Source organism: Nonomuraea sp. NPDC049625, from assembly GCF_040675285.1.
Classification (GTDB): Bacteria; Actinomycetota; Actinomycetes; order Streptosporangiales; family Streptosporangiaceae; genus Nonomuraea; species Nonomuraea angiospora_A.
Genome location: NZ_JBFAOQ010000004.1, coordinates 817923 through 872075 on the forward strand (window position 1 = coordinate 817923; position 54153 = coordinate 872075).

Here is a 54153-nt window from a genome sequence, read left to right on the forward strand (position 1 = left end):
CTGCCCGGGCTCGACGTGGTGACGCTGCCCATCGAGCGCGGCGGCCCCGTCCGGCTCGGGAGCCTGTGCAGGCGGGAGCCGCCACCGCCGCCGTTCCCGCCGGACCCCGCACGACCGGTCGTGATCACGTTCACCTCGGGCAGGACGGGACCACCCAAAGGGGTCGTGTTCGGCAACAAGCAGCTGGAGGCGATCAGAGCCCACGGGGCGGGGACGCGCTGGGGGACGGGCGACGCGCGGCTGGTGCCGCATCCGCTGGGCCGGCTCGGGTTCGCCACGCGGCTGCCGATGTTCCTGCAGACCGGGCGGACCTGTCACGTCCTGCCCGAATGGAGCCCGGACGCCGCGATCAAGGTGATCCGCGAGCACGGGATCGAGGTGCTCCACGGCACCCCGTACCAGCTCTCGCGCATCCTGGCCTGCGGCGGGGACCTGCCGGACCTGGCCCTCGTCCTGTCCGCCGGCGCGCCCGCCCCGCCCAAGCTGATCAGGGCGTTGCGGGACAGATACCGCGTGCCCGTGTGCAACCGGTACATCTGCCCCGAAGCCGGGCTGGGGCTCGGCACCCGGCCCGACGACCCGCCCGAGGACGCCGAGGTCTGTGTCGGCAGGCCACGAGGCGGTGTGGACGTGTCGATCAGGAGCGCCGACGGACGCGTACTGTCAGATGAGGACGAAGGCGAGGTACTCCTCCGCTCCGAGGCTGTGATGAGCGGCTACGTTGGCAAGAACACCGATCATGCGGTGTTCGCGAGGGACGGGTTCATCCGGACCGGCGATCGGGGATACCTGGATCACACCGGCCGGTTACATCTGGTGGGACGCGTGTAACCGAGTCTTAGGAGGCAGCGTGGCGTTGCACGTGGCGGTCATCGGGTCGGGCCCCGCCGGGATCTACACGGCCGAGGCTCTGGTGAAGCAGTCGGCCGAGCCCGTCGAGGTCGACGTCCTCGAACTCCTGCCGACCCCGTACGGGCTGGTCAGGTACGGCGTCGCGCCCGACCACACGTCGATCAAGTCGATCGCGAACTACCTGCGGAAAGTGCTCGAACTGCCCGAGGTCCGCTTCCTCGGCGGCGTCACGCTGGGCGAGCACGTCTCCGTCGAGGACCTGCTGGGCGCCTACGACGCGGTCGTCTACTGCACGGGCGCGATGGTCGACAGGAAGCTCGGCATCCCCGGTGAGGACCTGCCCGGCAGCGTGGCGGCGACCGACTTCGTCAACTGGTACTGCGGGCACCCCGACGTCGATCCGGGGCGGTTCACGCTCGACAGCTCCGAGGTCGCGGTGATCGGCGTCGGCAACGTGGCGGTCGACGTCGTACGCGTCCTGGCCAAGACCCACGAGGAGCTGCGCTCCACGGACGTGCCGCACGACGTGCTCGAACGCCTCGAGGCGAGCCAGGTCAAGGCCATCCACATGATCGGCCGCCGCGGCCCCGAGCACGCCAAGTTCACCCTGAAGGAGCTGCGCGAGCTGGGCGAGCTGGCCAACGCCGACGTCTGCGTCCGCCCCGACGAGGCCGTCGTCCTGGGCGTCGACTTCCCGCGCCAGGTCCAGGGCAACATCAAGGTCCTGCAGTCGTGGGCCGCCCGCAACCCGGTGGGCCGCCCGCGCCGCCTCGACGTGCGCTTCTGGCTGCGGCCCGTGGAGATCCTCGGCACCGAGCGGGTGGAGGGCCTCAAGCTCGAACGCACCCGCCTGTCGGAGGAGGGGCGCGTGGTCGGCACGGGCGAGTTCGAGACGCTGCCGGTCGGCATGGTGCTGCGTTCGGTGGGCTACCAGAGCGTGCCGCTGCCCGGGGTGCCGTTCTCGGAGAAGACCATGACCGTGCCGAACGAGGCCGGGCGGGTGCGCGACCGCGAATACGTGGCAGGCTGGCTCAAACGCGGTCCCACCGGGGTGATCGGCACCAACAAGTCCGACGCGGCGGAAACGGTCCGCACGCTCCTCGCCGACCTCTCGGATCGCCCGCGGGTGAGCGGCGGGGCCATCGACGCGCTGCTGGCCGCGCGCGGGGTGCGTCCCGTAACGTACGACGACTGGCTGGCGATCGAGGCGGCCGAGGCCGAGCTGGCCAGGTCGCTGGGCCGCGGCGAACGCGTCAAGCTGGTCGGCCTGGAGGCAATGCTCCGTGCGTTCCGTTCCTGAGGGGTTCGACGAGGCCTACCGGGTCCAGCAGGCCCGCTATCCCTCCGCCGGCGCGGACCGGCAGCCGGTCCACACCGTCTACGTCCCGGCCGACCGGTTCTCGATCCGCACACTCTCCGAGTGGCGCGATCAGGCGTTGTCCCTGGTCAAGGCGCATCTGCCCGATCCCGCCGCGCTGGCGGAGGTCTTCGGGGTGCCCGGCGGGCTGGCCGCCGCCGTGCACCCCAAGGTGATCCAGAAGCTCTCCTCGGAGCCGATCGAGGACCTGCGCATCGACTTCGAGGACGGGTACGGCGTACGTCCCGACCTGGTGGAGGACGATCACGTGGCGCAGGCCGTCGAGGCGGTGGCCACGATGCACGCGGCGGGCACGCTGCCGCGGCGGTGGGGGCCTCGGGTGAAGTCGTTCGCCGACGGGGATCCCGCCCGGTCGGTGCGCACGCTCGACCTGTTCCTCTCGGGGCTGATGGGGCGGGCCGGCGAGCTGCCGCCGGGTTTCACGGTGACCTTTCCCAAGATCCTCATGGAGGCCTACCTCGGTCAGTTCACGGAGGTGCTGGCCCGGCTGGAGGACGAGCTGGGGGTGCGGCTGCGGTTCGAGATGCAGGTGGAGGCGCCGCAGACGCTGCACTTCCTGCGCGGGGACCTGGCGGAGTCGCTGGGCGGGCGGCTCGCGGCGGCGCATTTCGGGGTCTTCGACTACACGGCCGCGATCGGGCTGCCGCCGCACGAGCAGCGGCTGGACCATCCGGCGTGCGACCATGCCCGGCACGTGATGCAGACGGCGTTCGCGGGCACGAGGGTGGAGCTGTCGGACGGGTCGCTCGCCGCCTCTCCGGCCTCCGGGCTCACCCGTGACGTGCACGCGCTGTGGCGGCGGCACGCCGAGCTGGTCAGGCATTCGCTGGGGCACGGCTTCTACCAGGGGTGGGACATGCATCCTTCCCATCTGGTGAGCCGCTTCGCCACCGTTTTCGCCTTCCATCTGGAGCGCTATGACGCGTACCAGGAGCGGGTGAGAGCGTGGGAGGAGCAGCGGGAGGCGGGGGGCGGCGTCATGGACGAGCCCGCCACGATCCGCACGCTGGTGGCCGCTCTCAGGCGCGCGGACGCGGCCCTGCCCTGACGTGAGGGGCGGGGTCAGTCGCGTTCGACCAGGGACCGCCACTGGCGTACCAGGCGCCACTCCACCGGGTCGGACCAGCTCGCCCGCACGGCGGAGCCCACGTGGAAGGCGCGGATGCCGTAGTCGAGCAGCGCCGGCACGTGCGCCGGCTTCAGCCCGCCCCCGGCCAGGATGATCGAGCCGTCACCGGCGTCGGCGCGCGCCCTCAGCACCGGCAGCCCCTCCCCCACCCCGTTGGGCGAGCCCGAGGTGAGCACGGTGGCCAGGTTGGGCAGCAGCCGCACGGCCCGCCAGGACGCCTGGACGTCGGCGGCGTGATCGACCGCCCGGTGGAACGTCCACGGGAGCGGCGAGACGGCGTGGATGAGCGCCTCGGTCGCCGTGAGGTCGACCTTCCCCGAGCCGTCGAGGAACCCGAACACGAACCCCGCCGCCCCCGCCTGCGCCAACGCCTTGGCGTCCCGCCTCAGGCGGTCGAGCACGTCGGGGTCGGCGATGAAGTTGGCGTCACAGCGGAGCATCACCATCTGAGGGAGGGGGCACTCCGCGGCGATCGCGGCAACCGTGTCCGGGGAAGGGGTCAGCCCGTCGGCCGCCATGTCGGCGACGACCTCCAGCCGGTCGGCTCCACCCTGTTCAGCTGCCACGGCGTCACGCACGTTGAGGGCGATCACCTCGAGCAGGGATCCGGTCATGGAGGAGAGGTTATATGGTGCTCTGCACCGTTCCGCCGCTGATCACACCAAAAAGTCCCCGCCAACGGCCTCCCCCGTCGCCGCAGGGCCCGTTTCAGGCCCTCAAACGCTCCCACAGCGCCCGCGCGACCGGAACCCCCTGCCGGGCCCCACCGGACAAGCCCGCAGCCCGCCACGTGCCCTGTGGGCCGCCCCCGGGCGCTTGGCCCCGATCCCGGTGGGACCGGGGCCATGAGTGCGGGGTGTCAGGCGGAGATGAGTTCGGCCATGGTCAGGTCACGGAAGGCCGATGTGGCCTGGTCCCGCGACGCGCGCTCGAAGAGGGCGCCGGACGCGCGGTGGGGAAGGTCCACCGTACGGACGTGGCGGAACCCGCGCCTGCGGTAGTACTCCTGCAGCCGCCAGTTCCCCTTGGCGCAGTCCAGGCGCAGCCACGGCAGCCCGGCCGCGTGGGCGTAGGTGCAGGCCCAGTCCAGGAGGGCGTCCCCGAGGCCGCTGCCGGACCAGGGACGGGCCACGGCGAGCTTGTGGACATAAAGGGCAGCCCCGGGGTCGTCGTCGAGTGTCCAGAACTCGGGGTCGGCGTTGTCGTCGACGGCTATCGTGGCCACCGGCGGGGCCGATTCGTCGGGGTCCAGGTATCTGAGCTCGTCTTCGAGCAGGAACAGCACCCGCTCCTCGATGAGCGGCACGATGCGCTCGGGGCCGAAGCCCCCGCGCGGCCACTGCCGCACTCCTTGCGAGTAGAGCCACTCGGAGGCGTCCGCGAGCAGCGTGAGTATGCCGGGAAGGTCCTCGGGCTCAGCTCTGCGGAGCGCGAGCGGGTGAAGAAGCGTGTTGGTGTGCATAATACAACTCCCGTTGCGTAGGGTTTACGCGCATACGCAAAGCGTGATGAAGCAATGGTGCGCGTAGCCGAAAATGGGGCCTCAACCCGATATATATGGATAAATGGCGATTTAGGGGAGTATGCACGACTCCCCTAGGCCAGCGAGGCGGCTAATTTCTCGCTGCGCCCGGCCCCAGCCGGCGGGATCACCCCTTCAACCGAGCTCGTTAGCGGCCATCGAGCTCGTATCTGATCAAATGTTTGTCGGCGGGCAGCACCGACACCGCGACACGCACTGGCATGTCGGCCCCGTCGTATCCAACTCGGACATACACCATGACTGGTGTGCCGAGCTCGAGCTGGAGGCGCTCGGCCTCCTCCTGGTTGGGCATACGGGCCCAGATGTCGTCGGTGACGCGCACCTGCGCATGCCCCAGCTCCTCCAGCACCCGGTTCGCCCCTCGCGCGATGTCTCCGGGTCTGGCGATTTCGGAGTCGGCAACCAGATCACGGGGGAAGTAGGAATCGTTGGTGTTGTACGGCTGGCCGTCCACGAAACGCAGACGGCGTCGCACCACCGCCAATTCCCCGTCCGCCAGCTCCAGTCTGCTGGCGATCTCCTCGACGGGAGAAACCGTCAGCACCTCGATGTACTGGCTTGGCTCGCGGCCTTCCTGCGCCACGGCATAGGCGAAGGCTTCCCGCAGTTCCCCAGAAGGTTGTGGCTCCAGCTCCCGCTGCGGATAGATCAGCAGCGGTCGGCGGTCTCTGACCACGGTTCCGCGCCGCGGCGTGCGCGTAACGAGCCCCTCATTGACGAGCTCTCCCAGGGCCAGCCTTACGGTGTTCCTGCTCACCCCATGGTCTTCCATGAGCTGCGCCTCGGTCGGCAGCTGTGATCCCGGGCCGAGGACGCCCGAGTAGATGGCCCGACGCAACTCCGCAGCCACCTGCTGATACAGCACCGACCTTGCCACTTTCACCCCTTTTGTTCCAACAATTTAGACGATCTGGTTCTAGCAGGCCACAACCCCTTGACCGAACCGCCTCCACCGGCCCATCATCCATTCGTTGGTACAAATCCATCTAAAGGCCGGTGAGGGGGTGAAGGCCAGTGTTGCCGGTCCGCACGGGTACGCCGTACCTGCCCTGGCATTCTCCTTGCGAAGCAACACGTTTACTGCGTTACGGGTTGCGTCGCCAGGGGTTCACCCACACCTACCAGAGCATGGGCATCGGTGTGCGCGAGCTATCGGTGTTGACTGAGCTGACCGTGTGGTGCAATGACGGATCCTTTGTCTGGAATGAGGAGGGTGGCGCCCCCGTCACGCACCCCATTGATGACCCGGTTGGTGCAGCTCAACGCATCGCCGCACGTTACCGGCAACGGGAGCTTTCACACTCCCCCATCGACTCCGTGCGCGAACCAACGGTCTAGGACTCCATCCCTCGCCGGAGTCCTGGCGCCGTCGCGCACGGGACAGGAAGCGCGTCCTGGCGGGTCCCCCACGCCCGCCAGGGCGCGTTTTCCTCCAAGGGACCAACGCAGGGCCTCGCGCCTTCCCGCCATGGGCGGGGGCCGCGCCCTTCCAGGCGGATCCCGCGCCCCAGGCGCGTGGGTGACCGCCGTCCGCGCCGATTCCCGGGCGCTCGCCGGCCTTCGGGTCCTCGCCGACCCCGAAGCACTCGCCGCCGCCCAGAACGGCACACCCCATCTTTTACGGTCGCCACGGGCGACCCCACCCGCCGACCACGGCCGGGCCCCGTCCAGGGAGACGCTTCTCCGGTGTGCGGGGCCGGGCGCCGTCACGGCACGGCACGACCGGCTGGGTGGTTCCGTCGAGGACCGGCGGGCAGGCGGGATCGCGACTCGTGACCCGCAGGTCACGCGTGTCACCGAGATCCCATCAGTCATCGTTCGCCGCCAGTCCGAGCCGTCCGCGTCGACGCCTTCTGACATCATCATCAACCCTCGGAGCCGAACCTGTGGGCCCCTTCGTGATGGTGGGACTGGTGGGATTTTCCGGTACCAATCCAATTTCCGGAACAAGGTCAACTAGCGGGAGGATTTGCGCTGGACCGGATGATCATCCAGATTCCCGTCATCCTCCACCGGCGCCCAGTCCACCAGGGTCAACCGCTCGTCGACCCGGCGGTAGGCGGCCCGCACCCGCCGGCCGCGCTCCGGAGAGCCGTCGCCGCACCAGTTCCCGTACACGAAGCACCCCGGCACCGCCGCCAGCCGGACCATCACCACTACGTACGGCACCCCGAACCCCGGCATGAACGGCTGATGGTTGACGATCCAGCTCTCGACCACCCCCTCGGGCTCCACGTCCCGCCAGTGCCACGCCTCCGTACGGCACTCGGGACAGAACGCCCGCGCCGGGAAACGCACCGCCCCGCACCCCTCGCACTCCTGCACGGCGAACTCCTGCCCGGCGACCCGCTCCCACCACTGCCTGGAGTCCCGGTCGGGTTCGGGCCGGTAGGCCGTCATCATGATCTCCTCAGGATCAGGGCGGAGGTGGCCGGCAGGATGTAGCCGGGCTGGGCCGTGGACAGCGCGACCTCGGCCCCGGGCACCTGGCGGTCGCCCGCGTCGCCTCTGAGCTGGGAGACCGCCTCGGCGATGTGGTTGATGCCGTGGACGTAGCCCTCGGACAGGAAGCCGCCGTGGGTGTTGACCGGGAGCGGACCGTCCGGCGCCGTCGCGCCCGAGGCCACGTACGGGCCGCCCTCGCCCTTCTCGCAGAAGCCGTAGTCCTCGAGCTGGACGATCACCGAGTACGTGAAGCAGTCGTACAGCTCGGCCACGTCGATGTCCGCCGGTCCCAGCCCGGCCTGCGCGTAGAGGCGCGGGGCCAGTGCGGCGGCCGCGGTCACCGTGGGGTCGGCGGACGGGCCCGAGAGGTGGGACGTGCCGCCGCCCCAGGCCGCGGCCGAGATCAGCACCGGGGGGCGGCGGAGAGCGCGGGCGCGTTCTGCCGTGGTGACGACCACGGCGCAGGCTCCGTCCGTCTCCAGGCAGCAGTCCAGCAGCCGGAACGGCTCCGCGATCCACCTGCTCGCCAGGTAGTCGTCCAGCGTGATGGGGGTGCGCATCAGGGCACGCGGGTTCTTGGCCGCGTTGGCGCGCTGGGTGACGGCTAGTTGCCCGAAATGCTCCGCTTTAGTGCCATATTTCAGCATGTGCGCTCGGGCGTACATGGCGTACTGCTGCGGCGGCGCCACATACCCGTACGGCGCTTGATACTGCACCTCCGGGCTCGCCGGCACGCCCCGGCCGGTGCCGCCCATGCGGAACTCGGAACGGGCGTTGATGGCCCGATAGCACACCACCGTCTCGGCCACCCCGGCCGCCACCGCCAGCACCGCCTGACCGACGACCGCGTGCGAGACACTGCCGCCGCCGAACTGGTCGAGATGCCAGGCGAGGTCGGTCAGTCCCAGCGCGGGGGCCACCAGCGTGGGGGCGGCGGAGTCACCGACGCGGTGCGTGGCCAGCCCGTCCACCTCGTCCACCGACAGCCCCGCGTCCTCCAGCGCGGCCAGCACGGCACGGCAGGCCAGCGTGAGGGTGCTGACGCCCGAGTCCTTCGTGAAGGGGGTGTAGCCGACCCCGGCTATCGCGGTGCGGTCTCGGATATCAAGCAAGCGCTTGGGCACAAACGTCACGTTAGGCCCGAAATTTCCCCCATGTCAACGCACCCACCCACCGGTCGCCCGGGTGGGCGGGGTGCGCGACCGGGTGCCAGCGGCTCGTTACGCGCCGTGGGGCATGCGAACTTGACATGGTTTCCCGGTTCGCCCTACCGTCCAAGCAAGCGCTTGGTATGATAGAGCGCAGACGGTGGACTAGGAGGCGGACCATGAGCACACACGCTGCCCGGCTCGTCGCGCCGGACGGCTGTCGCGGCCTTCCGACGCCCCCTCAGCGCAGGATTCGCAACGGAGCCGCCATGCCGACCGGCCCTTCACCCCACAGCGCGAACGGTCACCTCGACAGCCTCCGCTTCCGGCAGGTGCTCGGGAGGTTCGCGACCGGTGTGGTGGCGATCACGGCGGTCGATCCGATGAACGGCCTGCCGTCCGGCCTGGCGGCCAACTCCTTCACCTCGGTCTCGCTCGACCCGCCCCTGGTGGCGTTCTGCGTCGCCTACACCAGCACCAGCTGGCCCAAGGTGCGCGGCGCGAAGGTCATCACCGTGAACGTGCTGGCCGAGCACCAGCAGGCGGTGTGCGCCCAGATGGCGACCAAGGGCGGCGACAAGTTCGCGGGCCTGGAGTGGACCGGCTCCCCCGGTGGCAACCCGGTGCTCGAAGGCGCGCTGGCCTGGATCGACTGCGCGATCGAGGCCGAGCACCCGGCGGGTGACCACATGATCGTGGTGGCCCGGGTGCTCCAGCTCGACACGCACTCCGAAGGTGGCCCGCTGCTGTTCTTCCGCGGGGGCTACGGAGGCTTCGTTGAGCGTCTCTGACGGGCGCGCAGGATCGTCAGGACACAGCGAGCACGTTCCTCCAGGCATGACGGGCGTGACGGGCGCGATGAGCTCGACGGGCGCGATGAGCTCGACGGGCGCGATGGGGCCGGCGGGTGCGGTGCCGGGGCTGCGGGGAGAGGCGCGGGCCTGGTTGGAGGAGGCGCTGAGCGGCGAGTTCGCGCACGTCAGAGGGCTCGGCGGGCCCGGGCGCGAGCACGAGGGCCACGAACTGCGGCAGGCGTGGGAGCGCCACCTCGGCAAGGCCGGCTGGACCTGCCTGGGCTGGCCCGAGCGGTACGGCGGCCGCGCCGCGTCCCTGGAGGACCAGGTCGCCTTCTACGAGGAGTACGCCAGGGCCGACGCCCCCGCCAGGGTGGGCCACATCGGCGAAGGGCTGATCGGCCCGACCATTCTCGAATTCGGCACCGCCGAGCAGAAAGACCGCTTCCTGCCGCCGATCCAGCGCGGCGACGAGCTCTGGTGCCAGGGCTACTCCGAGCCCGAGGCGGGCTCCGACCTGGCCAACGTGCAGACGAAGGCGCACCTGGAAGGCGGCGAGTGGGTCGTCACCGGGCAGAAGGTGTGGACATCGCTGGCGCACGTGGCCGACTGGTGCTTCGTGCTGTGCCGTACCGAGCCCGGCTCGCAGCGGCACAAGGGGCTGTCGTACCTGCTCGTCCCCATGGACCGGGCGGGCGTGGACGTGCGGCCGATCGTGCAGCTCACCGGTACGTCGGAGTTCAACGAGGTGTTCTTCGACGGCGCGCGCACGGCGGCGGGGAACATCCTCGGAGCGCCGGGCGACGGGTGGCGGGTCGCGATGGCCACGCTCGGCTACGAGCGGGGGGCCTCGACGCTCGGGCAGCAGATCGGGTTCAGGCGGGAGCTGGCCAAGGTCGTCGAGACCGCCGGACGGACGGGCGCGATCGACGATCCGGTGCTGCGTGACAGGCTCGTCCAGTCGTGGCTGGAGCTGGAGATCATGCGGCTGAACGCGCTCCGGATGCTGCGGCGGCCGAACCCGGGGCCCGAGGTGTCGATCGCCAAGCTCTACTGGTCGGAGTGGCACCGGAGGCTGGGCGAATTGGCGCAGGCCGTGCAGGGGAAGGCAGGGCTGGTGACCGAGCCCACCCAAGACGCCCAGGACGGCCGGGCCGGTGAGGCCGGGCAGGGCGAGTTCAATGAGTTGCAGCGGCTCTACCTGTTCAGCCGCGCCGACACGATCTATGCCGGATCCAGCGAGATCCAGCGGAACATCATCGCCGAGCGCACCCTGGGACTCCCCCGCTGATTGGAGCACGGATGCCCCCGTACCCGAAGGCGCACGGACTGCTCGACGGCAAGGTGACGCTCGTGACGGCCGCCGCAGGAGCGGGCATCGGCTACGCGACCGCGAGGCGCTGTGCCGAGGAGGGCGCCACGATCGTCGTCTCGGACCGGCACGAGCGCCGCCTGGCCGCCGCCGCCGACGCGCTGACCGAGCTCACCGGCGTCAAGCCGCTGGCCGTGCCGTGCGACGTGACGTCAGAGGCGCAGGTGCTGGCGCTGTTCGACGCGGTGGTGGAGGCGCACGGCAGGCTCGACGTGGTGGTCAACAACGCGGGACTCGGCGGTACGGCGTCGCTGGCGGAAATGTCCGACGAGCAGTGGCACACGGTCATCGACGTCACCCTCAACGGCACCATGCGCTGCACCAGGGCCGCGCTCAGGCAGATGATCGCCCAGGGCTCCGGCGTCATCGTGAACAACGCCTCGGTGATCGGCTGGCGGGCCCAGCGCGGACAGTCGCACTACGCCGCCGCCAAGGCCGGGGTGATGGCGCTGACCAGGTGCGTCGCGCTGGAGGCCGCCGAGCACGGCGTGCGGGTGAACGCGGTGGCGCCCTCGCTGGCGGTGCACCCGTTCCTGGCGAAGGTGACCAGCGAGGAGCTGCTGGCGGAGCTGGCGGCCAAGGAGGCGTTCGGGCGGTCGGCGGAGCCGTGGGAGGTGGCGAACGTGATCGTCTTCCTGGCCAGCGACTACTCGTCGTACATGACGGGCGAGGTGGTCTCGGTCTCCTCGCAGCACCCCTGACGAGGGACGTCCGCGCCTACCCTGACGCGGGCCTGTCAGGGAAAGATCAGGGTGGTCGGCAGGGTCCCGGGGATCTAGTGTCCGAGGCATGGGCGCACGCTCCTCCTTCCTGCTCGATGTCCTCATGGCAGAGTTCGGCGAGTCGATCAAGCGAGACCCCGCCGCTTTTAGGCGGAAATTTCGGAAAATGGCGGCCTCTCCGTTCGCGTTCTACCGGGGCAGTGCCTGCCTGTTCTACGCGGACATGGCCGAGTCCTACGCGGACCGTTCCTACCTGGACGAACCCACCAGCCGGGTCTGGATCCACGGCGACCTGCACGCCGAGAACTTCGGCACGTACATGAACGCCTCCGGCGTCCTCGTCTTCAACGTCAACGACTTCGACGAGGCCTACGTGGGCCCGTACGTCTGGGACCTCAAGCGCTTCGCCGCCAGCGTGGCGCTCATCGGTTACGCCAAGGCGCTGTCCGACGACTCGATCAGCGTGCTCGTCACCGACTTCGCCGCCGCGTACCTGGTCGAGCTGGGGGCCCTCGCCGCGGGCGGGGACGACGCGATCGGCTCGCTCACCCTGGAGACCACCAGCGGCGTGCTGCACCGGGTGCTCCAGACGGCGCGGCTCAGCACGCGGGTGGCGCTGCTGGACGTGGAGACCGTGATCGACGACTACGACCGGCGGTTCGCGCTCATGGAGGGGCGGGAGCCGGTGGACGCGGCGACCAGGAAGGCGGTGCTGGCCGCGTTCGAGGAGTACCTGACCACGCTGCCCGTGCAGGGCAACCCGGTCGAGCACGTGATCAAGGACGTGGCGCTGCGCAAGGGCGTGGGCATCGGCTCCGCGGGGCTGCCCTCGTACAACCTGCTGCTCGAAGGGCGCTCGCAGGCGCTGGAGAACGACGTCATCCTCTACATGAAGCAGGCGGCCGTGCCCGCGGTGGCCCGTCACGTCACCGATGAGAAGGTGGCCTCGTACTTCCTGCACCAGGGGCATCGCACGGCGGAGTCGCAGCGGGCGCTGCAGGCGTACGCCGATCCCTGGCTGGGATACACGACGCTCAACGGAGTGGGGCAGCTCGTGGCCGAGGTGTCGCCGTACTCGGCGGACCTGGGCTGGGACGACGTGAACGAGCCGGCCGAGCTGCGCTCGATCGTGCAGGACCTGGGGCGGGCGGTGGCGCGCATGCACTCGGTGGCCGACGACGAGTCCAGTCACGACCTGGTCGACTTCTCGACGGAGGAGGCGATCGTGGCGGTCATCGGCAACGACAAACCCGGATTTATCGGGATGCTGGTGGATTTCGCCCACCGGTACGGGGCACAGGCCCGGGAAGACCATCAACGGTTCGTCGACCTGTTCCGCAACGGCCGGCTCCCTGGCGTCTGACCCCGGCCGCCGAGCGGGCGGTCAGGCAGGAGGGGCGTCGTGCGACATCTGATCGGGCTGCTGCTGGGGACCGAGGAGGACTGGCCGTCGGCGTTCGAGACGGTGCTGCGGCGGCTCGGGCCCATCAAGGGGGTGGGCGAGTTCGACGTGGAGCGTCTCACGATCGAGCCGTTCGACCTGCGCGCGAAGCCGCGTCACGAGCTGGTGATCGACCGGCTGGCGTACTGGTACTACCACCCGCGCGAGTGGCTCAAGAAGGTCGCCATGATGGACGACGTCTACCTCCTGAACAGCCCGTTCACGTTCCAGTCGATGGAGAAGCACACGGCGTACTGCGCGATGATGCGGCTCGGGCTCAAGGTGCCGGAGACGGTGCTGGTCCCGTTCAAGAACCCGGTCGACAACGCGCGGTACGCCTACACCGCGACCCGCTACAACGAGCCCTTCGACCTGGACGAGGTAGCGGAGCGGATCGGCTACCCGCTGTTCATGAAGCCCTACGACGGCGGGGCCTGGCGCGGCGTCTCACTCGTGCGCGACCGGGACGAGCTGCACCGGGCCTACGACCAGAGCGGCGAGATGCTCATGCATCTCCAGCAGGCCATCGACGGGTACGACGCGTTCGCCAGGTCGCTGTCGATCGGCGCGGAGACCATGGTCATGCGCTTCAGGCCCGAGGAGCCGATGCACGCCCGCTACGTCGTCGACCACGCGTTCCTGTCGCCGTCCGTGGGCGAGGAGGTGGTGACGATCGGGAAGCTGGTGAACGCGTTCTTCCGGTGGGAGTTCAACTCCTGCGAGACCCTGGTCAAGGGCTCTGACGTGCACCCGATCGACTACGCCAACGCCTGCCCCGACGTGGCGCTGACCAGCCTGCACTACTACTTCCCCTGGGCGATCAAGACGCTGGTGAAGTGGAGCGTGTTCTGCGTGGCCACCCGGCGCAGGCCGCGCATCGACCTGGAGACGCACGACTACTTCTCCGTGGCGGGGACGTACGAGGAGCGGCTGGCCGAATACCGCCGGCTGGCCGACGCGTACTTCGAGACCGAGCGCTACCACGACTTCTGCCAGGACCGCCTGCCGCACCTCGACGAGGTGGTGCTGGAGTGGGTGGCCGGGGCCGAGTTCGACCGGTTGCTGGTGGACACCGTGACCGCCACGTACCCGGCCCATGAGCGTGACCGCTTCGTCGAGCACTTCAGGGGGCTGCTGCGCCTGTGGGTGAAGGACTCGGCCGGGCTCGCCCCCGGATAGCCGGACCAGATCGACCCTGGCGTGGAGAAGGGGCTGAGGTACGGCGGCGAGCGCCTTCTCCACGAGATCGACCTGGTCCGGGGCTGGTGTGCGCCTCTCGGCTAGTCGATCTCGACCATGTCCTCGATGCCCACGATGCTGCGGTTGGCGGCGGTCGCGGCGTTGCCGTTGACGTTGTTGACGCTGGTCGCGCCGCGACCGCTCACATTGCTGCTGACGACGTTGCCGAAGTTGTTGCCCGACTGCGAGGAGCTGCGGTTGGAGCTGGAGTTACCCGCGTTGACGTCCGCGTACGCGGGGGCCGCCAGCAGGGTCACCCCGGCAGCGGCGGCGGCGACGAGACCGGTCACGCAGAGCTTCTTCACCATGGTCATGGTCCTTTCAGATCGTGTTGGCTTTGGACGTCAGCCGGTCAGTAGAAGATGTAGGTCACCGTGATGCCGCCGTTGGTGGCGGTCGGCGCGATGCCGTTGACGTTGTTGACGTTGGTCGAGAACTCTCTGCCGCGGTTGACGCCGGTGACGTTCCCGAAGTTGTTTCCGGACTGGGACGAGTCGCTGTTGCCGCTCCAGTTACCGGCGCGGGTGTCGCCGCTCAGCGGCCCCAACCAGTCGTCGTCGGCGTGAGCCGGGGCAGCCAGGAGTGCGCCGCCGACGGCCGCGGCCAGCACGGCTGCGGCGGCGCACACTCTTTTGATCAACTTCTGCTCCTTCGCCGGTAGGGTTCAGGGCCGGCGAGCACGGGCGCGCCGCCCCCTTGACCTTTCTTGACCGCAGGAGATCAAGGTCACAGCGAGCATATAACCGTGAGTTGTCGATCGGTAGCTATGAGTTACCAGAATATTATTCGCCCAATACGCTGACAGAAGACGTCAGTGACCCTGCCCTAACGTCCGCCGCATGATCTTCGAACTACGCCAATACACGCTGCTGCCCGGGCAGCGGGACACCTTGATCGAGCTGTTCGAGCGCGAATTCGTGGAGACCCAGGAGGCGACGGGCATGCGGGTCACCGGCACCTTCCGCGACGAGGGCGCGCCCGACCGGTTCGCCTGGCTCCGCGCGTTCCCGTCCATGGCGGCGCGCAAGGACGCGCTGGAGGCCTTCTACGGCGGTCCCGTGTGGCAGGCCCACCGGGACGCCGCCAACGCCACCATGATCGACAGCGACGACGTGCTCCTCCTGCACTCCGTGGGGGCCGAGCCGCCCGCCTGGGAGCGGCCGCCCGCGGGCGCGACCGAGCTGCCGAAGTCCCTGTACGCCGCCACGATCTACCACGTCGAGGACGGCTTCTCCGCCTTCTTCGCCCGTGAGGTCGCGCCCGTGCTGGCCGAGGCCGGGGTGCCCCCCGTCGCGTGCCTGGAGACGGAGCACTCGGAGAACAACTTCCCCCGCCTTCCGATCCGGACCGGGGAGAACGTGTTCGTGTGGCTCGCCCGCTTCGACCCGGCCGAGGACGAGCGGGAGGTGGACCTCCCGATGCTGAAGCCCCGCCTGACGGCCGCCCCCGAGCGCATCCTGCTCCGCCCGACCGCCCGCTCGGCCATGCGCTGACCCGTCCGGCTCACGTCCCGTACACGGGCTCCGGCGACGGGGCGGCGGCCAGGAGCCCGGCGACCGCGTCGCCGACGGCCGCGGGGTCCCAGCGGGCGCCGCGCTCGGCCCGCTCGCCGTGGCGCCAGCCCGTGGCCAGGGCGATCGAGCCGCCCTCCACCTCGAACACCCGCCCCGTCACATGACCCGACCCCTCGGAGCCGAGCCAGACGACGAGCGGGGCGATGTTGGCCGGGTCCATGGGGTCGAAGCCGGACTCCGGCCTGGCCATGGTCGCGGCGAACACCTCCTCGGTCATGCGGGTGCGGGCGGCGGGGGCGACGGCGTTCACCGTCACGCCGTACCTGCCCAGCTCGGCCGCGGCCACCTGGGTCAGCGCGGCGATGCCCGCCTTGGCGGCCGAGTAGTTGGCCTGGCCGACGCTGCCCAGCAGGCCCGCGCCGGACGAGGTGTTGATCACCCGGGCCGTGACGCGCTCGCCCGCCTTGGCGCTCTCCCGCCAGTACGTCGCCGCGTGGCGCAGCGGCAGGAAGTGACCCTTGAGATGGACGCGGACGACGTCGTCCCACTCCTGCTCGGTCATGGAGACGAGCATCCGGTCCCTGACGAAGCCCGCGTTGTTCACCAGGACGTCGAGGCGGCCGTACGCGCTGACGGCGGTCTTGACCAGCCGGGCCGCGCCGCCCCAGTCCGACACGTCGTCGCAGTTGGCCACCGCCTGGCCGCCGAGCGCCTCGATCTCCGCGACCACCTCCAGCGCGGGGCCTCCCGAGGCGCCCTCGCCGCCGGGGCCCGTGCCGAGGTCGTTCACCACGACGCGGGCGCCCTGCCGGGCGAACTCCAGCGCGTGCTCCCTCCCGATCCCCCGTCCGGCGCCCGTCACGATCACCACGCGGCCAGCACAGATTCCCACACAGACCTCCCAGAAGGATCATGCAGAGATATCAGGAAATGTCGCTGGAGGCCAGGTGCCGCCAGGCGGGGATCTCGCCGCCGCCGTCCACCCGTACCTCCGCGCCCGTGACGTAGCCGGGCGCGGCCAGCCACAGGCAGGCCGCGGCCACGTCGGCGGGCGTCGCCATCCGGCCCGACGGGATGGCCGCCCCCATCCCGCCCTCCTGCCCGCCGTAATGGGAGGCGGCGTTTTCGGTCGCGGCGAGGCCGACGACGACCGTGTTGACGCGCACCTCCGGGGCCCACTCTGCGGCCAGGCAACGGGCCAGGTGGTGCAGCCCGGCCTTGGCGGCGCCGTACGCGGAGGTGCCGGGCGAGGGGCGCGCGCCGCTGGCGCTGCCGATCATCACGATCGCCCCGCCGGCGGCGGCGAGCAGCGGGTACGCGAACTGCGACACCAGCAGCGGGGCCGTCAGGTTGAGCTCGACGACCCGGGCGTGCAGGCGCGGCGAGGTGCCGTCGAGCGGCGCGTACGGCGAGCCGCCGGCGTTGTTGACCACCACGTCCAGCCGGTCGAACCCGGACATCAGCCGCTCCACGTCCTCGGCCACCCGCACGTCGGCCCGCGCGAACCGGATCCCCGGCGCCGGGGCGGCCGGCTCGCGCCGGGCGCAGACCGTCACGTCGGCGCCCGCCTCCCGGAAGGCGCGGGCGATCCCCGCGCCGATGCCCTGGGTGCCGCCGGTCACCAGGACGGCCCTGCCCGCGTAGTCGTAAGTCACGGTCACGGGTGCTACCGTACCAAGCAAGCGTTAGGTGCAACCAGGGAGTCTCATGGGGATCACTCTGCGGGCCGGGCCGATCGCCGAGGTGGTCATGGACGTGCCACCGGTGAACGCGTTGACCGTGCGCGGCTGGGAGGAGCTGGCCTGGACCCTCCGGCGGGCCGGGGAGGACCCGGAGACCAGGGTGGTGGTGCTGCGGGCCGAGGGGCGCGGGTTCAACGCCGGGGTCGACATCAAGGAGCTGCGGGACGCCGAGGGGTACGAGGCGCTGGTCGGGGTCAACCGGGCGTGTTACGCGGCGTTCGCGGCGGTCTACGAGTGCGCGGTGCCGGTGATCGCGGCGGTGCACGGCCACTGCCTGGGCGGCGGCGTCGGCCTGGTGGGGAACGCCGACATCGTGGTGGCCGGCGAGGACGCGTACTTCGGGCTGCCCGAGGTGGACAGGGGCGCGCTGGGCGCGGCCACGCACCTGGCCAGGCTGGTGCCGCAGCACCTGATGCGGGCCATGGTCTACACGTGCAGGAACGTGACGGCGGCCGAGCTGCACGCGTTCGGGTCGGTGCTGGAGGTGGCGCCGCGCGACAAGCTGCGTGACGCGGCGCTGGAGGTGGCGGGGCAGATCGCCGCGAAGGACCCGTACGTGATCCGCCGCGCCAAGGAGTCCCTCAACGGCATCGACCCCGTGGACGTCAAGCGCAGCTACCGCTTCGAGCAGGGCTTCACCTTCGAGCTGAACCTGATGGGCGCCGGAGACCGGCACAGGGAGCGATTCACGTGACCAAGCTGATGTCGGCCGAGGAGGTCGCGGGCACGGTCGAGAGCGGGATGACGATCGGGATCGGCGGCTGGGGCTCGCGGCGCAAGCCGATGGCCCTCGTCCGCGCCCTCCTGCGCTCCCTCGCCACCGACCTCACGATCGTCTCGTACGGCGGCCCGGACGTGGGCATGCTGTGCGCGGCGAGGAAGGTGCGCAGGGTCGTGGCCCCGTTCGTGACGCTCGACTCCATCCCCCTGGAGCCCCATTTCCGGCGGGCCAGGCAGGCCGGGGAGATCGAGTTCGTGGAGTACGACGAGGGGATGTTCATGTTCGGGCTGCTCGCGGCGGCACACCGGCTGCCGTTCCTGCCGACGCGGGCGGGGCTGGGGTCGGACGTGCTGCGCGTCAACCCCGGGCTGCGGACGGTGCGGTCGCCGTACGCGGACGGGGAGGAGCTGGTCGCGGTGCCCGCCCTGACCATGGACGTGGCCCTCGTCCACCTGAACCGGGCCGACGCGCGGGGCAACGCCCAGTACCTGGGGACCGACCCGTACTTCGACGACCTCTACGCCAAGGCGGCGCGGCGGTGCTACGTCTCGTGCGAGCGGGTCGTGGAGAACCTGCTGAAGGAAGGGCCCGTGCAGTCGCTGCTGATCAGCCGGTCGATGGTGGCGGGGGTGGTGGAGGCGCCGGGCGGGGCGGGGTTCACCGCGTGCGAGCCCGACTACGGGCGCGACGAGGCGCTGCAGCGGCGCTACGTGGAGACGCCTTGGGAGGAGTTCGATGAGCAGCAGGGCTGACGTGTGCGTGGTGGCGTGCGCGGAGGCGTTCCGGGGTGACGGCGAGATCCTGGCGGCGGGCATCGGCGGGCCGGTCACGGTGCTGGCGGCGCGGCTGGCGCGGCTGACGTTCGAGCCGGAGCTGCTCACGCACGACGGAACCTGCCTGCTCACCGGCGACGTGCCCGCGCTGGGCGAGGCGCCCGGGGTGGTGGAGGGGTGGCTGCCGTTCCGCGAGCACCTGTGGCTGGTGCTGAACGGGCGCCGGCACGTCATGCTCGGGGCGAGCCAGATCGACCGGTACGGCAACACGAACATCTCCTGCATCGGCGACTGGGCCCGCCCCAAGGCCCAGTTGCTGGGCGTGCGGGGCGCCCCGGGGAACACCCGCTGCGACCCCACCAGCTACTGGATCCCCCGCCACTCCCCCCGGGTGTTCGTGCCCTCGGTGGACATGGTCAGCGGGGTCGGGACCGACAGGGGCGCCTTCGACCTGCGCCGCGTCGTGACGAACCTGGCCGTCCTGGACTTCCGCACCCCCGGCGGGACCATGCGCCTGGTGTCGGTGCACCCGGGGGTCGAGGTGGACGACGTCGTGGCGGCGACCGGCTTCGAGCTGGACATTCCCGACAACGTGCCCCGGACGCGCGGGCCGACCGTCGAGGAGCTGGAGGTCCTGGACCGGCTCGACCCCGAGCGCCTGCGGGACCGGGAGCCGGCGTGAGGACCGCGCTGACGTCCCTGGTCGGGTGCCGCCACCCGATCGTGCAGACCGGCATGGGGTACGTCGCGGGCGCCCGGCTGGCGGCGGCCACCTCGCAGGCCGGCGGGCTCGGCGTGATCGGCGCCGCGACGATGTCCGTGGCCGAGATGACCGCCGCGATCAGGCGGGTGAAGGAGCGCACGGACGCGCCGTTCGGGGTGAACCTCCGATCCGACGCCGACGACGCCGCCGAGCGGATCGGGGTGCTGATCGGGGAGGGCGTGCGCGTGGCGTCGTTCGCGATGGCGCCCAAACGGGACCTGATCGCCCGGCTCAAGGACGCGGGCGTGGTCACGATCCCGTCGGTCGGGGCGCGCCGGCACGCCGAGAAGGTGGCGGGCTGGGGCGTGGACGCGGTGATCGTCCAGGGCGGCGAGGGCGGCGGCCACACCGGCTCCGTCGCCACGACGTTGCTGCTGCCCCAGGTCGTGGACGCGGTGGACATCCCGGTGATCGCGGCCGGAGGCTTCTTCGACGGTCGGGGGCTGGTGGCGGCGCTGGCGTACGGGGCCTGCGGGATCGCCATGGGGACCAGGTTCCTGCTGACGAGCGACTCCCCCGTGCCCGACGAGGTGAAGAAGCTCTATCTGGCGACGCGGGACACGGTCGTCACGACCAGGGTGGACGGGGTGCCCCACCGGGTCCTGCTGACCCCGTTCGTGGCGTCGCTGGAGCGCTCGCGCCTGGTCAGGGCGGTGGTGAACGGGGCCAGGTTCAAGCGGCTGTCGGGGCTGTCGTGGGGCGAGATGCTGCGCGAGGGCCGCCGGATGAGGCAGGCGCGCGACCTGACCTGGGCCCAGGTCCTGCAGGCGGCGAACACGCCGGTGCTGCTGCGGGCCGCGATGGTGGAGGGCCGGGCGGACCTCGGTGTGATGGCGTCGGGCCAGGTGGTGGGCGTGATCGACGACCTGCCGTCCTGCCGCGAGCTGATCGAGCGCATCATGGCCGACGCCGAGACCGCCCTGACCCACCTGGGCCGCACGATGGAGGTGTCCTGACCGCACTCCGGAGAGCGGCGGGCGCGGCCGGGCTCAGACCGCGGTGACGCCGCCGTCGGCCAGACTGCTGCGGCGGCGGCTCAGGGTGGCGCCGGCGGCGAAGGCCAGGGCCGCGCAGCCGAGCTGGGCCAGGACCGTGGAGGTGGGTATCCACAGCAGGTCCCCGAGGTCGCCGAGGGCGGCCGCGGGCAGGAACAGCACCAGCGCCGCCCGTCGCCCCACGGCGGAGCGGCACGCGTACCCGGCGGCCAGTGAGACCACGACGAGCCAGGGCACCGGTTTCCAGACCACGACGTCCTGATGGGCGATCACATCCACCCAGCGCACGATGGCCTTGCCGGCGGTCAGCCCCGCCAGCGCGAGAGGCGCCCAGAGCAGCAAGGTGCGCCGGGGGATGGCCAGGAGGGCGCGGTGCGCCGCGGGCATGAAGGCGATGACGACCGCCGCCACGTGCGCCACGACGATCGGGCCGACGTTCGGCGTCGCCAGGTGCACCAGAAGGACCCGGCCGCTCGGCACCGACAGGACGTCGAGGCGCGGAAGCATCCCGCTCCAGGGGTCCGCGATACCCACCACGAGCATGACCGCGCCGAGCGCGGCGACCCACTTGCGGCCGGACAACACGGCCAGTGCGAGCACGGCCGCGATGGCGACCGGCTGGGCCAGGTGCCGGGTCGCGGCGGGTCCGGTCAGGACGGCGACACCGTAATTCCATGCGGTCTCCAGGGCTGGGAGGCCGTCCACCAGCGCCGTCGCCAGCGCCGCCGTCAGCATCAGCAACGGCCACAGCGCCGCGGCGAGCGCGACCCCGACCCGCCAGGAGGGAGCCGAGACCGCGCCGAACGCCCGCCGGACGTGCACGCGCAGCGCCCCCCACAGCAGGTCTGCCGCGTCGGCGGGATGCGGGCGGGTCTGGCCGGGCCGCGCTCCGGCCAGCAGCACACCGATCATCTCCTCCTCGTGCCGCTCCCGGTGATCGCGCGGGTAGCAGGCCAGGAGGCGGCGGTAGCGGGCTTCCAACGGGCTCATGCCACGCCTCCCGCCCCCGCGGCGCGCAGGCGCGCGGTGGCCGCCCGGGCGTGCCTGCGCAGCCTCTCGGCCTCGGCCGCCAGCCTGGCCGCGCCGTCGCCGGTGAGCCGGTAGTAGCGGCGTACCCGCCCGTCCACGATCTCCTCCCGGTCGGCCTCGATGAGGCCCTCCGCCTGGAGGCGGTCGAAGGCGGCGTACAGGGTGCCGGCGCGCAGGCGGACCTGGCCGTCGGAGATGCGCTCCACGTCGGTGATGACGCCGTACCCGTGCTGCGGCCCGGCCGCCAGCGCGGTCAGGATCAGGAACGTGGGCTCCTGCATGGATTTCATATGATCAATATATATCGATGATCTGACTATCGGCAGCCGAATGGGCGATGAGCGGGGCGCCCGAGGCTAGAGCACGGTGATGCCGCGGGCGGCCAGGATGGCGTTGGCCTGGGTCTGGTTGATGATCGCGCCCGCGAACGCCCGCAGCTTCGCGTCGTCCGGCTCGCCCAGGTCCGCGCCGCGCAGATCGGCCTTGTTGAACTTGGTCTGGAGCAGGCGCGACCCGATGAACCGGCAGTCGCTGAACGTGGCCTCCGTGAAGTCGCACCCCGACAGGTCGGCGTCGTCGAAGCGGACTCCCTCGATGGCCTCCGCGCGCAGGGAGCACCCGCCGAGGTTGGCCAGGGTCAGGTTGGAGCGGGCGATCTTGAAGCCGGTGCCGCGCGAGCCCGTCAGCGCGGCGCCGATCATGCGGCACCCCGTGAACGAGACGTCCGTGAGGAGCGCGCCGCCGAACTGCGCCGAGGACAGGTCCACGTCGGTGAACGTCACGTCGATGAGGTCGGCGTCGTTGAAGCGGGTCCGCATCCCGCCCCCGCCCGTGAACGAGGCCCCGTCGAGGTCGGCCTTGCGGAAGTCGGTCTGGTCCAGCACGCACGACTCGAACCTGGCCCCCGCCAGCGGTGCGCCCCACAGGTCGGTCTCCGTCAGATCGCACTCGCGGAAGACATGTGTCTCGTCCGCCGGAAGCCGATCGGCCAGCGCCTTGCGGGAAAGATCCTCGCCGTCGAAGTTCACGGGATCAGAGCCTACCGGTGAGCACCTCCGCCGCCGCCTGCCCGCAGACCCGGGCGGAGCCGTACGTGGCGATGTGCACGGCGCCCAGGTCCGAGCGCTCGGGCAGCCCCATCTCCACCACCACGGCGTCGGGCCGGGCGCTGAGCAGGTGCCGCAGCGCCTGCTCCTGCCAGGCGTGCCGGTGCACGTCCCGGACCACGATCACCAGCGGCCGCCCGGTGGCCTCTCCGAGCAGTCGCTCCAGCGCCGAACCCGTCGAGTCCCCCACCGCCAGCCGGGTTACCGCGGTGCCCGGCAGTAGGCGGGCCAGCGGCTGCCCGACGCCCCACGGCGTGTTCCTGTCGATGGCCAGGTTCATCGCGGGGGCCAGCTCCACCACGGACGCGGGCGAGGTCAGCGGCAGCACGGGGGCGGTGGACCGGCGGGTGATCCGGACCGCCCGGCGCGCGGCGGCCAGGCCCACGGAGCCGTCCACGGAGCCGTCCACGGAGCTGTTCACGGAGCCGTCGCGGGACGCCTGGCTGCCCGAGGAGGCGGCCCATGAGGCCAGCTCGCGGACCCTACGAGCGGCGTCGGCCAGCCGTTCCTCGGGCAGCAGTCCCTGGGTCACCGCCGTGGCGATCGCGTCGCGGATGCCGGCCGCGGTGGCCTCGTCGGCCCGCTCGCCGCCGACGCAGATCGCGTCGGCCCCGGCGGCGATGGCACGGGCGGAGGCGCCCCCGATCCCGTACGCCCCCGCCACCGCGGCCATCTCGATGCCGTCAGTGACGATCATTCCTTCGAACCCGAGCTCCTCCCGCAGCAGCCCGGTGAGCACCTTGGGGCTGAGCGTGGCGGGCAGCTCGGCGTCGTACGAGGGCACGAGGAGGTGGCCGGTCATGACGGCCTTGACGCCCTCCTTGATCGCCTCCCGGAAAGGGAGCAGCGCGTCCTCGATCCCGTCGGCCACCACGGGCACGCCGTGATGCGAGTCGACCGAGGTGTCCCCGTGCCCGGGGAAGTGCTTGGCGCACGCGGCCACGCCCGCCGACTGCAGGCCGCGGACGAACGCCCTGGTGTGCCGGGAGACCAGGACCGGGTCCGCGCCGAAGGCCCGCAGGCCGATGACCGGGTTGTCCGGGTTGGAGTTCACGTCGGCCGAGGGGGCGAAGTCGAGCGTGATGCCCGCCGCCGCCAGGTCGCCGCCGAGGTCTCTGGCCAGGGCCTCGGTCAGGGCCACGTCGTCCACGACGCCCAGCGCGTACCCTCCGGGGCGGCTGCTCCCCGTGGCCACCTCCAGTCGCGTGACCTCCCCCGACTCCTCGTCGGTGCCGACGAGCACCGACGGGTTCTCCGCGCGCAGCGCGGCGGTCAGCCGGGCCACCTGAGCCGGGTCGGCGATGTTGCGCGAGAACAGCGCCACGCCGGCCAGCCCCTGGCCGAGCCGGCGGCGCAGCCAGTCGGGAGGCGTGTGCCCGGTGAAACCGGGAAAGAGGACGGCGTCGGCAAGGCGAAGCAGGTCACCGCTCAAGGGCATGACCCGAAATCTAATAGGAAAGTTTCCTATTTGCTAGAGTCATTTTCTGACGTCAGCACCTTCTTTCAGGAAGGCAGGCGCTCGATGACGGTGACGTTCGCCTGCCCTCCTCCTTCGCACATGGTCTGCAGACCGTACCGTCCGCCCGTGCGCTCCAGCTCGTGCAGCAGCTTCACCGCCAGCACGGCGCCGGTCGCGCCGAGCGGGTGGCCGAGCGCGATGGCGCCGCCGTTCGGGTTCACCTTGGCGGGATCCGCGCCGGTCTCCTTGATCCAGGCCAGGACGACCGGCGCGAACGCCTCGTTGATCTCGATCGCGTCGAAGTCGCCGATGGACAGGCCCGTCATGCCGAGGGCGCGGGCGGTGGCCGGGATGGGGGCGGAGAGCATCACGATCGGGTCGGCGCCGCGGGCCGACAGGTGGTGCACGCGGGCGCGCGGGATCAGGCCGTGCTCCCGTACGGCCCTGGGTGAGGCGACGAGCAGGGCGGCCGCGCCGTCGGAGATCTGGGACGCCAGGGCCGCGGTGAGCCGGCCGCCCTCGACCAGGGGCTTGAGCCCGGCCATCCGCTCGATCGTGGTGTCCCGGCGCGGACACTCGTCCGTGGTCACGCCCTCGTAGGGGGCGATCTCGCGCACGAAGTGCCCGGCGTCGACGGCGTGCAGGGCCCGGCGGTGCGACTCGTACGCGTACCGCTCCATCTCCTCGCGCGACAGGTCCCAGGTGGCGGCCATCTGCTCGGCCCCCGCGAACTGGGAGACCTCCTGCGTGCCGTACCGCCCGGCCCAGCCCTTGGACCCCCCGAACGGCGTCTCGTGGCCGAAGGCACGGCCCGCGAGCATCGCGGCCGAGATGGGGATCATGCTCATGTTCTGCACGCCGCCGGCCACCACCAGGTCGCTCGTGCCGGACAGCACGGCCTGGGCGGCGAAGTGCAGCGCCTGCTGGGACGAGCCGCACTGGCGGTCCACCGTGACGCCGGGCACCTCCTCGGGGAGCCCGGCCGCGAGCCAGCAGGTGCGGGCGACGTCCCCGGCCTGCGGGCCGATCGTGTCCACGCAGCCGAAGATCACGTCGTCGACGGCCGCCGGATCGGCGTCCGCCCGCTGCATCAACTCCCTGAGCACGTGCGCGCCGAGGTCGGCGGGGTGGGCCGCGGCCAGGCCGCCGTTCCTGCGCGCGACGGGGGTGCGGACGGCTCCGACGATGTACGCCTCGTTCACCATCATCGCATCGTAGCAAGCGCTTGGTAGAGCACGGAATGCCGCATGAGCTGCGTCAGTTAGGTGAACAAGCGATTGTGCGAGGGCTCATAATGGTGTCGTGACCACGCGTAAGAACTCCGGCACCACGACCACCCCGGCCAAGCGCCAGCGCGCGAGCTCGGGGTCCGCCTCCGAGCGCCGCGACCACCTCGTCAAGCTCGCCGCTGAGCTCTTCGCACGCAAGGGCTTCCAGGCCACGACAGTACGTGAGATAGCCGACGAGGCAGGCATCCTCTCCGGAAGTCTCTACCACCACTTCGACTCCAAGGAGACGATCGTCGACGAGGTGCTCTCCACCTTCCTCGACGACCTCATCGCCCGCTACCGCGCGGCGATCGACACGAGCGCAGACGCCCGCACGGTGCTGTCGGAGATGGTCCGCATCGGGTTCGGCACGCTGGAGCCGCACCGCGCCGCGATCACCGTCATGCAGAACGACTGGAACTACTTGCGGCAGTTCGAGCGGTTCAACTACCTGGTCAAGGCGGAGGACGAGGTCGAGCAGATCTGGGTGACGCAGATCAAGGCGGGCCAGGCGGCCGGGCTGTTCCGGACCGACGTCGATCCGAAGCTGACGTACCGCATGATCCGCGACACGATCTGGGTCGCGGTGCGCTGGTTCCGTCCCGGCGGCAGGCTCAACACGGCCGGGCTGGCCGAGCACTACATCACCGTGCTCTTCGACGGCCTCGCCACCGGCGAGCGCACCACGCAAAAGGGATGAGCCTCGGCAAGGCAGTGCGGCTGGCACTGCAGGGGGCGGCGGAGCCCGGCAAGGCCGAGGCGATGCGCACGTACATGAAGTCGACGATGCCGTTCCTCGGCGTCCAGGCGGTGCGCAGGCGGGCGGCGCTGCGGCGGGTGTTCGCCGAGCACCGGCTGGACACCGCGCCGGAGTGGCGGCGGGCCGTGCTGGCGCTGTGGCGCGAGGCCGAATACCGCGAGGAGCGCTACGCCGCCGTCGAGCTGTCCGGCTACCACCTCTACCGCGACTACCAGACCCTCTACACGGTGCCGATGTACGAGGAGATGATCGTCACCGGGGCCTGGTGGGACCTCGTCGACGAACTCGCCACTCACCGCGTCGGCGGGCTGCTGACCACCTACCCCGACTCCATGCGGCCGCTCATGCTGGAGTGGGCGCACGACCGCGACCTGTGGAAGCGGCGCACCGCGATCCTCAGCCAGAACCGGTTCAAGGAGCGCACCGACACGGCCCTGCTGTACGCGTGCATCGATCCGAGCCTGTCGGACAACGACTTCTTCGCGCGCAAGGCGATCGGCTGGGCGTTACGCGAATACGCCAAGACCAACCCCGACGAAGTGCTCCGCTACGTCAACGCCAAGGGCATCACGGGCCTGAGCCGCCGCGAAGCGCTCAAGAACCTCCCCCTCACCTAGTCCACAGGGCGTCCTGGACGGCCTGCACCAGAGCCATCAGCTCCGGCGTCACCCGCTCCTTCGACCAGGCCAGCGCGTACGTGATGCGCAGGTCGCCGGCGTCGAGCGGCACGAAGCTCACGTCGTCCCTCCTGATGGTCCTGACCAGGAGCTGCGGGATCGGCAGCAGCCCGGCGCCCGCGGCCACGAGGTCGAGCGCGGCCGCGAAGTCGTCGTCGGCCGCCATGCGCGAACGCCCCGGCAGCCCCGGCCACGGGCGGCTGCCCGGCGTGAGCAGCACCTGCCCGCCCAGCTCGCCAGGGGTCACCTTGGTCCTGGAGGCCAGCCGGTGACCCGCGGGCACGGCCAGGTGGTCGACCGTGACGTGAAACCTGGCCGCCGTCACGAACTGCGCCGGCGCCGGGGTGGCCAGGATCGCGGCCGAGACCTCGCCGTCCGCCAGCGCCCGCACCGCCGCGCCCCGGCCCGCCGCCCGCAGCTCCACGCCGATCGCCGGAGTGCGACCGGCCAGCCGCCTGACGATCCGCGCCGCCAGCGTCCCGACGAGCGGTGGATAAGCGAGATGAATGGTCGGCCTGGCCAGCCGGGCCGACTCGGCCTCGAAGACGCAGACCGCCTCGATCACCCGCTCCGCGTACGGCAGCAGCGCCTTGCCCTCCGCCGTGAGCCGCACGTCGCGGGCCGTCCGCTCGAAGAGCCTGACCCCGGCGGCGCGCTCAAGCCGGGTGATGGCCTGGCTCATGGCGGGCTGGGACATCCCCAGGTCGGCGGCGGCCCTGGAGAAGCTGAGCCGCTCCGCGACCCTGGCGAAGCAGTGCATCTCCTTGAGCATAAGCAGCACCAATCCATGATGCACGAGCTCCCGAGTGCTCGGCAGGATGCCTGCGATCAGCCGAACGAGATCAAGGGAGCCAGAGACATGTCCACATTCCCCAGGACCACGGTGCTCGGATATCCGAGGATCGGGCCGCGGCGGGAGCTGAAGCGGGCTCTGGAGTCGTACTGGGACGGGCGGTCCAGCCGGGCGGAGCTCGAGCGGGTGGGGGCCGAGATCAGGGAGCGGACCTGGCGCAGGCTCGCCGAGCTGGGGCTGGAAGGGCTGCCGTCCAACACGTTCTCGCTGTACGACCAGGTACTGGACACGGCGGTGCTGCTGGGCGCGGTGCCCGCGCGCTACCGCGAGGCCGGCGACCCCTACTTCGCGATGGCCAGGGGCACCGAGGGGCTGGCGCCGCTGCGGATGACGAAGTGGTTCGACACGAACTACCACTACATCGTGCCGGAGATCGGCCCGGACACCGTGTTCAAGCTGGACGCGGCCAAGCCGCTCTCCGAGGTGCGCGAGGCGCGGGCGCTCGGGTACGAGACGCGGCCCGTGGTGGTGGGGCCGGTGACGTTCCTGCTGCTGGGCTCGGCGCTGGACCGGCTGGACGACGTGCTGGCCTGCTACGAGGAGCTGCTGTCCGCGCTGGCCGCCGAGGGGGTCCCGTGGGTCCAGCTCGACGAGCCCGCGCTGGTCGGCGACCGGACCGCCGAAGAGCTGGCCGCCGTTCGCGCCGCCTACTCGCGGCTCGGCTCCCTCACCGCCCGGCCCGGGCTCTTCGTGGCCTCCTACTTCGGCGACCTCGGTGAGGCCCTCCCGGTCCTGGCCGAGACCCCGGTGGAGGCCATCGGGATCGACCTCGTCCGCGGCGCCGTGCCCGCGCTCGACCTGACCGGCAAGACCGTGGTGGCGGGCGTGGTGTCCGGGCGCGACGTGTGGCGCACCTCGCCCGGCCGCGCCCTGGCCGCCCTGGGCGCCGTACGCGCCTCGGAGGTGGTGGTCAGCACGTCGTGCTCGCTGCTGCACGTCCCCTACGACGTGGAGGCCGAGCCGGAGCTGGACCCCGCGCTGAAGGGGCGGCTGGCGTTCGCCGAGCAGAAGGTGGCGGAGGTGGTGGCGCTCGCGCGGTCCCCGCTGCGGGACGCGCCGCACACCGCGCCCTCCGTGGCGCTGCCCGCGCCCGTGGTGCCGGAGGAGCGCAGCCCGTACGCGGTGCGGGCGGCGGCGCAGGCCGAGCACCTGCGGCTGCCCGCGCTGCCGATCACCACGATCGGCTCGTTCCCGCAGACCGGCTCGCTGCGCGCCGCCCGAGCCGCGCTCGCTTCGGGCACGCTCTCGCAGGCCGACTACGAGCGGCAGGTCGAGGCCGAGATCGAGCGCGTCATCCGGGTCCAGGAACGCCTCGGGCTCGACGTCCTCGTACACGGGGAGCCGGAGCGCAACGACATGGTGCAGTACTTCGCCGAGCACCTCGACGGGTTCGCCGTCACCAGGAACGGCTGGGTCCAGTCGTACGGCTCCCGCTGCACCCGGCCGCCGATCCTGCACGGGGACGTCGGCCGCCCGTCGCCGATCACGGTGCGGTGGGCCAGGTACGCGCAGTCGCTCACGGACAAGCCGGTCAAGGGCATGCTGACCGGACCCGTCACCATCGTGGCCTGGTCCTTCGTCCGCGACGACCTGCCGCTGCGCGACGTCGTGTTCCAGGTGGCGGACGCCGTCCGGGAGGAGGTTCGCGACCTGGAGGCGGCCGGGGTTTCGGTCATCCAGGTGGACGAACCCGCCCTTCGCGAGCTGCTCCCGCTCCGGCGGGCCGCGCAGGCCGACTACCTGGAGTGGGCGGTGGCCGCGTACCGCCGGGCCACGTCGGGGGCCGGTGACCGCACGCAGATCCACACCCACCTGTGCTACTCGGACGCCGACCAGATCCTGGCCGCCATCGACGGCCTGGACGCCGACGTGACCACCATCGAGTCGGCCCGCTCGGGCGCGCGCATCCTGGCCACGGTCGGGACCTTCGGGCGAGGGCTCGGGCCCGGCGTCTACGACATCCACTCACCGCGGGTGCCCGCGGCCTCGGAGGTCGAGGACCTGCTGCGCCGGACGCTGGCGGCGCTGCCGGTGGAGCGGGTCTGGGTCAACCCGGACTGCGGGCTGAAGACCCGGACGTACGAGCAGGTCGAGGCGTCGCTGGCGAACGTGGTCACGGCCACCCGCCGGATCCGTGCGGACCTTGACGCTCGCTAAGAGGCGTGGCGTTCGGTGAACTCCTCGATCGTCATGCCGAACAGGACCTCGTCGTCGTAACGGCCGTTGGCGTAGTGGCACCTGCGCCGGCGGCCCTCCTCGACGAACCCCAGCCGCCGGTGCAGCGCCAGCGACGCCTCGTTGGAGCCGTAGACCCCCGCCTCGGCCTTCTGGAAGCGGCGCTCGAAGAACATGTACCTCAGGAGCAGGACGACGGCCTCACCTGCGTACCCCTTGCGGTGGTGGGGCGTCCCGATGCCGATCCCGTACGCGAAGGTGCCGTGCACCCGGTCGACGCTGTGCGTGTTCATCATGCCGACCGGGGTGTTCGCGTCCCGGGTGGCGATCACCAGGCGCACGTCGTCCAGGCCCTGGGTCCGTTCGGCCAGCTCGGCGGCCCACTTCCTGGCCCGCGCCGCCGACTGCGGCGGGTGGAGGTGCTCTCCGCTCCTGACCGCGTCGGAGTATTCGTCGAAGGAGTGGAACGCCTCCCAGTCCTCGGGCTCGACAGCGCGCAACCGTACGAGCTGACCTACCCATGCCGACGTCATGCCCGGCAGCAAACCACGCCCCCGCACACCGCCGCGAACGGTTTTCCCGCCGGAGAGTGGCTCACCCGGGCCGAGGGACCCGCACCGATGCGCCGCATTTCGGAGCCGTCCTATTGCGGGGATTCGGCGGCTCTTATAAAAACCTGCCGAATCCGGCTTTATTATTTGCTTTGATTGTGCTGTTCGTCATTCGGGGGCCGGCGCCATGGGGAGGTGCGCATGGGTTCTCACCCCCAGCTGCTCGTCGTCAGCAGGGGAATGGCCGGGATCAGGTTCGACATTCCCGGCGGGCACACCGAGATCGGAAGTATGCGGGGTTCGGGGATCCTGCTGGAGGTCGACGGGGTCAGCCGGCGGCACGCGTCGCTCGACCGGAACGGCGACCACGTGGTCATCAACGATCTCGGGTCGCGAAACGGCACCTGGCTCAACGGCCACAAGATCGCCGGTGGTCAAGTGCTCCGTGACGGGGACCAGCTGCGGATGGGGTACGCGGAGCTGCGGTTCGTCCAGCCTGCCGGGACGGGTCCGTCGGCAGGTTACGAGTTCGGGGACGTCCGCGGGCCGGTGAACGCGGGAAGCGGCATCCAGTACGTGGGCGGGCACCACCAGAACGCCGGCCGGGACATTTATGGCGACAATTATGACGTTCAAGTCAACGCCGATTATGAGCCGTTCGACGAAGTCTTCCAGGGAAAAGGGTTCGGGCGCGTGCTCTTGGTCCTCGGCACGATGATCGCGCTCGCCGGGTTCGCTATTTGGTCATCCCTCATCTTCGGCGCCATGACCTCCAACGATTTCTCGAACCCGATGACACAGGAGTTGATTCCCGGCATTCCCCAGGCACCGGCGGGTTTCGGTCTTTTCGTGGCCGGTGGGGTGCTCGCGGGGATCGGCTCGTCCATGTCCAAGGCCGCGCGCAAGCGCGCGGAGCAGCGCAGACGGCGGCGGCGCGGGCCGCGGCTCTAGGGAGAGGTGACGGTTATGGGGGAGACCTTCCGTTTCAGGAACGTCAGCGGGCCGGTGAACGCCGGGAGCGGCACACAGTACGTGGGCGGACATCACCAGACCGCCGGTCGGGACATCCACGGCGTCGCGGGACACCAGCTCGCCGGCCAGGGCCTCCACGCCGACCTGGACGCCATCAGGAGCGCCCTGGACGAGCTGAGGCTGTCCGCGGCCGAACGCCGGAGCGCGGAGCGCGAACTGTCCGCGGTCGAGGACGCGGTGGGCGGAGAGACGCCTGACAGGGAGCAGGCCGGCCGGCACCTCCAGGAGCTCACCTCAGGGCTGGAGCGCGCCGGAGCACTCGCCGACGCCGGCACCACGTTGATCGACGCCCTGAGCCGCATCGCCCAGTGGCTCGGCCCGCTGGGCGCCGGAGTGCTCGCCCTCCTCGGCCACTGACGCCCAGGAGCCCGGCCGTGCCGCCCGACTGGGAGCACGTCCGAACTCCCTGCACGAATCGCCCCTTCGCCGAGCCCGCAGCCGTATGCGCCGGCCCGCCCATGCCGCCGCTCGGCAGGAACCCGGCCCTGAGGATGACCCCCATCCAGGAGGATGGGGACATGACGCACTACAGCAGGCTCTACAAGGTTGTGATCGACGTCCCGGAGGGTGATCACGACAAGGAGATGACGTTCTGGCAGGAGGCGACCGGTCAGACGCTGACCCAGTTCGAGCGATACCCGGAGTACCACGGCGCTTTCTTACCTGGTGACGTGTTCGCCCTGCTCGTGCAACGACTCGGGACGGGCCCCGCACGCGTGCATCTCGACATCCACACCGACGACCTGGAGGCGGAGACCGCACGCCTGGAGGCCCTCGGGGCCCGACGGCTGCGGCTGGTCAACGATCATTGGTGCGTCATGGAGGACCCCGCCGGACTGCCCTTCTGCGTCATCCCCCAGCCCCCGGGCTCCCTGAACGACCAGAACGCCCAACGCTGGGACGACTGACACCGCCTGACCGGCGGCGGAGCACACCTCCCCTGGAACGCCCCGTCTCCGCCGCCTTGGCGATCCGGTCAGCCGGTGGAACGAGCCGACTCAGGGCTCATCGCGAACCGGTGTCACGCCCCAAGCAACGCAGACCGACGTCCCCCACCCAGCCGAATCCGAGCCGCCGTCCCCACATCACCTTCATCATCCGTGGGCGGCACCGCCACTCGGTCGCCGCGCCTCGGGGCTCACGCCAAAACCTCAACCGGCCCGAAGTCGCCCGTGATGGCCTTGCGAGCCTCGGCGTAGCGTGCGGGATCCGCCTTGATGCGGGCTGTTGCCCGCCACCCGGCGATGACCTCCTGCGTCGTGGTGTCGACTTCCAGCTCAGCAGCGTCGGAAAGAGCCTCGACCAGTTCGAGGGTGAAGGCGCGCAGTTCGTCCACCGTGAGGTGGCGAACCCAGGGAAAGACCTCGGGCATGGCGACGACCAGCGTGCGCGCGGCGGGGTCGTGCTTGAGCAAGGTGAGGAACAGACGTGACGCCGTGGTCAGAGTCCGCTCCTCCAAGAGTCGGCGGCTCGTCTCCTCCCGATGCTCGGCCGTATCCCGTCGTGATCGGCCTTCCCTCTTCCGCTCGCCCAGCGAGATGCCATTCTTCGGTATCCGCGCCTCAGAGCTGCTCTCCCAAAGATTTCTGGAGGCGGGTGCCGGCATGCGCGGGCGAAGCCTGCGCCTGGATAAGGACGTCTTCGCGGAGCGAAGGCCTCCAGGGGTCGGGACCAGGCCCGACTGGGGGCGACGCCTGAGCTCTCTGAGCGCGAAGCGCCCAGGCGAAGACCGTGCGCGCCGCCAGGCGCGCCCCCAAGGCGAACAGCCCGAGCGGAGCGAGGACCGCTCGGGGCGGGCTCCAGCAGGCCCACCCCGGAATCGGGCGACGGGTGGGTGGCCTAGCCGAAGGTCCAGGCCAGGTGGGTCAGGGCGGCTTCGGCGTAGTGGTGGGGGCCCGTGCTCAGGCCGTACGCCAGGTCCTCGATGAGTGCGCATCTCGCGTAGAAGAGGACCCGGGCGCGGTCCGCCTCGTCCAGGGCGAAGGCGTAGTGCGACACCGTCAGCTCGAAGATCTCCGGGCCCAGGTCGCGGTAGATCAGGGCGAAGTCGTGGGCCGGGTCGGTGAGGGCGGCGTCGGTCCAGTCGATGACGCCGGTGATCGTGCTGGTGGCCGCGTCCGCCAGCAGGTGCTCGGTGCCCAGGTCGTTGTGGCAGAAGCGGAGCTCGCCGGTCTCGTCCGGCGGCGGTTCCCGGAGGAAGCGCTCCACCAGGTGGCGCTGTTCCTCCGGGACGTGGGCCTCGACGTCGCGGTAGTCGAGCTCGGCGTCCTGGAGGAGGGTCAGCGCCGGGTAGGTGTCCAGCGGTGCGAGGTCGCGCATCCTGTCAGGAGAGGCGCCGTGCAGGGCGCTGAGGAACTCGGCCAGGGGCTGGGCCAAGAGCCGGGGGTCGGCGGCGGGGTGCCGGTTGAGGGGCTCGCCCGGGAGCTTGCTGTACGCGATCGCCCCCGACTCGTCGTCGGCGAAGACCACCTCGGGGACCGGTAGCGGGGACAGCTCCCTGACGGCCGCCAGGCGGGCGACCTCCTGGCGGTTCTCCTCGGGGGTCGTCGCCTTGTTACGCCGTACCAGTAACTCGTTGTTGACCTCGTACACCGTGTTGTCGAGGCCCTGGCCCAGCCGATCGATGGAGCGCACCCGATAGTCGGGGAGATGGCGGGCCAGCAGCGCGCGGATTTCGCCAGTCACACCCCGCAGCCTAAGCCCCCGCTACTTGAGGGCTCCAGAGGTCAGGCCGCTCTGGATCTGACGTTGGAAGACCGTGTAGACCGCCAGCATCGGCAGGATCGCCAGGGTCAGGGCGGCGAAGAGGGCCGACCAGTCCTGGTCGTATCCGGCGGCGGTGGAGATGTCGGCGATGCCCATGGGGAGGACCCACTTGTCGCGCTCCTGCAGCAACACCAGGGGCAGCTGGTACTGGTTCCACTGGCCCAGGATGTTGAAGATCGTGATGCTGATGATGCCCGGCTTGGCCATCGGCAGCATGATCTGGAAGAAGACGCGGGTGTGCGACGCGCCGTCCACCATCGCAGCCTCCCCCACCGCCGTGGGCAGCGTGCGGAAGAACGCCGACAGGAAGAAGACCGTGAACGGCATCGAGTACGCGATGTAGACCAGGACCAGGCCCGCGTGCGTGTTCAGGCCGATGAAGGGGCCGATGAGCGGCACGTTGCCCATGTTCTGGACGACGAAGAAGAGCGGGGTCAGGGCCAGGTAGACGGGAAAGGCCAGACCCGAGACGAAGAGCAGGTAGATCGCCCGGTTGCCGCGAAAGGGATAACGCGCCAGCACGTACGCCGCCATCGACCCGATGAGCATCGTCCCGAACGTGCTGAACGCCACGACGATGACGCTGTTGAGCATGTACTGCCCGATGTGCGCCTGTTCCCAGGCCCTGGCGAAGTTGTCCCAGTGCAGCGTGGCCGGCAGCGACCAGGCGTCACCGAAGATCTCGTCCTCGCTCTTGACCGAGGCCAGGAACGTCCACAGGATCGGCACGATCACCAGCAGCGCCCAGACCAGCAGCGCGACATGCGTCAGCACGCCGAGCGGGCCGAGCCGCCGCTTGCGCTCCTGGCGGGCGATCTTCCGGGACGTCGCCGCCGTCCACGAGATCATCGTTGTCATCAGTACTCGATTCGTTCGCGCCGCGAGAGGCGCAGCGAGAGGATCGCGAAGCCGACGGTGAAGAGGAACATGATCACGCCCAGCGCCGAGGCGTAGCCGAAGCGGAAGTACTGGAACGCGTTGCGGTAGATCTCGGCGGCCATGACCGTGGTCGACCAGTCGGGGCCGCCGTGCTGGTCGGTCATCACCCAGACGATCGCGAACACGTCCAGCGCCACGATCCCCAGATAGACCCAGGCCACCTGGACGGTGTCCCAGAGCAGCGGCAGCGTGATGCGGAAGAACAGGCTCACCCGGCCGGCCCCGTCGATCTGTGCGGCCTCGAACATGTCCCTGGGGATGGAGGCCAGGCCGGCGGAGAAGAGCACCACGTAGAAGCCGACCGCCTGCCACACCATGACGCCCAGCACCGACCAGAACGCCACGTCGGGATCGGACAGGAAGCCGATCGGCTTGACCCCGAGCGCCATCAGCGGGCCGTTCAGCATGCCGCTGCCGTCCGGCCGGAACACCTGCTGGAACAGCACCGCCACCACCGCGACGGCCAGGACCTGCGGGAAGAAGAACACCACGCGGTAGAACTTCGACCCGCGGATCCCCGACGTGCCCTGCGCGCCGCCCACGTTGAGGAGGAAGGCGAAGAACAGGGCGATGACGATCGTGATCAGCGGCAGCAGCACGAGCAGCGCGCCGTTGTGCGTGACGGCCTTCCAGAACGTGCCGTCGCCGAAGAGCCGCTTGAAGTTGTCCAGGCCGATGAACGTGGGCGTGGCCGTCACGCCGCGCCAGTCGGTCATCGCGATGTAGAACGCCTGGATGTACGGCGAGATCACGTAGACCAGGTAGAGGATCACCGGGGCTGCCAGGAACGAGGTGATGAACAGCCCGCGGCGATACCTGTTGAACATCATCAGCGCTTGTACTTCTTGATCGAGGAGTCGTTCTTGATCTCGTCGGCCTTCTTCTGCAGGCGCTCGAGGTAGGCGTCCGGCTTGAGCCCGCCGGTCATCAGCTCGCCGGTGGCGGCGATGGCCTCGTCCTTGAGCTGGGCGTACCAGGTCTGCCAGCGGTAGTAGACGACGTTCGTGCCCGCGGCGGCGAACGCCTTGGTCGCGCTCTCGGCGCCCGGCGACAGCTGCCGTCCCTCGCCCGCGCCCTTGACCACGGAGACCGTCTTGACCATCTCGCTGAAGTCGCCCGCCGCCTTCTTCGACAGCATGGCCCGCAGGTACTCCATGCCGCCCTGCGGGTTGGGGGACTTGGAGGGCACGATGAAGTTCTCGCTCGGCTGGCTGTGCAGGGTGCCGTACGGCAGCTTGTCCGAGCTGCCGAAGTCGGGGATCGGGAACATCCCGTACTCGAAGTCGGCCGGGGTGGTCGTCTTCTGCTCGTTCTCCAGCCAGGAGCCGGAGGGCAGCATGGCGACCTTGTACTTGTTCTGGGCCGTCTGGGTCTGCACGTGGTCGAGGCCGGCGGTGCCCTCCATGAGGTACTTGGCGCCGATCTCCGCCCAGGCGGTGGCCGAGGTCTTCATGGCGTCGCTCTTCCAGGCGCCGTCCTCGAGGTTGTCGATGTTGACGAGCACCTCGGCGCCGCCGATCTTGGCGGCCATGGTGAGCAGCGGCTCGTACAGGTACTGCGGGAACTTCCCGGCGTAGGTGAAGGGCGCCATCTTGCCGGACTTCTTGATGGTCTCGCAGAGCTTGAGGAACTCGTCCCAGGTCTTCGGGGCCTCCCAGCCGTTGTCGCGGAAGGCCTTCTGCGAATACCAGATGCCGAAGATGTAGTTCACGTAGCCGAGCACGCTGAAGGTGCCGTCGTACGTGCCGAGGTCGATGACGGCCTGGTCGATGGTGTCGCGGACCTTGGTGTTCGGGTCGTCCCAGCTGGGCGCGTCGAGCAGCGGGGTGAGGTCCTGGAGCTGGCCGTCCTGGGCGAGCGCGCCGAAGTCCATGGCGTTGGCGCCGGAGTTGTCGATCACGTCCGGCGGGTTGCCACCGGCGAAGCGCGGCTGGAGGACCTTGGTGATCTCCTTGGTCGCGCTGTGCTTGATCTCGACGTTCGGGTGCTTGCTCTTGAAGAGCGGCTGGTGGATGTTCTTGGCGTAGTCCTGGCCGAAGCCGCCGTCGAAGATCCACACCTCCAGCGGCTTGTTGTCCGCCATGCCGAACGGGTTGGCCGCGCTGGTCGCGACCGGCGCCGCCGAGGACGACGCGGTGGGCTTGGCGGCCGGCGTGGCGCAGGCGGCCAGCGCCCCCGCCACGGGTACGAGTGCGGCGCCGCGAAGGAGCTCACGTCGGCTGATATGGGGGGTGTTGGGCATATGACTGCTCCTGACTTGTCTATGATCCGCGTCGGATACGGCCTGCGTAGCGGCTCTCCAGCGCCTTGTTGTGCTCGTCGCCGCCGGTCACGTTGACCGACATGTAGATCGGGGGCGTCTCGCCCATGGCCACGAGCTCGTCCACCGCCCGGGTGACCACCATCTGCGCGAGCAGCGCGGAGGTGACCGTGGACACGGCTCCGTACGTGCCGCCGCCGGGCAGCTCGAGAATGGCGTCGCCGTACGGCGCCCCGTTGTCCAGCACGACGTCGGCCAGGTCGAGCAGCTTGCGGCCCGACGGGTGGCGCGAGGTCATCTGAGTGCTGTGCTTGACCGAGGTGAGCGCGATCAGCGGGTGCCCGCGCTCCTTGACGAGCGTGGCCAGCTCGACGACCGTGCCGTTCACGCCGGAGCTGGAGATCAGCACGAACACGTCCTGCGGCGCCACCGGCGCCAGGTCGTAGATCTCGTGCGCGATGGCCGGGTCGCGCTCCAGCTCGGAGGTCAGCACGCCGGGCGCGTGGCCTCCGTACAGGACGAGGTCCCTGGGCGAGAGGCGGTTACTGGGGACGAGGCCGCCGGCCCGTCCGGCGATCTCCATGGCGATGGCCTCGGAGTGCCCCGAGCCGAACGCGTTGACCACGCCGCCCGCCCGGATCGAGGCCACGATCAGCGCGGCCGCCTCCCGTACCGGCTCGGCCTGGCTCTCCGTGACCTGGCGTGCCAGATCGAGGACCTCGGTTGCGTACGTCATTCAGCCTCTCTCCACCCGATGGCTCTCCACGGCGCTGATCGTGCGCTCGAACGCCTCGTTGGTGCGTTCGTAGGTGCTCTGGGCCACCGCCACGTACACGGCGTCCAGCACGAACAGCTGCGAATGGACGGCGGCCAGCCCGCCGAGCCGGAACGTGGTCTCCCTGCTGGCCGTGGTCAGCACCAGGTCTGCCAGCTCGGCCAGCGGCGAGCGGGCGAAGGAGGTGACCGCGACCGTCAGCGCGCCGTGGCTGCCGGCCTCGGCCAGCGCCTCCATGACCTCGCGGGTGCGGCCCCGGTGGCTGATGCCGATGGCCACGTCGCCGTCCTTGAGCAGGGCCGCCTCCGACAGGGCCACGTGCGCGTCGCCGGCGCTCCAGCCGGGCACGCCGATGCGGCGCAGCCGGCCCTCGAACATGGCCGCGACGTTACCGCTGGTGGAGACGCCGACCAGGAGCACGCGCGGCGCGGCCACGATCGCGTCGGCCACCTTGGCGACGATGTCGAGGTCGAGCTGCGCGGCGGTGTCCTGGATGAGCCTGGCGTCGGCGGCGGCCATCACCTCGATGGCCGAGTCGAGCGGGTCGTCGGGGCCGATCTCGTGGCCGACGCCCGCTCCCCACCCCGCCTGCGCGGCCCGGCCGGTCTCGGTGGCGAGCGCGACGCGCAGCTCGGCGTACCCCGAGAAGCCGAACGCCCGGCAGAACCTCGTCACGGTCGCCGGCGAGCTGCCGGCCCGCTCGGCGAGCGCGATGATGGTCGAACGCGCCGCCTCGGCAGGATCGCCGAGAATCACCTCGCCGACCCTGCGCAAAGCTTCCGGCAAACCGGGTAGTTCTGTTTCGACGCGCCCAAGCGCTCCTGAAGTCACGAATATTCCTTCCGAATACCCGGTCTTCTGGCGAAAATTATTCTTGCTTCCGGTCCGCGTCAACCCCCAGACTCGGACCGTGACTGAATCGCTAGTGGTCGGTGTCGACGCCGGGGCCACGTCCACGCGGGTCGCCGTCCACGCGCTCGACGGCACCAGGGTCGGCTACGCCCGGGCCGGCGCGGGCAATCCCACTGCTCACGGGCTGGGCAAGGCGGTGGCCAACGTGGCCGCCGCGCTCGGTGAGGCGCTGGGGACGCATGACGGCCGGCGGGTCGTGGCGTCGCTGACCGGGGTGGCGGGGCACGTGGCGGAGATGGTGCCCGAGCTGGCGAAGGTCTGGGCCGGGCACGGCATCGCGGAGGGGCCGCGCTACATGGGCGACACGCCGATCGCCTACGCCGCGGGCTCGCCGGAGCCCGACGGCTCGCTGCTGCTGTCGGGCACGGGGGCGGTGGCGGCCAGGATCGTGGACTTCCGGCTCGACGCCATCGCCGACGGGCTGGGCTGGCTGCTGGGTGATGAGGGGTCGGGCTTCTGGATCGGCCGCCAGGCCGTCAAGGGGGTGGTCGAGGTCTTGGACCGCGGCATGCCAGTCCCGCCCGACGACCGCATCAAGGGCGGCGGCATGTTGGCCGAGCTCGTGGTCGAGCATTTCCTCGGCGACGACCGACCCGCCGCGCCGCGTGCCGTCGCCGACCGCATCGTACGGCTGGCGCAGGCCGACCACATGCGGCTGGCCGCGCTGTCCTCGCTGGTCAGCCAGGCGGCCGAGGCAGGCGACGAGGCGGCGCTCCAGGTCACGCGGGAGGCCGCCGAGCGCCTGGTCGCCACGCTCGGACGCGTACACGTGTCCGGTCCGGTGGTGCTCGCCGGAAGCGTGCTCACCAGCGAGGGTCCGGTACGCCAGGCGGTGGTGAAGCTGCTGGCGGACAAGAACGTCACGACCGCGGGGGACGCGGCGGGCGCGGCGGCCTGGCTGGCGGCCCGGGACCTGCTCCCGGAGGCGGGCGCTAAGGCCCTGCACGCCGCGTTCACCGCCGTCAGCCCTTGACGGCCCCCGCCGTCATCCCGGTGCCCACCCGGCGCTGCAGGAACAGGAAGAGCAGCAGCGCGGGCAGCGCGAACAGGCTGGCGGCGGCCATCGTGGCGCCCCAGTCCGTGCCGAAGACGTCGCGGAACGACGACAGCCACACCGGCAGCGTGCGCTTGTCCTGGTCCTTGATGATCAGCACGTTCACGAACGCGAACTCGTTCCACGCCGTGATGAACCCGAACAGCGACGTAGCCATCAGCCCGGGCGCCAGCAGCGGGAACACCACCCGCCGGAAGGCGGCCAGGCGGCCGCACCCGTCCACCTGCGCCGCCTCCTCCAGCTCCGGCGGGATCGCGGCCAGGAACCCGCGCAGCGTCACGATCGTGAACGGCAACGTGATCATGAAGTAGACGCCGGTCAGCATCGCCAGCGAGTCCAGCAGCTCGGTGTCCCTGGCGATGATGAACACCGGCACCAGCAGCGCCTCCCACGGCGCCATCTGCGCCGCGAACACCGCGATCACGAACGCCCCTCTCCCCCGCCAGCGCATCCTGGCCACCGCGAACGCCGCCAGCAGCGCCGTCACCAGCGCGACCAGCACCGCGACCACGGTGACGACGAAGCTGTTGCGCCAGTAGGTCCAGAACCCCGGCGCGTTCACCGCCGTCACGAAGTGCTCCAGGGTCGGGTGCGCCGGCCAGAACGTCGGCGTGGCCGCCTGGATCTCCCCGGTCGGCTTGAACGCGGTCAGGAACATCCAGTAGACCGGGAAGATCGTCATCACGAGCACGACGACCGCGGCCGCGTTGAGCGTCAGCCTCTTCACTGGCGGACCATCCTTCGCAGGTTGCTGACCAGGGCGACGGCGAGGATGACGACGGTGAGCATGGCGACCGCCGAGCCCAGGTCGTACCGGTGCAGCACCCGGGCGATCTTGAACGCGTACACCGGAAGGGTGGTCGTGGCGCCGTCCGGGCCGCCCTGGCTGAGCACCCAGATCTGCGGGAAACACTTGGCCACCCAGATCACCTCCAGCGAGGCGACCAGGGCGAACAGCTGCCGCAGCATCGGCAGGGTGACCTTCCAGAAGACCTGCCGGCCGGTGCCGCCGTCGATCCGGGCGGACTCGTACAGCTCCACCGGGATGGTGGTCAGCCCGGCATAGAGGGTGAGAGCGGCGAACGGCACCGACTGCCACACGACGAGGACCACGAGCACGGCGAACGTGGCCGTGCCGTCGGCGAACCACGGGTAGCCGCGGAAGGAGTCGAACCCGAGCGCGACCAGCAGCCAGTTCACCACGCCGAGCTCCGACTGGAACAGCCACTGGAACACCGTCGTGGCGGCGATGATCGGGGTGGCCCAGGCCAGGGCGAGGGCGCTCATCAGGGCCAGGCGCAGCCCGCGGCGCAGGCGGGCGAGCATCAGCGCCACGCCGGTGGACAGGACCACGATCAGCACCACGTTGATCGCGGTCCACCCCAGCGTGCGCCACAGCACCCGCCAGAACTCCTCGCCGGCCAGCAGTTCGGCGTAGTTGTCCAGACCGGCGAAGGCCGCGCCGCCCCTGATCAGCTCCCCCATGCGGAAGTGCTGGAAGGAGATCACCGCGGCCTTGAGCATCGGGTAGAGCAGGAGGAAGGCCCCGCCCGCCACCGTGGGCGCGATGAGCAGGTAGGGCCACGGGCTCCTGGTGCCGCGCATTCAGGACCCGCTGTTCAGGGTCGTGGTGATGGACTCCGAGACCTTCTTCGCCTCCGTCGCGGGGTCGGCGCCGGTGAGCACGGCGGTCATGTACTGCTTGATCACGGAGGTGGCCTCGACGGCGGCCCAGTTGGGGGTGTTCGGGGTGGCGCGGCCGCCCGCGGCGCCCTTCGCCATGGCCGCGGTGCCCTCGTCGCCGTCCAGCACGCCGGCCAGCGAGGTGCGGTTGGGCACGAAGCTCATCGTCTTGGCCAGCTCGGTCTGGAACTGCTCCCCGGACAGGGCTCTGACCAGCTCGTACGCCGCCTCCTGGCGCTTGGACGCGGCCGGGACGATCAGGTCGGAGCCGCCCGTGAAGACGGTGCCGGGCCTGTCGGCCGTCTTGCCCGGGATGGTGAAGAAGCCCATCTTGTCCTTCAGCTTGGGGTCCACCTCCAGGACGCGGGCGGCGATGCCGGGGACGGCGATGATCTGGGCCACCTTGCCCTGGGCGAAGACCTCGTGCTGGGGCGGGTTGGCCTCGTCGGCGTCCTTGGGGCCCTTGCCGAGGGCCTGGAGGCGCTTGTAGAAGTCCATGCCGGCCAGGGCCTGCGGGGTGTCGAGGGCGCCCTTCCACTTGCCGCCCTCCTGGACGGCCAGGTCGCCGCCCTCGTCCCAGATGAAGCCGGCCAGGGCGTACCAGGTCTGCCCGGTCAGATAGATACCCTGATTTCCGTTTTTATTTAGTTTTGCGGTGATATTTAGCCATTCATCCCGCGTTTTCGGGGGCTCCTTGATGCCGGCCCCGGCGAACAGGTCCTTGTTGTAGACGACCACGCGGTTGGCGGCGTACCAGGGGATCCCGTACTGCTTGCCGTCGACCTTGCCCGGCTGGGCCAGGCCCGGCAGCCAGTCCTCGCCCTTGAGCTCGGCGACCTTGCCGGTCAGGTCGGTGACACCGCCGCTGGCCGAGTACTGGGCGACCTGGGTGTTGCCCACCTCGATCACGTCGGGGGCGTCGGTGCTGGCCAGGGCCGCGGTGACGCGCTCGCCGATGCCGTCCCACGCCTGGATCTGGATGTCGAGGTCCACGCCCTTGTGCGCCGCCTCGTACTCGGTCTCGAACTTCTTCAGCAGGTCCTGCGTGACGCTGCCGTCCATGATCCAGACGGTCAGCCTGGCGGGGCCCGCGGACGTCTTGGGCTCCTCGGCGGCGCCGCACGCGGCCACCGCGAACACGGCCGCCAGGGCCAGGATGCGGTTCTTCATGGCGATCCTTGTCACGGGTTGGGGACGGTGTCCGTGAAGGCGGTGCCGGCGGCGCGCAGGGAGGCGACGCGGCCGGTGACGTCGGCGGGCGGGACGACCTCGTTCTTGCTGTAGTAGAGCCAGTCCACCTGCTGCCGGTACGTACGCGTCCCCGTGGCGGCCTGAAGATCGATGAACCACTGGTTGAACATGATCCACATGGGCGTCTCGGGATAGTAGATGTCACCGTGGTCGGCGAACAGGCGGCCGTCCACGTAGTACCTGATCCGGCCGCCGGAGACCTGGATCACGAGGTCGTGCCAGCCGGCGAAGCTCGCGCGCTCCTCGGTGTGGGTGTTGACGGCCTGCCACGGGTCGGCCTGGTAGGTCTCCCAGCTGGTGGTGTAGAGGATGTTGGACGGCTCGCCCCAGCCGCCGTTCGGCAGGTACTCGAAGTCGAGCTCGCCGTAGTCGGGGTCCAGGTTGTAGCGCAGCGGGGTGATGGTGAAGAACGTCTGCACCACGTGCTCGCCGTCGGGGCCACTGGCCGGGGCGTCGCTGAAGCGGACCCGGGCGGCGTAGGTGCCCTCGAAGAACTTGCGGTTCGCGGTGGACAGCTCGGTCTGGACGGTGCCGGCGGCGGTGCCGTTCGTGGTGGAGTCGAGCGTCAGCAGGCCGCCGGGGAACGAGACCGCCGAGGGCGACCAGGTGGCGCCGGGCACGCCGGGGCCGCCGGAGCTGGAGCGCACCGTCCAGCCGCGCTGGGCGAGGCGCGGGTCGCTCGACCCCGTGTACGTGAAGTCGTCGAACAGCACCCCCGCCGAGCCCGTCGGGGGGACCGTGGGAGTGGGAGTGGGAGTGGGAGTGGGGCTGGGCTCGGTGCCGTTCGGCCGCCCCCACGCGAGCTGGCCGTTGACGTGGACGGTGACCTTGTCCCAGTTCGTGTAGGCGGTGTTGGACCCGTAGGAGTAGTCGTCGCTCTGCGTGAACGTCTGCCAGTCCGCGCGGTAGAAGCGCAGCTGCAGGTCGCCGGTGTTCGCGCCGGGGGCCAGGCTGCCGGAGGTGAAGCCGACCTCCAGGTACTGGTCGGCGCCCGACTGGCGGACGAACTGCCCGGTCACCGTCGAGCAGCCCACCACGGCCCAGGAGCAGGCGAAGCGGTAGGTCTCCGTGCCGGTCAGGTAGTAGCGGATCTTGACCTGGTTGAGCGGGATCGTGGTGGTGCCGTCGTTGAAGAGCTGGAGCCAGGGCTCGGCCTGGGCGGTGGTGGCTCCGGGAGCGCTGGTGCGGTACTGGAGGCGTACGGACTGCTGGGCGCTGGCCGGGGCGACCAGGGCCACGACGACGAGGACGAGAGGGAGAGCTAAGGAGAGGACAACTTTTCCGATATTTCGGTACATGGGGGGTTCTCCTTGCGAGGTCCGGCCCCGGAATCCGGGCATGCCGAACAGAGCTCGTGACAGCTTGCGGAGGACTCAGGCGCCGCGCCGGATGCGACCGGCGTACAGCGCCTCCAGCTTGAGGTTGTGGGCGTCACCCTCGGGGACGTTGGCCGACAGGTAGACCGGCGGCACCTCGCCCGCTTCGAGCAGGTTGCGTACGGTCTGGGCCACGACGAGCTGGGCCAGCAGCGCCGAGGTGATGGTGGAGACGGCTCCGACGGAGGCGCCCGCGTCGGGCAGGGGGAGCACGGCGTCGCCGTAGGGCGCCCGGTTGTCCAGGACGACGTCGGCCAGGTCGAGAAGCTTGCGGCCCGAGGGGTGGCGGGACGCGACGGCTTCGCCGTGGGCGCGCGAGGTGATCGCGATCAGGTCGTGACCGCGCTGCTTGACGAGCGTGGCCAGCTCGACGACCACGCCGTTGACACCCGAGTTGGAGATGATGACGAACAGGTCGCCGGGGTGGACGGGCGCCAGGTCGAGGATGGCGCGGGCGACGGACGGGTCGCGTTCGAGGTCGTAGCGGTCCAGCTCGGAGCGGGGGGCGTCGCCGTACAGGACGAGGTCCCTGAGCGCGAGCTTGCTGGTGGGCACGAGGCCGCCGGCGCGGCCGGCGATCTCCATCGCGACGGCCTCCGAGTGGCCGGAGCCGAACGCCTGGATGACGCCGCCCGCGCTCACCGCCTTGGTGAAGAGGCCGGCGGCTCGGGCGATCTCCGGATCTTCCGGGATCGTCCGGACGAGGTCGGCGATGTGCTGAGCGAACTTTGCTGGATCTACTGTCATAAATCCCCTTCCGGGAGCCGATGTCCGGCCACCGCCCGGACAGTCACGTCGAATGCCTGCCTGGTGCGCTCGTACGTGCGTTGGGCCACCGACACGTACACGACGTCGAGCACCAGGAGTTGCGAGTGGATCGCGGCGAACCCCTCCGACCGGAAGCTCGTCGCGCGGCTGGCCGTGGTCAGCACCAGCTCGGCCACCTCGGCCAGCGGGGAGCGCGGCTGCGAGGTGACGGCCACGGTGATCGCGCCGTGGCTGCTCGCCTCCGCGAGCACCTCGATGACCTCGCGCGTCCGGCCGCTGTGCGAGATCCCGATCGCCACGTCGCCCTGTCCGAGCAGCGCGGCGTCCGTCAGCGCGCTGTGGGCGTCGGACCTGCTCCAGGTCGGTACGCGCATGCGCTGCAGCCGGTACTCCATCTCGCTGGCCACCGCCGCGCTGCTCGACACGCCGAACAGCAGCACCCGCCCGGCCCTGGCCACCGCCTGGGCGGCCTTGTCCACCACGGCCAGGTCGAGCTGGTCGGCGGTCTCCTGGATCAGGCGGATGTCGTTGCCGGACACGACGCCGAGCACCTTGTCGAGGCTGTCGTCGGGGAGGATCTCCTGGCCGATGTCGGTGTGCCAGGTCTGCTGGGCCTTGCGGCCGGTCTCGGTGGCGACGGCCACGCGCAGCTCGGCGTACCCGGTGAAGCCGAGAGCGCGGCAGAAGCGCGTGATGGTCGCCGTGGACGTCCCGCTCCGCTCGGCCAGGTCGACGATGGTCAGCCGGGCGGCCTCGGCGGGCGCGGCCAGGATCACCTCGGCCACCTTGCGCAGCGCCTCGGGCATGTCACGCTGCTCGGCCTCGATGCGGTTGAGTAGTTCCACGCGATGAAAATTATGACCAGGATCTGGCGTCGTCAAGGCATTTGGGCAATAATTTTTGACATGCTGGTACTCGGGGTCGACGCGGGCGGCACCTCGTCGCGGGCCGCGCTGTTCACGGTGGACGGGGCGCCGGTCGGGCGAGGGCACGCGCCCGGCGCCAACCCGGTGACGCTCGGCATGGACCGGGCCTGCGCGCACCTGACCGCCGCCGTCCAGGAGGCGGCATCATCCTCGTTACCGCACGTCAGCACGGTGGTGATGGGGCTGGCGGGGAATCCCGCGGCGTGCCGGGAGCTGGCCGGGCGCGTCCTGCGCCCGCTCCTCCCCCAGGGCCTGCCGGTACGGGTCGTCGGCGACACCGTGACCGCGTTCGCGGCCGGCACCTCCTCGCCGTCGGGCACCGTCCTGATCTCGGGGACGGGGGCGATCGCGGCAAAAATTACCGATCACGAGCAGACGGCGACCGCCGACGGGTACGGGTGGCTGCTCGGGGACGAGGGCTCGGGCTTCTGGCTCGGCCACGCCGCCGCCCGCGCCACCGTCCGCGCCCTCACCGCCCTCACCGCCCTCACCGCTCGAAGCGCCGGGGGCGGGTTGCTGAGGGACCTCGTCGTCCGGCAGCTGCTGCCCGAAGGCGTGGGCGAGGATCCGGTCGCGCAGCTCGCGGCGGCGGTGCACGCCCGGCCGCCGCTGGCGCTCGCCGAGCTGGCGCCCCTCGTCAGCCGGGCCGCCGAGGCGGGCGACCCGGTCGCGCGGGCCCTCGTCGCCGAGGCCGCGGCCCGGCTGGCGGGCACCGCGGCCCGTGTGCACGAGCCGGGCCTGCCCATCGTGCTCGCAGGCGGCGTGCTCACGTCGGAGGGCCCGATCCAGCGAGCGGTCCACGACCTCCTGGCGGACGCCGTCACGGCGGGGGACCCGGCGGGGGCGGCGGCCTGGCTGGCGGCCCGGGACCTGCTCCCGGAGGCCGAGGCACGCGCCCGGCATGCCGCCTTCACCACCTGATCCCGGCTACTCGTCCAGGATCTTCGTGTCGCCGTAGACGGGGTTCTTCGGCAGTCGTTCCTTGGTCACCATCAGGCGCACGACGCCGGCCTTCTCCGACTGGACCTCCCAGACCATCCAGTCGTCGCCGACCTCGGCCGACTGCTGCTTCGGGTCCACCCCGTAGCCGTCGTTGTCCGGCGCGGGGGTGATGATCTGGAAGACCGCCTCGAGGCCGCGCCGGCGAACCTCGGCCATGACCTCGCCCACGGTCTTCCCGTCGGCGCGGTAGCCCGCCAGCATCTCGCCCTTCTTCATGGCCGAGCGCCAGTTCTGGTACCTCTCCCCCGGCCGCGCCGCCCGCCCCAGCCGGACCGAGGCCCAGCCGGTCCAGCCGCGGGCCACCTCGACGGTCATCGCGCAGCCCGCACTGCCGAACGCGCAGCCCTCGGGCGACGTGCCGTTGGTGATGGACTGGCCGTTGGGCGCCAGCCGACCGCTCAGCCGCATGCCCGTGATCTGGCCCACCTGGGTGGGAGACACCGGCACGACCTCCAGGTTCACGTTCAGGCCCACGGCCTTGAAGCCCTCGGTGTACTTGGCGTAGTCGGCGAACGGGTCCTTGATGGTGGCCACGTACATGTCGCCGCGCAGCTCGATGTCGATGGCGGAGCTGGCGTAGGAGGTGGCGGGGCCGCGCGGGCCGAGGACGGCGGGGGCGATCACGGCGGCCGCGGCGAGCCCGGTGACGGCCACGGCGCCCACGGCCAGGCGGGTACGCCACCGAGGGGTCCGACGGCGGGCGGGCTCGGCGGCGGGCTCCTCGGAGGTGATCGAGGAGAGGAGCGCCCGCGCCCCCGCGCCGGACGCCTGGCCCGCCAGATCCTCGTCGCGGACCCTGGCGAGGTGCTGCAACTCGTTCACGCGGACTCCATGATCAGGTAGTTGACGGTCACGCCCGCCGCGGCCAGCGCCTTGGAGAAGCGCTTGCGCGCCCGGTGGAGGCGGATGCGGACGGCGTTGCGCGAGCAGCCGAGCACTGTGGCGATCTGGGCCCGGTCCAGGCCCTCCCAGGCCACCAGCGAGATCAGCTCCCGGTCGTCCTCGGACAACTGCTCGAACGCCCGCGCGATCGCGCCCAGCTCGACGCTGGTCTCGGGCGAGTGCGCGTACAGGTCGGCGAGGTCGGCGTCGAGCTCCATGCTGTGGTTCCGGTGCCTGGCCTGGCCGCGGCGGTGGTTGGCCAGCACGTTCCTGGCCACCCCGTACAGCCACAATCTGGACGCGCCGCCCGGCGGCAGCGCGTCCATGCGGCGCCAGGCGATCGCGAACGTCTCGGCGACCACGTCCGCCGCGTCCTCCGGCGAGTCGCAGCGGCGCATGGCGTAGCCGAGTATGTGCTCGTACGTCTGCTGGTAAACGGCCTCGAACCGGTTTTTCCGGTCGTCATCCACGGGCGGTCCCCATGGTCGGCCTCCTCGGTCGTCGGGATCGGATCACCCCGTACATGTCGGAGGCCTCATGAGCATTTCAGCCGATTTTTCACCGTAGGAGCAGGGCGGCGCTCCCGTAGCTGCCCCCGAACCCCGTCACGAGGGCCACCTCACGCCCCTCACGCAGCTCCCTGACGGCCTGGGCCACGTTGTTCAGGCCGTGCACGTAGCCCTCCGAGAGCAGCCCGCCGTGCGGGTTCACCCAGGCGTGCCGGCGCTCCAGCAGGTACGGCCCCAGGTCCGCGCGCTCGACCAGCCCGAAGTCCTCCAGCTGCCGGGGCACGAGCCACGAGTAGGCGTCGTACGGCAGCGCCACTTCCACGTCCGACGGCCGCAGCCCGGACGCCTCCCAGAGCATGGGCGCCACGTACGCCGAGAAGATCGCGGTGACGTCCGGGGCGCGGTCCATCGACGAGCAGCCGGGGCCTCCTCCGCGGACGACCGCCCGCACGCGCGGCCCGTCGAGCACGCCGCTGACCACGAGGGCGCAGGCCCCGTCGGTCTCCTGGCAGCAGTCGACCGTGCGGAGGGGGGTGCTCACGTACGGCCGGGCGAGGTAGTCGGCGAGCTCCAGGGGTTCGCGGCGCAGGGCCCGGGGGTTGGCCTTGGCGTTCTCCCTGGACTGGGCGACGACCGCGTGCAGGTGCTCCTCCGTGAGGCCCGTGTCGTGCAGGTAGCGGGTCGCGGCCAGAGCGAACAGCGGGATCGGGCCCGCCAGCCCGTACGTGAAACGCTCCTGGGGGCCGGTGGAGACGGTGTTCATGCGCTTGCCGGAGCGGCCGTTGAGCGCCCGATAGACCACGATATTTCGCGCCAACCCGGCGTGTATGAGCATCGCCGCGTCGCCCAGGATCGACGCCGCCTGCGTGCCTCCCCCGGCGATGTCGTTGTGCCACCCGAGCCGCTCGATGCCCAGGGCCCGCGCGACCTGGACGACGGGGGCGGAGTCGTTCAGGTGGTAGCTGAGCACGGCGTCCACGTCACGCGGCCCGATGCCCGCGTCCGCGCACGCCGCCCGGCACGCCTCGACAGCCAGCTCCAGCTCGCTCCGTCCGGACTCCCTGGTCAGCGCCGTCATCCCGACCCCGGCCACCGCCGCCAACCCCGCAAACGGCTGCATCCGCCGCCTCCCGCGTCCATGGCCCGCTCTGTAGACGCACGCTAGCCCGCGCCAGCAGCTGGAGACAAGCGCTTGCTCGGCAAACACATCCAATCCGGAAATGTCGCCACCAGTGGATAACTGAATATCTTCACGGGAGGCAGGTCCTCTTGTAATACGGAGGAGTGATCAACCGATAAGCCCATCATCACGCTGAGGTGAGGGATGGATCTACGTTACGTCCGGTACGCGATGGCGATCGCCCGCGCGGGCAGTCTCCGCCGCGCCGCCACCGCGCTGCACATCGCACAGCCCACGCTGTCGGAGCAGCTCAGAGCCCTGGAGAAGGAGATCGGCGTCGAGCTGTTCAGCCGGTCGTCCAGCGGCGTGCAGCTGACCGAGGCGGGCGAGGCCTTCCTGGCCCAGGCCACCGTGGCGGTCGACGCCTTCGACCGCGCCGTGGCCGCCGCCAGGAACAGGGTCACGACCGCGCGCCTGGGCGTGGCCGACGGGCTGGCGGACGTGGTGGCCCGGCTGCTCTCCCAGCTCCAGACCTCCAACCTGCGCGTGGCCCCCATGGGGACGGCCGAGCAGATCGTCTCCATCGCGGACGGCACCCTGCAGGCGGGGCTCGGCTACGCGCCGGGCTCGCTGCCCAGGGGGGTGGCCCGCATGCTGGTCCACCGTTTCCCGGTGCGTGCCCTGCTCCACCGCGATCACCCCCTGGCGTCGTACGAGGCGCTGTCGCTGGCGGACCTGGCGGGCGAGCCGCTGGTGATGCCGGAGTCCGACGCGGTCGCCGGGGCCCGCCGCTTCCTGGAGGGGTTCGTACGGCACCGCCTCCACCCCCGCCTCGGCCCGGCCGCGGCCACGCACGACCTGGTCATCAACATGGTGGAGGAAGGCGCGGGCTACGCGCTGTGCGTCCACGAGGGCACCACCATCCCCGACACACTTGCATTTGTCCCTATAAAAGAGGATGTGCCGCCGCTGGAGGTGGTCTTCCTCTGGAACCGCCAGACGGACGTCCACGAGCTCCTCAGCGCCGCCCGGCACCTCGCCCGCTCTGGATAGCGCTATTATCTAGCGATGCGCATCTCCGAACTCAGTGCCAAGTCCGGTGTGGCCATTCCGACGATCAAGTACTACCTCCGCGAGTGCCTGCTGCACCCGGGCGAGCAGACAGCCGCGACCAGAGCCGAGTACGACGATTCCCACCTGCGCAGACTCCGCCTGATCCGAGCCCTGCTCGAAGTGGGCCGGCTCCCCGTCGCCTCGATCAAGAAGATCATCGAGGCCGTCGAGGACGAGTCGCTCCCCGTGCACCTGCTGCTCGGCACCGCCCACTACGCCCTGAGCGCCACGGTCGAGCCCGAGCCCGGCGAGGAGTGGCAGACCGCCCGCGACGAGGTGGACCGTCTCGTCGCCGGCCAGGGCTGGGACGTCACGCCCACCGCCCCCGCCCGGGACGAGCTGGCCCAGACGATCGTCCGGATGCGCCAGCTCGGCCTGCCCGTCGACCTGAAGCCGTACGTCGAGATCGCGCAGAAGCTCGTCTCCGAGGTCGAGATGAACACCATCCCCTTCGACGGCCCGCGCGACGCCGCCGTGGAGGCCCTGGTGCTCGGCACCGTCCTGTACGGCAAGGCGTTCGAGGCGCTGCGCCGCATGGCCCAGGAGTCGGAGTCGGCCCGCCGCCTGTCCCCCTAGACGAGGCCGTTCTCGCGCAGCAGTGCGAGGTTGTTCACGGTGACGGCCCCGCGCCAGTCGAGCGCCCCGGCCGGGGAGATGCGCGCGTAGTCCACTTCCCATCCGCCGTCGTCCTTCTGCTGTCCCGCCAGCCGTACGAGGTCCGCCGCGATCACGTCGGGCTCGAAGAGGTCGCGGGCCGCCCCGCCCGGGTGGGGCGCGAAGTCCAGCGGCCGCAGCGTCTCGAACTCGGTGCCGCCCTCGACCGGCACCCGCCCGTCCGCGGGGATGTGCGCGGCCAGCCGCTTGAGCAGGTCGGCCGCCCTGGGCTGGGTGTCGTACACGGCGTCGAGGAAGCGCACCGCGAACGCCAGCACGTACGCGTGCGGCGCCTTGTCGAGCTCCTGGATCGCGTCGAGGCAGTAGCGCGTGGCCCGCTCCAGCCACGGATGCGCGGCGACGGCCGGGTCGTGGGCCGCGACGCGGTGGCCGGCGGCCGCCGAGATCGAGGTGATCTGCAGGGACGAGGTGTCCGCGTCGCCGCCCGCCCACCAGGGCGCGGTGGCCTCGCCGACGGTGAGCGGCAGCGAGAACGGCACCCCGCCGTCCGGCAGCGTGACCGAGTCCAGCCAGTCGCACAGCGCCGCGGCCCGGGGCGAGGTCACGGGCGCGACGTCCGCGAACACCTCGAAGGCGTGCAGCGCGGCCCCCGGCTGGCTCTCGGGTGAGCGCAGGTCCGGCTCCAGGCCCCAGCCGTAGCCGCCGTCGGGGTTGCGGTAGGCCTCCAGCGCGCCCAGCGCGGAGGCGGCGTCGCCGTCGCCCATGAGCAGGTCGTAGCGGCGGCGGTCCAGAACACGTGCGTGCCCGGCGAGGAAGCCGGGGATCGCGGAAAGGTTCACGTTCATGAACTCATCGTGCCCACGTCGGCGACATGCGGTCTTGTAAGTTCCGGACCGATCCGCCGGCGGTGAGAATGGGGCGCATGGACGGCGAGCGGGCCCGCGCGAGGTTCCGGGGCGAGCGGGTGGCGCGGCTGGCCACGGCGAGCGGCGACGGGACACCCCACCTGGTGCCCGTCACCTTCGCCGTGGTCGCGGACCGGGTGGTGACCGCGATCGATCACAAGCCGAAGACCACCACCGACCTGAGACGGGTGCGCAACATCCGGGAGAACCCGCGGGTCAGCCTGCTGGCCGACCACTACGAGGACGACTGGGCCCGGCTGTGGTGGGCCCGCGCCGACGGCCTGGCCGTGGTCGTCGAGGAGGGGCCGGAGCGCGAGCCGGCGCTCGACGCGCTGGCGGCCAAGTACGGCCAGTATCGCGAGCACCGGCCCGGCGGCCCCGTGATCCTCGTGGACGTGACCCGCTGGAGCGGCTGGTCGTTCACTCCGTGATGGTGACGGGCCGCTTCAGCAGCCACAGCGCGGCCCGCTGGAGCATCGCGCGGTGCACCTCGTTGTCGTACGACCTGGTGTCGTGGCCCAGCGCGTCGTAGAACACCCGGCCGCGCCGCACCGGCCGCGCCCAGACCAGCGGCTGGCCGTTCGAGGACGCCAGCGGCTCGACGTCCGGCAGGATGTCGAGGTCGCTGTAGACCTCGTCCACCACGTCGAAGTCCCGCAGCCCCTCGACCACCGGGTGATCGCCGTGCACCCGCACGCCCGTCCACCCCAGCGGGGGATGGTGGGACTTGGGCCAGGTCCAGCAGCCGCCCAGGACGCGCGGCCAGCCCTGCCAGTCGTCGAAGCAGATCGACGCCGAGTGCATGCACAGCAGCCCGCCGCCCCGGTCGAGGTGATCGAGGAGCGTGGTGCGGGCCTGCGCCGGTAAGGCGAAGCGCCACTCGTCACGCAGGTCGGCGAAGCGGTCGTGGTCCATCTGCCAGCGCAGCGCGTTGACGGTGATGAGCTGGACCTCCGACGGCTCGCTCAGCGCGCCCGCGATGTCCTCGGTGATCTCCGACTCGACCCCCACCTCGGCCAGCACTCCCGCGAGCGCTGCCGACGTGGCGGCGAAGTCGTGGAACGGGCCTCCTGACAGGATCAGATTTCTCGCCACCCGCCAAGCTCATCATGCTTACCGCGGCTTTTCCACCCATGGACCGTCGGCTGCCCCCACTTCTGCCCCCTCGCCGGTGACCGGGCATGATGCCAATCGTGGACTTCGAGGAGCACCGCCCCATGCTGCTCGGGCTGGCCTACCGCCTGCTCGGCAGCATGTGGGACGCCGAGGACGTCGTACAGGAGGCCTGGCTGCGCTGGCAGGGCACCGACCGGAGCGAGATCAAGGAGCCGCGCGCCTTCCTGGTGACCGTGGTCTCGCGGCTGGCGCTCGACCAGCTGCGCTCGGCGCGGGTCAAGCGCGAGGCGTACACGGGGCCGTGGCTGCCCGAGCCGGTGATGACGGCGCAGGCGGGGCCGCTGGACACGGCGGAGCTGCGGGACACCGTCTCGTACGCGACCCTGCACATGATGGAGCGGCTGTCGCCTCCGGAGCGGGCGGTGTTCGTGCTGCGGGAGGCCTTCGAGCTCCCGTACGACGAGATCGCGGAGATCGTCGGCATCTCCGTGGCCAACGCCAGGCAGCTGCACCGCCGGGCCTCCGTCCGGCTCGCCGAGGGGCGCGACCGGTTCCACCCGTCGGCCGAGGACCACACCGAGCTGCTGACGAAGTTCATGGACGCGGCGGCGGGCGGCGACCTCGCGGCGCTCACCGAGCTGCTGCACGAGGACGTCGTGTCCTACAACGACGGCGGCGGCAAGGTCAGGGCCGCGCTGCG

General features: G+C 70.8%; 59 protein-coding genes (2 of these 59 running past the window's edge). 25 read left to right on the forward strand and 34 right to left on the reverse strand.

Translation table 11 applies throughout. The annotated features are described in order from the left end of the window. The 3 genes in view from AB0J87_RS22130 to AB0J87_RS22140 are tightly spaced (at most 19 nt apart) and all read left to right on the forward strand, a layout consistent with a single transcriptional unit that may run on beyond the window. Positions 1-831 carry the 3' portion of an AMP-binding protein gene (locus AB0J87_RS22130; protein WP_363967737.1) on the forward strand. It extends 315 nt beyond the left edge of the window, so 831 of the gene's 1146 nt are visible here — the last part of the coding sequence; the start codon falls outside the window, past its left edge; its stop codon occupies positions 829-831. 19 nt (positions 832-850) lie between these two features. Further along, on the forward strand, positions 851-2152 hold the full coding sequence (locus AB0J87_RS22135; protein WP_363967739.1) for an FAD-dependent oxidoreductase: 1302 nt from the start codon (positions 851-853) through the stop codon (positions 2150-2152). Continuing rightward, positions 2136-3278: an aldolase gene (locus AB0J87_RS22140; protein WP_363967741.1), complete on the forward strand. Its 1143-nt coding sequence runs from the start codon at positions 2136-2138 to the stop codon at positions 3276-3278. Before AB0J87_RS22135 ends, AB0J87_RS22140 begins: the two co-directional genes overlap by 17 nt. A 14-nt stretch (positions 3279-3292) precedes the next feature. Here the strand turns inward: AB0J87_RS22140 and AB0J87_RS22145 are convergent, their stop codons facing one another. The 5 genes from AB0J87_RS22145 to AB0J87_RS22165 all read right to left on the reverse strand — a co-directional run bounded on the left by AB0J87_RS22145 (position 3293) and on the right by AB0J87_RS22165 (position 8471). Next, on the reverse strand, positions 3293-3973 hold the full coding sequence (locus AB0J87_RS22145) for a copper homeostasis protein CutC (protein WP_350724601.1): 681 nt from the start codon (positions 3971-3973) through the stop codon (positions 3293-3295). Between the two features lie 245 nt (positions 3974-4218). Next, positions 4219-4821: a GNAT family N-acetyltransferase gene (locus AB0J87_RS22150; RefSeq protein WP_363967743.1), complete on the reverse strand. Its 603-nt coding sequence runs from the start codon at positions 4819-4821 to the stop codon at positions 4219-4221. Between the two features lie 208 nt (positions 4822-5029). Then, positions 5030-5767 carry a GntR family transcriptional regulator gene (locus AB0J87_RS22155; protein WP_355201549.1) on the reverse strand — a complete coding sequence of 246 codons (738 nt, stop codon included), beginning with the start codon at positions 5765-5767 and terminating at the stop codon, positions 5030-5032. Between the two features lie 1091 nt (positions 5768-6858). Next, on the reverse strand, positions 6859-7305 hold the full coding sequence (locus tag AB0J87_RS22160; protein WP_363967746.1) for an OB-fold domain-containing protein: 447 nt from the start codon (positions 7303-7305) through the stop codon (positions 6859-6861). After that, positions 7302-8471, reverse strand: coding sequence for an acetyl-CoA acetyltransferase (locus AB0J87_RS22165; protein WP_363967748.1), 1170 nt, complete (start codon positions 8469-8471; stop codon positions 7302-7304). The genes AB0J87_RS22160 and AB0J87_RS22165 overlap by 4 nt, the downstream gene beginning before the upstream one ends. 293 nt (positions 8472-8764) lie before the next feature. On the opposite strand from AB0J87_RS22165, the gene AB0J87_RS22170 reads away from it, so the two are divergent. The 5 genes from AB0J87_RS22170 to AB0J87_RS22190 all read left to right on the forward strand — a co-directional run bounded on the left by AB0J87_RS22170 (position 8765) and on the right by AB0J87_RS22190 (position 14003). Continuing rightward, positions 8765-9286, forward strand: a complete 522-nt coding sequence (locus AB0J87_RS22170) for a flavin reductase family protein (protein WP_363967875.1) — start codon at positions 8765-8767, stop codon at positions 9284-9286. A gap of 103 nt (positions 9287-9389) precedes the next feature. Further along, the gene (locus tag AB0J87_RS22175; RefSeq protein ID WP_363967877.1) at positions 9390-10580 is read left to right on the forward strand and encodes an acyl-CoA dehydrogenase family protein; all 1191 of its coding nucleotides are present in this window, start codon (positions 9390-9392) and stop codon (positions 10578-10580) included. Positions 10581-10591: 11 nt separating this feature from the next. Beyond that, the gene (locus AB0J87_RS22180; protein WP_350724592.1) at positions 10592-11362 is read left to right on the forward strand and encodes an SDR family oxidoreductase; all 771 of its coding nucleotides are present in this window, start codon (positions 10592-10594) and stop codon (positions 11360-11362) included. An 88-nt stretch (positions 11363-11450) separates the two neighbouring features. Next, positions 11451-12746 (forward strand): DUF2252 domain-containing protein, encoded by a 1296-nt coding sequence (locus AB0J87_RS22185; RefSeq protein ID WP_363967750.1) that lies wholly within the window; start codon positions 11451-11453, stop codon positions 12744-12746. Between the two features lie 39 nt (positions 12747-12785). Further along, entirely contained in the window at positions 12786-14003 is a 1218-nt protein-coding gene (locus tag AB0J87_RS22190) for a hypothetical protein (RefSeq protein WP_363967752.1), read from the forward strand. Positions 14004-14104: 101 nt separating this feature from the next. Here the strand turns inward: AB0J87_RS22190 and AB0J87_RS22195 are convergent, their stop codons facing one another. Together AB0J87_RS22195 and AB0J87_RS22200 are read right to left on the reverse strand one after the other, a co-directional pair. Then, the gene (locus AB0J87_RS22195) at positions 14105-14371 is read right to left on the reverse strand and encodes a hypothetical protein (RefSeq protein WP_350724587.1); all 267 of its coding nucleotides are present in this window, start codon (positions 14369-14371) and stop codon (positions 14105-14107) included. 44 nt (positions 14372-14415) lie between these two features. After that, the gene (locus AB0J87_RS22200; protein WP_363967754.1) at positions 14416-14703 is read right to left on the reverse strand and encodes a hypothetical protein; all 288 of its coding nucleotides are present in this window, start codon (positions 14701-14703) and stop codon (positions 14416-14418) included. 199 nt (positions 14704-14902) lie between these two features. Between AB0J87_RS22200 and AB0J87_RS22205 the strand changes: the two genes are divergently transcribed. Continuing rightward, positions 14903-15556: an NIPSNAP family protein gene (locus tag AB0J87_RS22205; protein WP_363967756.1), complete on the forward strand. Its 654-nt coding sequence runs from the start codon at positions 14903-14905 to the stop codon at positions 15554-15556. Between the two features lie 10 nt (positions 15557-15566). Here AB0J87_RS22205 and AB0J87_RS22210 read toward each other — a convergent pair whose 3' ends face one another. Both AB0J87_RS22210 and AB0J87_RS22215 read right to left on the reverse strand, forming a co-directional pair. Beyond that, positions 15567-16469, reverse strand: a complete 903-nt coding sequence (locus AB0J87_RS22210; RefSeq protein ID WP_363967758.1) for an SDR family oxidoreductase — start codon at positions 16467-16469, stop codon at positions 15567-15569. Between the two features lie 31 nt (positions 16470-16500). Further along, positions 16501-17238, reverse strand: a complete 738-nt coding sequence (locus tag AB0J87_RS22215; RefSeq protein ID WP_363967760.1) for an SDR family oxidoreductase — start codon at positions 17236-17238, stop codon at positions 16501-16503. 46 nt (positions 17239-17284) lie between these two features. Between AB0J87_RS22215 and AB0J87_RS22220 the strand changes: the two genes are divergently transcribed. The 4 genes from AB0J87_RS22220 to AB0J87_RS22235 are packed head-to-tail and all read left to right on the forward strand — an operon-like array spanning position 17285 to position 20532. Next, the gene (locus tag AB0J87_RS22220; protein ID WP_355201536.1) at positions 17285-18013 is read left to right on the forward strand and encodes an enoyl-CoA hydratase family protein; all 729 of its coding nucleotides are present in this window, start codon (positions 17285-17287) and stop codon (positions 18011-18013) included. Positions 18014-18021: 8 nt separating this feature from the next. Beyond that, complete coding sequence (locus tag AB0J87_RS22225) at positions 18022-18792, forward strand: CoA-transferase (RefSeq protein ID WP_363967878.1); 771 nt, start codon at positions 18022-18024, stop codon at positions 18790-18792. Then, positions 18776-19495, forward strand: coding sequence for a CoA-transferase (locus tag AB0J87_RS22230; protein WP_350724576.1), 720 nt, complete (start codon positions 18776-18778; stop codon positions 19493-19495). The genes AB0J87_RS22225 and AB0J87_RS22230 overlap by 17 nt, the downstream gene beginning before the upstream one ends. Continuing rightward, positions 19492-20532: a nitronate monooxygenase gene (locus AB0J87_RS22235; RefSeq protein WP_363967761.1), complete on the forward strand. Its 1041-nt coding sequence runs from the start codon at positions 19492-19494 to the stop codon at positions 20530-20532. Before AB0J87_RS22230 ends, AB0J87_RS22235 begins: the two co-directional genes overlap by 4 nt. A 33-nt stretch (positions 20533-20565) precedes the next feature. On the opposite strand, the gene AB0J87_RS22240 is transcribed toward AB0J87_RS22235, so the two are convergent. The 5 genes from AB0J87_RS22240 to AB0J87_RS22260 all read right to left on the reverse strand — a co-directional run bounded on the left by AB0J87_RS22240 (position 20566) and on the right by AB0J87_RS22260 (position 25367). Continuing rightward, a complete protein-coding gene (locus tag AB0J87_RS22240; RefSeq protein ID WP_363967763.1) occupies positions 20566-21561 on the reverse strand; it encodes a hypothetical protein in 996 nt (331 codons plus the stop codon). Continuing rightward, positions 21558-21890 carry a helix-turn-helix transcriptional regulator gene (locus AB0J87_RS22245; RefSeq protein ID WP_363967765.1) on the reverse strand — a complete coding sequence of 111 codons (333 nt, stop codon included), beginning with the start codon at positions 21888-21890 and terminating at the stop codon, positions 21558-21560. The genes AB0J87_RS22240 and AB0J87_RS22245 overlap by 4 nt, the downstream gene beginning before the upstream one ends. A gap of 66 nt (positions 21891-21956) precedes the next feature. After that, complete coding sequence (locus AB0J87_RS22250) at positions 21957-22628, reverse strand: pentapeptide repeat-containing protein (RefSeq protein ID WP_363967767.1); 672 nt, start codon at positions 22626-22628, stop codon at positions 21957-21959. Between the two features lie 4 nt (positions 22629-22632). Next, positions 22633-24144 carry a glycoside hydrolase family 3 N-terminal domain-containing protein gene (locus tag AB0J87_RS22255; RefSeq protein ID WP_363967769.1) on the reverse strand — a complete coding sequence of 504 codons (1512 nt, stop codon included), beginning with the start codon at positions 24142-24144 and terminating at the stop codon, positions 22633-22635. A gap of 65 nt (positions 24145-24209) precedes the next feature. Continuing rightward, positions 24210-25367, reverse strand: a complete 1158-nt coding sequence (locus AB0J87_RS22260; protein ID WP_363967880.1) for an acetyl-CoA C-acetyltransferase — start codon at positions 25365-25367, stop codon at positions 24210-24212. Positions 25368-25467: 100 nt separating this feature from the next. Between AB0J87_RS22260 and AB0J87_RS22265 the strand changes: the two genes are divergently transcribed. Further along, the gene (locus AB0J87_RS22265) at positions 25468-26133 is read left to right on the forward strand and encodes a TetR/AcrR family transcriptional regulator (RefSeq protein WP_363967771.1); all 666 of its coding nucleotides are present in this window, start codon (positions 25468-25470) and stop codon (positions 26131-26133) included. After that, positions 26130-26810, forward strand: a complete 681-nt coding sequence (locus tag AB0J87_RS22270; protein WP_350724563.1) for a DNA alkylation repair protein — start codon at positions 26130-26132, stop codon at positions 26808-26810. The genes AB0J87_RS22265 and AB0J87_RS22270 overlap by 4 nt, the downstream gene beginning before the upstream one ends. On the opposite strand, the gene AB0J87_RS22275 is transcribed toward AB0J87_RS22270, so the two are convergent. Continuing rightward, positions 26803-27642: a LysR family transcriptional regulator gene (locus AB0J87_RS22275; protein ID WP_363967882.1), complete on the reverse strand. Its 840-nt coding sequence runs from the start codon at positions 27640-27642 to the stop codon at positions 26803-26805. The two genes, AB0J87_RS22270 and AB0J87_RS22275, sit on opposite strands and share 8 nt — an antisense overlap. Positions 27643-27729: 87 nt before the next feature. Here AB0J87_RS22275 and metE point away from each other — a divergent pair, with 87 nt between their 5' ends. Then, on the forward strand, positions 27730-29880 hold the full coding sequence (metE, locus tag AB0J87_RS22280; RefSeq protein ID WP_363967773.1) for a 5-methyltetrahydropteroyltriglutamate--homocysteine S-methyltransferase: 2151 nt from the start codon (positions 27730-27732) through the stop codon (positions 29878-29880). Here metE and AB0J87_RS22285 read toward each other — a convergent pair. Then, positions 29877-30431 (reverse strand): GNAT family protein, encoded by a 555-nt coding sequence (locus tag AB0J87_RS22285; protein WP_363967775.1) that lies wholly within the window; start codon positions 30429-30431, stop codon positions 29877-29879. The two genes, metE and AB0J87_RS22285, sit on opposite strands and share 4 nt — an antisense overlap. Positions 30432-30689: 258 nt before the next feature. On the opposite strand from AB0J87_RS22285, the gene AB0J87_RS22290 reads away from it, so the two are divergent. The 3 genes from AB0J87_RS22290 to AB0J87_RS22300 all read left to right on the forward strand — a co-directional run bounded on the left by AB0J87_RS22290 (position 30690) and on the right by AB0J87_RS22300 (position 32389). Beyond that, complete coding sequence (locus tag AB0J87_RS22290) at positions 30690-31400, forward strand: FHA domain-containing protein (RefSeq protein ID WP_363967777.1); 711 nt, start codon at positions 30690-30692, stop codon at positions 31398-31400. 15 nt (positions 31401-31415) lie between these two features. Next, complete coding sequence (locus AB0J87_RS22295; RefSeq protein ID WP_363967779.1) at positions 31416-31838, forward strand: hypothetical protein; 423 nt, start codon at positions 31416-31418, stop codon at positions 31836-31838. 161 nt (positions 31839-31999) lie between these two features. Next, the gene (locus tag AB0J87_RS22300) at positions 32000-32389 is read left to right on the forward strand and encodes a VOC family protein (RefSeq protein ID WP_363967781.1); all 390 of its coding nucleotides are present in this window, start codon (positions 32000-32002) and stop codon (positions 32387-32389) included. Positions 32390-32619: 230 nt separating this feature from the next. Here AB0J87_RS22300 and AB0J87_RS22305 read toward each other — a convergent pair whose 3' ends face one another. The 7 genes from AB0J87_RS22305 to AB0J87_RS22335 all read right to left on the reverse strand — a co-directional run bounded on the left by AB0J87_RS22305 (position 32620) and on the right by AB0J87_RS22335 (position 39052). Further along, positions 32620-32895: a hypothetical protein gene (locus tag AB0J87_RS22305; RefSeq protein WP_363967783.1), complete on the reverse strand. Its 276-nt coding sequence runs from the start codon at positions 32893-32895 to the stop codon at positions 32620-32622. A gap of 425 nt (positions 32896-33320) precedes the next feature. Then, positions 33321-34166 (reverse strand): aminoglycoside phosphotransferase family protein, encoded by an 846-nt coding sequence (locus tag AB0J87_RS22310; RefSeq protein WP_363967785.1) that lies wholly within the window; start codon positions 34164-34166, stop codon positions 33321-33323. 21 nt (positions 34167-34187) lie between these two features. Beyond that, the gene (locus AB0J87_RS22315) at positions 34188-35105 is read right to left on the reverse strand and encodes a carbohydrate ABC transporter permease (protein WP_363967787.1); all 918 of its coding nucleotides are present in this window, start codon (positions 35103-35105) and stop codon (positions 34188-34190) included. Further along, complete coding sequence (locus tag AB0J87_RS22320) at positions 35105-36016, reverse strand: sugar ABC transporter permease (RefSeq protein WP_363967789.1); 912 nt, start codon at positions 36014-36016, stop codon at positions 35105-35107. The genes AB0J87_RS22315 and AB0J87_RS22320 overlap by 1 nt, the downstream gene beginning before the upstream one ends. Continuing rightward, positions 36016-37428 carry an N-acetylglucosamine/diacetylchitobiose ABC transporter substrate-binding protein gene (gene ngcE / locus AB0J87_RS22325; RefSeq protein WP_363967791.1) on the reverse strand — a complete coding sequence of 471 codons (1413 nt, stop codon included), beginning with the start codon at positions 37426-37428 and terminating at the stop codon, positions 36016-36018. The genes AB0J87_RS22320 and ngcE overlap by 1 nt, the downstream gene beginning before the upstream one ends. A gap of 19 nt (positions 37429-37447) precedes the next feature. Continuing rightward, positions 37448-38182 carry an SIS domain-containing protein gene (locus tag AB0J87_RS22330; RefSeq protein WP_350724543.1) on the reverse strand — a complete coding sequence of 245 codons (735 nt, stop codon included), beginning with the start codon at positions 38180-38182 and terminating at the stop codon, positions 37448-37450. Further along, positions 38183-39052: a MurR/RpiR family transcriptional regulator gene (locus AB0J87_RS22335; protein WP_363967793.1), complete on the reverse strand. Its 870-nt coding sequence runs from the start codon at positions 39050-39052 to the stop codon at positions 38183-38185. A gap of 79 nt (positions 39053-39131) precedes the next feature. Between AB0J87_RS22335 and AB0J87_RS22340 the strand changes: the two genes are divergently transcribed. Further along, positions 39132-40106, forward strand: a complete 975-nt coding sequence (locus AB0J87_RS22340) for a BadF/BadG/BcrA/BcrD ATPase family protein (protein ID WP_363967795.1) — start codon at positions 39132-39134, stop codon at positions 40104-40106. Here the strand turns inward: AB0J87_RS22340 and AB0J87_RS22345 are convergent. The 6 genes from AB0J87_RS22345 to AB0J87_RS22370 form a co-directional block, all read right to left on the reverse strand. Beyond that, positions 40096-40914, reverse strand: coding sequence for a carbohydrate ABC transporter permease (locus tag AB0J87_RS22345; RefSeq protein WP_363967797.1), 819 nt, complete (start codon positions 40912-40914; stop codon positions 40096-40098). The genes AB0J87_RS22340 and AB0J87_RS22345 overlap by 11 nt on opposite strands. Further along, the gene (locus AB0J87_RS22350; RefSeq protein WP_363967799.1) at positions 40911-41792 is read right to left on the reverse strand and encodes a sugar ABC transporter permease; all 882 of its coding nucleotides are present in this window, start codon (positions 41790-41792) and stop codon (positions 40911-40913) included. Before AB0J87_RS22350 ends, AB0J87_RS22345 begins: the two co-directional genes overlap by 4 nt. Then, positions 41793-43040 (reverse strand): extracellular solute-binding protein, encoded by a 1248-nt coding sequence (locus AB0J87_RS22355; protein ID WP_363967801.1) that lies wholly within the window; start codon positions 43038-43040, stop codon positions 41793-41795. An 11-nt stretch (positions 43041-43051) separates the two neighbouring features. Then, a complete protein-coding gene (locus AB0J87_RS22360) occupies positions 43052-44419 on the reverse strand; it encodes a cellulose binding domain-containing protein (protein WP_363967803.1) in 1368 nt (455 codons plus the stop codon). A 75-nt stretch (positions 44420-44494) separates the two neighbouring features. Then, positions 44495-45244, reverse strand: coding sequence for an SIS domain-containing protein (locus AB0J87_RS22365; RefSeq protein WP_350724531.1), 750 nt, complete (start codon positions 45242-45244; stop codon positions 44495-44497). Next, positions 45241-46110, reverse strand: a complete 870-nt coding sequence (locus tag AB0J87_RS22370; RefSeq protein ID WP_355201494.1) for a MurR/RpiR family transcriptional regulator — start codon at positions 46108-46110, stop codon at positions 45241-45243. The genes AB0J87_RS22365 and AB0J87_RS22370 overlap by 4 nt, the downstream gene beginning before the upstream one ends. Positions 46111-46170: 60 nt before the next feature. Between AB0J87_RS22370 and AB0J87_RS22375 the strand changes: the two genes are divergently transcribed. Then, a complete protein-coding gene (locus AB0J87_RS22375) occupies positions 46171-47112 on the forward strand; it encodes a BadF/BadG/BcrA/BcrD ATPase family protein (protein ID WP_363967806.1) in 942 nt (313 codons plus the stop codon). A gap of 6 nt (positions 47113-47118) precedes the next feature. On the opposite strand, the gene AB0J87_RS22380 is transcribed toward AB0J87_RS22375, so the two are convergent. From AB0J87_RS22380 to AB0J87_RS22390, 3 genes are all read right to left on the reverse strand, one after another. Beyond that, positions 47119-48015: a hypothetical protein gene (locus AB0J87_RS22380; RefSeq protein ID WP_363967808.1), complete on the reverse strand. Its 897-nt coding sequence runs from the start codon at positions 48013-48015 to the stop codon at positions 47119-47121. Next, entirely contained in the window at positions 48012-48545 is a 534-nt protein-coding gene (locus AB0J87_RS22385; protein ID WP_363967810.1) for an RNA polymerase sigma factor, read from the reverse strand. The genes AB0J87_RS22380 and AB0J87_RS22385 overlap by 4 nt, the downstream gene beginning before the upstream one ends. 88 nt (positions 48546-48633) lie before the next feature. Beyond that, on the reverse strand, positions 48634-49704 hold the full coding sequence (locus AB0J87_RS22390; RefSeq protein ID WP_363967812.1) for an acetyl-CoA acetyltransferase: 1071 nt from the start codon (positions 49702-49704) through the stop codon (positions 48634-48636). Between the two features lie 204 nt (positions 49705-49908). On the opposite strand from AB0J87_RS22390, the gene AB0J87_RS22395 reads away from it, so the two are divergent. Then, the gene (locus AB0J87_RS22395; protein ID WP_363967814.1) at positions 49909-50757 is read left to right on the forward strand and encodes a LysR family transcriptional regulator; all 849 of its coding nucleotides are present in this window, start codon (positions 49909-49911) and stop codon (positions 50755-50757) included. 15 nt (positions 50758-50772) lie between these two features. After that, positions 50773-51393, forward strand: coding sequence for a MerR family transcriptional regulator (locus AB0J87_RS22400; RefSeq protein WP_363967816.1), 621 nt, complete (start codon positions 50773-50775; stop codon positions 51391-51393). Here AB0J87_RS22400 and AB0J87_RS22405 read toward each other — a convergent pair. After that, positions 51390-52277, reverse strand: coding sequence for a hypothetical protein (locus AB0J87_RS22405; protein ID WP_363967818.1), 888 nt, complete (start codon positions 52275-52277; stop codon positions 51390-51392). The genes AB0J87_RS22400 and AB0J87_RS22405 overlap by 4 nt on opposite strands. A 77-nt stretch (positions 52278-52354) precedes the next feature. On the opposite strand from AB0J87_RS22405, the gene AB0J87_RS22410 reads away from it, so the two are divergent. Continuing rightward, positions 52355-52768: a TIGR03668 family PPOX class F420-dependent oxidoreductase gene (locus AB0J87_RS22410; protein WP_363967820.1), complete on the forward strand. Its 414-nt coding sequence runs from the start codon at positions 52355-52357 to the stop codon at positions 52766-52768. On the opposite strand, the gene AB0J87_RS22415 is transcribed toward AB0J87_RS22410, so the two are convergent. Continuing rightward, the gene (locus tag AB0J87_RS22415) at positions 52758-53432 is read right to left on the reverse strand and encodes a ThuA domain-containing protein (RefSeq protein WP_363967822.1); all 675 of its coding nucleotides are present in this window, start codon (positions 53430-53432) and stop codon (positions 52758-52760) included. The genes AB0J87_RS22410 and AB0J87_RS22415 overlap by 11 nt on opposite strands. An 89-nt stretch (positions 53433-53521) precedes the next feature. Between AB0J87_RS22415 and AB0J87_RS22420 the strand changes: the two genes are divergently transcribed. After that, positions 53522-54153 carry the 5' portion of an RNA polymerase sigma-70 factor gene (locus AB0J87_RS22420; RefSeq protein ID WP_363967883.1) on the forward strand. The gene runs 253 nt beyond the window's last position, so 632 of the gene's 885 nt are visible here — the first part of the coding sequence; it begins with the start codon at positions 53522-53524; its stop codon lies beyond the right edge, outside the window.

Excerpts from the sequence above, each read along its gene's own strand:
- AB0J87_RS22145 (WP_350724601.1), bottom strand. The coding sequence starts at position 3,973 with ATGACCGGATCCCTGCTCGAGGTGATCGCCCTCAACGTGCGTGACGCC.
- AB0J87_RS22150 (WP_363967743.1), bottom strand. The coding sequence starts at position 4,821 with ATGCACACCAACACGCTTCTTCACCCGCTCGCGCTCCGCAGAGCTGAG.
- AB0J87_RS22160 (WP_363967746.1), bottom strand. The coding sequence starts at position 7,305 with ATGATGACGGCCTACCGGCCCGAACCCGACCGGGACTCCAGGCAGTGG.
- AB0J87_RS22170 (WP_363967875.1), top strand. The coding sequence starts at position 8,765 with ATGCCGACCGGCCCTTCACCCCACAGCGCGAACGGTCACCTCGACAGC.
- AB0J87_RS22175 (WP_363967877.1), top strand. The coding sequence starts at position 9,390 with ATGGGGCCGGCGGGTGCGGTGCCGGGGCTGCGGGGAGAGGCGCGGGCC.
- AB0J87_RS22180 (WP_350724592.1), top strand. The coding sequence starts at position 10,592 with ATGCCCCCGTACCCGAAGGCGCACGGACTGCTCGACGGCAAGGTGACG.
- AB0J87_RS22185 (WP_363967750.1), top strand. The coding sequence starts at position 11,451 with ATGGGCGCACGCTCCTCCTTCCTGCTCGATGTCCTCATGGCAGAGTTC.
- AB0J87_RS22195 (WP_350724587.1), bottom strand. The coding sequence starts at position 14,371 with ATGGTGAAGAAGCTCTGCGTGACCGGTCTCGTCGCCGCCGCCGCTGCC.
- AB0J87_RS22205 (WP_363967756.1), top strand. The coding sequence starts at position 14,903 with ATGATCTTCGAACTACGCCAATACACGCTGCTGCCCGGGCAGCGGGAC.
- AB0J87_RS22220 (WP_355201536.1), top strand. The coding sequence starts at position 17,285 with ATGGGGATCACTCTGCGGGCCGGGCCGATCGCCGAGGTGGTCATGGAC.
- AB0J87_RS22225 (WP_363967878.1), top strand. The coding sequence starts at position 18,022 with ATGTCGGCCGAGGAGGTCGCGGGCACGGTCGAGAGCGGGATGACGATC.
- AB0J87_RS22230 (WP_350724576.1), top strand. The coding sequence starts at position 18,776 with ATGAGCAGCAGGGCTGACGTGTGCGTGGTGGCGTGCGCGGAGGCGTTC.
- AB0J87_RS22240 (WP_363967763.1), bottom strand. The coding sequence starts at position 21,561 with ATGAGCCCGTTGGAAGCCCGCTACCGCCGCCTCCTGGCCTGCTACCCG.
- AB0J87_RS22245 (WP_363967765.1), bottom strand. The coding sequence starts at position 21,890 with ATGAAATCCATGCAGGAGCCCACGTTCCTGATCCTGACCGCGCTGGCG.
- AB0J87_RS22255 (WP_363967769.1), bottom strand. The coding sequence starts at position 24,144 with ATGCCCTTGAGCGGTGACCTGCTTCGCCTTGCCGACGCCGTCCTCTTT.
- AB0J87_RS22270 (WP_350724563.1), top strand. The coding sequence starts at position 26,130 with ATGAGCCTCGGCAAGGCAGTGCGGCTGGCACTGCAGGGGGCGGCGGAG.
- AB0J87_RS22275 (WP_363967882.1), bottom strand. The coding sequence starts at position 27,642 with ATGCTCAAGGAGATGCACTGCTTCGCCAGGGTCGCGGAGCGGCTCAGC.
- metE (WP_363967773.1), top strand. The coding sequence starts at position 27,730 with ATGTCCACATTCCCCAGGACCACGGTGCTCGGATATCCGAGGATCGGG.
- AB0J87_RS22285 (WP_363967775.1), bottom strand. The coding sequence starts at position 30,431 with ATGACGTCGGCATGGGTAGGTCAGCTCGTACGGTTGCGCGCTGTCGAG.
- AB0J87_RS22290 (WP_363967777.1), top strand. The coding sequence starts at position 30,690 with ATGGCCGGGATCAGGTTCGACATTCCCGGCGGGCACACCGAGATCGGA.
- AB0J87_RS22295 (WP_363967779.1), top strand. The coding sequence starts at position 31,416 with ATGGGGGAGACCTTCCGTTTCAGGAACGTCAGCGGGCCGGTGAACGCC.
- AB0J87_RS22300 (WP_363967781.1), top strand. The coding sequence starts at position 32,000 with ATGACGCACTACAGCAGGCTCTACAAGGTTGTGATCGACGTCCCGGAG.
- AB0J87_RS22315 (WP_363967787.1), bottom strand. The coding sequence starts at position 35,105 with ATGACAACGATGATCTCGTGGACGGCGGCGACGTCCCGGAAGATCGCC.
- AB0J87_RS22320 (WP_363967789.1), bottom strand. The coding sequence starts at position 36,016 with ATGATGTTCAACAGGTATCGCCGCGGGCTGTTCATCACCTCGTTCCTG.
- ngcE (WP_363967791.1), bottom strand. The coding sequence starts at position 37,428 with ATGCCCAACACCCCCCATATCAGCCGACGTGAGCTCCTTCGCGGCGCC.
- AB0J87_RS22330 (WP_350724543.1), bottom strand. The coding sequence starts at position 38,182 with ATGACGTACGCAACCGAGGTCCTCGATCTGGCACGCCAGGTCACGGAG.
- AB0J87_RS22350 (WP_363967799.1), bottom strand. The coding sequence starts at position 41,792 with ATGCGCGGCACCAGGAGCCCGTGGCCCTACCTGCTCATCGCGCCCACG.
- AB0J87_RS22355 (WP_363967801.1), bottom strand. The coding sequence starts at position 43,040 with ATGAAGAACCGCATCCTGGCCCTGGCGGCCGTGTTCGCGGTGGCCGCG.
- AB0J87_RS22360 (WP_363967803.1), bottom strand. The coding sequence starts at position 44,419 with ATGTACCGAAATATCGGAAAAGTTGTCCTCTCCTTAGCTCTCCCTCTC.
- AB0J87_RS22365 (WP_350724531.1), bottom strand. The coding sequence starts at position 45,244 with ATGACAGTAGATCCAGCAAAGTTCGCTCAGCACATCGCCGACCTCGTC.
- AB0J87_RS22375 (WP_363967806.1), top strand. The coding sequence starts at position 46,171 with ATGCTGGTACTCGGGGTCGACGCGGGCGGCACCTCGTCGCGGGCCGCG.
- AB0J87_RS22390 (WP_363967812.1), bottom strand. The coding sequence starts at position 49,704 with ATGCAGCCGTTTGCGGGGTTGGCGGCGGTGGCCGGGGTCGGGATGACG.
- AB0J87_RS22395 (WP_363967814.1), top strand. The coding sequence starts at position 49,909 with ATGGATCTACGTTACGTCCGGTACGCGATGGCGATCGCCCGCGCGGGC.
- AB0J87_RS22400 (WP_363967816.1), top strand. The coding sequence starts at position 50,773 with ATGCGCATCTCCGAACTCAGTGCCAAGTCCGGTGTGGCCATTCCGACG.
- AB0J87_RS22405 (WP_363967818.1), bottom strand. The coding sequence starts at position 52,277 with ATGAACGTGAACCTTTCCGCGATCCCCGGCTTCCTCGCCGGGCACGCA.
- AB0J87_RS22410 (WP_363967820.1), top strand. The coding sequence starts at position 52,355 with ATGGACGGCGAGCGGGCCCGCGCGAGGTTCCGGGGCGAGCGGGTGGCG.